The organism is Micromonospora sp. NBC_01740 (assembly GCF_035920365.1).
GTDB classification, from domain to species: Bacteria; Actinomycetota; Actinomycetes; order Mycobacteriales; family Micromonosporaceae; genus Micromonospora; species Micromonospora reichwaldensis.
Map to the genome: position 1 here is coordinate 628,585 of NZ_CP109150.1, position 55,027 is coordinate 683,611.

General features: G+C 71.1%; 63 protein-coding genes, 1 tRNA gene, 2 pseudogenes and 1 riboswitch (2 of these 67 running past the window's edge). Of the genes and pseudogenes, 4 read left to right on the forward strand and 62 right to left on the reverse strand.

All coding sequences use genetic code 11. The annotated features are described in order from the left end of the window. Window positions 1-994, forward strand: partial view of a hypothetical protein gene (locus OG989_RS02780; RefSeq protein WP_327029588.1) — the 3' end only. 1,790 nt of this gene lie to the left of the window's left edge; only the last 994 of its 2,784 coding nucleotides appear in the window; the start codon falls outside the window, past its left edge; the stop codon is at window positions 992-994. 113 nt (window positions 995-1,107) lie between these two features. Here OG989_RS02780 and thiC read toward each other — a convergent pair whose 3' ends face one another. The 7 genes and pseudogenes from thiC to thiE all read right to left on the reverse strand — a co-directional run bounded on the left by thiC (window position 1,108) and on the right by thiE (window position 7,484). Continuing rightward, a complete protein-coding gene (gene thiC / locus OG989_RS02785) occupies window positions 1,108-2,700 on the reverse strand; it encodes a phosphomethylpyrimidine synthase ThiC (protein ID WP_327029589.1) in 1,593 nt (530 codons plus the stop codon). Window positions 2,701-2,717: 17 nt separating this feature from the next. Further along, window positions 2,718-3,506 (reverse strand): bifunctional hydroxymethylpyrimidine kinase/phosphomethylpyrimidine kinase, encoded by a 789-nt coding sequence (gene thiD, locus OG989_RS02790; RefSeq protein ID WP_327029590.1) that lies wholly within the window; start codon window positions 3,504-3,506, stop codon window positions 2,718-2,720. A 293-nt stretch (window positions 3,507-3,799) separates the two neighbouring features. Continuing rightward, a pseudogene (locus tag OG989_RS02795) lies at window positions 3,800-4,393 on the reverse strand (thiamine phosphate synthase); the annotation flags it as partial. 176 nt (window positions 4,394-4,569) lie between these two features. Then, the gene (locus tag OG989_RS02800) at window positions 4,570-5,340 is read right to left on the reverse strand and encodes a thiazole synthase (protein WP_151457770.1); all 771 of its coding nucleotides are present in this window, start codon (window positions 5,338-5,340) and stop codon (window positions 4,570-4,572) included. Between the two features lie 4 nt (window positions 5,341-5,344). Beyond that, complete coding sequence (gene thiS / locus OG989_RS02805; RefSeq protein WP_132230919.1) at window positions 5,345-5,545, reverse strand: sulfur carrier protein ThiS; 201 nt, start codon at window positions 5,543-5,545, stop codon at window positions 5,345-5,347. Between the two features lie 191 nt (window positions 5,546-5,736). Continuing rightward, window positions 5,737-6,864 (reverse strand): annotated as a pseudogene (gene thiO / locus OG989_RS02810) (glycine oxidase ThiO); the annotation flags it as partial. Continuing rightward, window positions 6,858-7,484 (reverse strand): thiamine phosphate synthase, encoded by a 627-nt coding sequence (gene thiE, locus OG989_RS02815; protein ID WP_327029592.1) that lies wholly within the window; start codon window positions 7,482-7,484, stop codon window positions 6,858-6,860. The gene thiE and the pseudogene thiO, both read right to left, overlap by 7 nt. After that, window positions 7,479-7,587: riboswitch (TPP riboswitch) on the reverse strand. It overlaps the preceding gene by 6 nt. A gap of 122 nt (window positions 7,588-7,709) precedes the next feature. Here thiE and OG989_RS02820 point away from each other — a divergent pair. Both OG989_RS02820 and OG989_RS02825 read left to right on the forward strand, forming a co-directional pair. Then, a complete protein-coding gene (locus OG989_RS02820) occupies window positions 7,710-8,042 on the forward strand; it encodes a hypothetical protein (RefSeq protein WP_327029593.1) in 333 nt (110 codons plus the stop codon). Between the two features lie 8 nt (window positions 8,043-8,050). Then, a complete protein-coding gene (locus OG989_RS02825) occupies window positions 8,051-8,614 on the forward strand; it encodes an endonuclease domain-containing protein (protein ID WP_327029594.1) in 564 nt (187 codons plus the stop codon). 387 nt (window positions 8,615-9,001) lie between these two features. Here the strand turns inward: OG989_RS02825 and OG989_RS02830 are convergent, their stop codons facing one another. The 4 genes from OG989_RS02830 to OG989_RS02845 all read right to left on the reverse strand — a co-directional run bounded on the left by OG989_RS02830 (window position 9,002) and on the right by OG989_RS02845 (window position 13,193). Continuing rightward, window positions 9,002-9,964, reverse strand: a complete 963-nt coding sequence (locus tag OG989_RS02830; protein ID WP_327029595.1) for an aldo/keto reductase — start codon at window positions 9,962-9,964, stop codon at window positions 9,002-9,004. A 108-nt stretch (window positions 9,965-10,072) separates the two neighbouring features. Then, window positions 10,073-10,870 carry a nucleotidyltransferase domain-containing protein gene (locus OG989_RS02835; protein WP_327029596.1) on the reverse strand — a complete coding sequence of 266 codons (798 nt, stop codon included), beginning with the start codon at window positions 10,868-10,870 and terminating at the stop codon, window positions 10,073-10,075. Further along, a complete protein-coding gene (locus OG989_RS02840) occupies window positions 10,867-12,546 on the reverse strand; it encodes an ABC-F family ATP-binding cassette domain-containing protein (RefSeq protein ID WP_151457535.1) in 1,680 nt (559 codons plus the stop codon). The genes OG989_RS02835 and OG989_RS02840 overlap by 4 nt, the downstream gene beginning before the upstream one ends. 41 nt (window positions 12,547-12,587) lie before the next feature. Next, window positions 12,588-13,193 (reverse strand): class I SAM-dependent methyltransferase, encoded by a 606-nt coding sequence (locus tag OG989_RS02845; RefSeq protein WP_327029597.1) that lies wholly within the window; start codon window positions 13,191-13,193, stop codon window positions 12,588-12,590. A 172-nt stretch (window positions 13,194-13,365) separates the two neighbouring features. Here OG989_RS02845 and OG989_RS02850 point away from each other — a divergent pair, with 172 nt between their 5' ends. Then, window positions 13,366-14,532 carry a hypothetical protein gene (locus OG989_RS02850; protein WP_327029598.1) on the forward strand — a complete coding sequence of 389 codons (1,167 nt, stop codon included), beginning with the start codon at window positions 13,366-13,368 and terminating at the stop codon, window positions 14,530-14,532. Window positions 14,533-14,611: 79 nt separating this feature from the next. Here the strand turns inward: OG989_RS02850 and OG989_RS02855 are convergent, their stop codons facing one another. The 51 genes from OG989_RS02855 to OG989_RS03105 all read right to left on the reverse strand — a co-directional run. Beyond that, window positions 14,612-15,664 (reverse strand): P1 family peptidase, encoded by a 1,053-nt coding sequence (locus tag OG989_RS02855; protein ID WP_327029599.1) that lies wholly within the window; start codon window positions 15,662-15,664, stop codon window positions 14,612-14,614. A gap of 62 nt (window positions 15,665-15,726) precedes the next feature. After that, window positions 15,727-16,557, reverse strand: coding sequence for a tRNA pseudouridine(38-40) synthase TruA (truA, locus tag OG989_RS02860; RefSeq protein WP_151453336.1), 831 nt, complete (start codon window positions 16,555-16,557; stop codon window positions 15,727-15,729). 69 nt (window positions 16,558-16,626) lie between these two features. Continuing rightward, the gene (gene rplQ, locus OG989_RS02865) at window positions 16,627-17,187 is read right to left on the reverse strand and encodes a 50S ribosomal protein L17 (RefSeq protein ID WP_132230911.1); all 561 of its coding nucleotides are present in this window, start codon (window positions 17,185-17,187) and stop codon (window positions 16,627-16,629) included. Between the two features lie 34 nt (window positions 17,188-17,221). Further along, entirely contained in the window at window positions 17,222-18,244 is a 1,023-nt protein-coding gene (locus OG989_RS02870; protein ID WP_013735931.1) for a DNA-directed RNA polymerase subunit alpha, read from the reverse strand. Between the two features lie 98 nt (window positions 18,245-18,342). Further along, window positions 18,343-18,969 carry a 30S ribosomal protein S4 gene (rpsD, locus tag OG989_RS02875; protein ID WP_327029600.1) on the reverse strand — a complete coding sequence of 209 codons (627 nt, stop codon included), beginning with the start codon at window positions 18,967-18,969 and terminating at the stop codon, window positions 18,343-18,345. Window positions 18,970-18,983: 14 nt separating this feature from the next. After that, a complete protein-coding gene (gene rpsK / locus OG989_RS02880; RefSeq protein WP_020513613.1) occupies window positions 18,984-19,391 on the reverse strand; it encodes a 30S ribosomal protein S11 in 408 nt (135 codons plus the stop codon). Between the two features lie 91 nt (window positions 19,392-19,482). Further along, window positions 19,483-19,863 carry a 30S ribosomal protein S13 gene (gene rpsM / locus OG989_RS02885; RefSeq protein ID WP_088998365.1) on the reverse strand — a complete coding sequence of 127 codons (381 nt, stop codon included), beginning with the start codon at window positions 19,861-19,863 and terminating at the stop codon, window positions 19,483-19,485. Between the two features lie 262 nt (window positions 19,864-20,125). Further along, entirely contained in the window at window positions 20,126-20,239 is a 114-nt protein-coding gene (gene rpmJ / locus OG989_RS02890; RefSeq protein WP_012184307.1) for a 50S ribosomal protein L36, read from the reverse strand. Between the two features lie 93 nt (window positions 20,240-20,332). Further along, a complete protein-coding gene (gene infA, locus OG989_RS02895) occupies window positions 20,333-20,554 on the reverse strand; it encodes a translation initiation factor IF-1 (protein ID WP_007073013.1) in 222 nt (73 codons plus the stop codon). Between the two features lie 228 nt (window positions 20,555-20,782). Next, complete coding sequence (locus OG989_RS02900; RefSeq protein ID WP_327029601.1) at window positions 20,783-21,406, reverse strand: DUF1707 SHOCT-like domain-containing protein; 624 nt, start codon at window positions 21,404-21,406, stop codon at window positions 20,783-20,785. Window positions 21,407-21,854: 448 nt separating this feature from the next. After that, complete coding sequence (gene map, locus OG989_RS02905; protein ID WP_151453333.1) at window positions 21,855-22,706, reverse strand: type I methionyl aminopeptidase; 852 nt, start codon at window positions 22,704-22,706, stop codon at window positions 21,855-21,857. A 93-nt stretch (window positions 22,707-22,799) separates the two neighbouring features. Next, window positions 22,800-23,453, reverse strand: a complete 654-nt coding sequence (locus tag OG989_RS02910; RefSeq protein WP_151453332.1) for an adenylate kinase — start codon at window positions 23,451-23,453, stop codon at window positions 22,800-22,802. Then, window positions 23,454-24,782: a preprotein translocase subunit SecY gene (gene secY / locus OG989_RS02915; protein WP_132230908.1), complete on the reverse strand. Its 1,329-nt coding sequence runs from the start codon at window positions 24,780-24,782 to the stop codon at window positions 23,454-23,456. A 235-nt stretch (window positions 24,783-25,017) separates the two neighbouring features. Then, window positions 25,018-25,461 carry a 50S ribosomal protein L15 gene (gene rplO, locus OG989_RS02920; protein ID WP_121399885.1) on the reverse strand — a complete coding sequence of 148 codons (444 nt, stop codon included), beginning with the start codon at window positions 25,459-25,461 and terminating at the stop codon, window positions 25,018-25,020. Next, a complete protein-coding gene (gene rpmD / locus OG989_RS02925) occupies window positions 25,461-25,643 on the reverse strand; it encodes a 50S ribosomal protein L30 (RefSeq protein ID WP_074314584.1) in 183 nt (60 codons plus the stop codon). Before rpmD ends, rplO begins: the two co-directional genes overlap by 1 nt. Then, window positions 25,643-26,257, reverse strand: a complete 615-nt coding sequence (rpsE, locus tag OG989_RS02930; protein WP_132230907.1) for a 30S ribosomal protein S5 — start codon at window positions 26,255-26,257, stop codon at window positions 25,643-25,645. Before rpsE ends, rpmD begins: the two co-directional genes overlap by 1 nt. Window positions 26,258-26,290: 33 nt before the next feature. Then, on the reverse strand, window positions 26,291-26,680 hold the full coding sequence (gene rplR, locus OG989_RS02935) for a 50S ribosomal protein L18 (RefSeq protein ID WP_088998360.1): 390 nt from the start codon (window positions 26,678-26,680) through the stop codon (window positions 26,291-26,293). Next, entirely contained in the window at window positions 26,677-27,219 is a 543-nt protein-coding gene (rplF, locus tag OG989_RS02940) for a 50S ribosomal protein L6 (protein WP_132230906.1), read from the reverse strand. The genes rplR and rplF overlap by 4 nt, the downstream gene beginning before the upstream one ends. Window positions 27,220-27,235: 16 nt before the next feature. Beyond that, window positions 27,236-27,643 (reverse strand): 30S ribosomal protein S8, encoded by a 408-nt coding sequence (gene rpsH / locus OG989_RS02945; RefSeq protein WP_073828943.1) that lies wholly within the window; start codon window positions 27,641-27,643, stop codon window positions 27,236-27,238. Window positions 27,644-27,761: 118 nt separating this feature from the next. Further along, the gene (locus tag OG989_RS02950; RefSeq protein WP_007465272.1) at window positions 27,762-27,947 is read right to left on the reverse strand and encodes a type Z 30S ribosomal protein S14; all 186 of its coding nucleotides are present in this window, start codon (window positions 27,945-27,947) and stop codon (window positions 27,762-27,764) included. Window position 27,948: 1 nt separating this feature from the next. Further along, the gene (gene rplE / locus OG989_RS02955; protein ID WP_132230905.1) at window positions 27,949-28,518 is read right to left on the reverse strand and encodes a 50S ribosomal protein L5; all 570 of its coding nucleotides are present in this window, start codon (window positions 28,516-28,518) and stop codon (window positions 27,949-27,951) included. Then, window positions 28,518-28,838: a 50S ribosomal protein L24 gene (rplX, locus tag OG989_RS02960; RefSeq protein WP_007465276.1), complete on the reverse strand. Its 321-nt coding sequence runs from the start codon at window positions 28,836-28,838 to the stop codon at window positions 28,518-28,520. Before rplX ends, rplE begins: the two co-directional genes overlap by 1 nt. After that, window positions 28,835-29,203, reverse strand: coding sequence for a 50S ribosomal protein L14 (gene rplN, locus OG989_RS02965; protein WP_007465279.1), 369 nt, complete (start codon window positions 29,201-29,203; stop codon window positions 28,835-28,837). Before rplN ends, rplX begins: the two co-directional genes overlap by 4 nt. A 97-nt stretch (window positions 29,204-29,300) precedes the next feature. Then, a complete protein-coding gene (gene rpsQ / locus OG989_RS02970) occupies window positions 29,301-29,579 on the reverse strand; it encodes a 30S ribosomal protein S17 (protein ID WP_151453331.1) in 279 nt (92 codons plus the stop codon). Next, the gene (gene rpmC, locus OG989_RS02975) at window positions 29,576-29,812 is read right to left on the reverse strand and encodes a 50S ribosomal protein L29 (protein WP_007073028.1); all 237 of its coding nucleotides are present in this window, start codon (window positions 29,810-29,812) and stop codon (window positions 29,576-29,578) included. The genes rpsQ and rpmC overlap by 4 nt, the downstream gene beginning before the upstream one ends. Further along, window positions 29,812-30,237: a 50S ribosomal protein L16 gene (rplP, locus tag OG989_RS02980; RefSeq protein WP_007465292.1), complete on the reverse strand. Its 426-nt coding sequence runs from the start codon at window positions 30,235-30,237 to the stop codon at window positions 29,812-29,814. The genes rpmC and rplP overlap by 1 nt, the downstream gene beginning before the upstream one ends. A gap of 3 nt (window positions 30,238-30,240) precedes the next feature. Beyond that, complete coding sequence (rpsC, locus tag OG989_RS02985; protein WP_151453330.1) at window positions 30,241-31,098, reverse strand: 30S ribosomal protein S3; 858 nt, start codon at window positions 31,096-31,098, stop codon at window positions 30,241-30,243. Then, the gene (gene rplV, locus OG989_RS02990) at window positions 31,098-31,556 is read right to left on the reverse strand and encodes a 50S ribosomal protein L22 (RefSeq protein WP_327029602.1); all 459 of its coding nucleotides are present in this window, start codon (window positions 31,554-31,556) and stop codon (window positions 31,098-31,100) included. Before rplV ends, rpsC begins: the two co-directional genes overlap by 1 nt. A gap of 40 nt (window positions 31,557-31,596) precedes the next feature. Beyond that, window positions 31,597-31,878, reverse strand: coding sequence for a 30S ribosomal protein S19 (gene rpsS / locus OG989_RS02995; RefSeq protein WP_088647003.1), 282 nt, complete (start codon window positions 31,876-31,878; stop codon window positions 31,597-31,599). A gap of 12 nt (window positions 31,879-31,890) precedes the next feature. Then, a complete protein-coding gene (rplB, locus tag OG989_RS03000) occupies window positions 31,891-32,730 on the reverse strand; it encodes a 50S ribosomal protein L2 (protein WP_091627702.1) in 840 nt (279 codons plus the stop codon). Between the two features lie 12 nt (window positions 32,731-32,742). Continuing rightward, window positions 32,743-33,045: a 50S ribosomal protein L23 gene (gene rplW, locus OG989_RS03005; protein WP_088998352.1), complete on the reverse strand. Its 303-nt coding sequence runs from the start codon at window positions 33,043-33,045 to the stop codon at window positions 32,743-32,745. Next, on the reverse strand, window positions 33,042-33,692 hold the full coding sequence (rplD, locus tag OG989_RS03010) for a 50S ribosomal protein L4 (RefSeq protein ID WP_151453328.1): 651 nt from the start codon (window positions 33,690-33,692) through the stop codon (window positions 33,042-33,044). Before rplD ends, rplW begins: the two co-directional genes overlap by 4 nt. Beyond that, complete coding sequence (rplC, locus tag OG989_RS03015; protein ID WP_151453327.1) at window positions 33,689-34,354, reverse strand: 50S ribosomal protein L3; 666 nt, start codon at window positions 34,352-34,354, stop codon at window positions 33,689-33,691. The genes rplD and rplC overlap by 4 nt, the downstream gene beginning before the upstream one ends. 11 nt (window positions 34,355-34,365) lie before the next feature. Continuing rightward, complete coding sequence (gene rpsJ, locus OG989_RS03020) at window positions 34,366-34,674, reverse strand: 30S ribosomal protein S10 (RefSeq protein WP_007073037.1); 309 nt, start codon at window positions 34,672-34,674, stop codon at window positions 34,366-34,368. A gap of 350 nt (window positions 34,675-35,024) precedes the next feature. Then, window positions 35,025-36,218 (reverse strand): elongation factor Tu, encoded by a 1,194-nt coding sequence (gene tuf, locus OG989_RS03025; RefSeq protein ID WP_151453326.1) that lies wholly within the window; start codon window positions 36,216-36,218, stop codon window positions 35,025-35,027. A 217-nt stretch (window positions 36,219-36,435) separates the two neighbouring features. Then, on the reverse strand, window positions 36,436-38,532 hold the full coding sequence (gene fusA, locus OG989_RS03030) for an elongation factor G (protein ID WP_151453325.1): 2,097 nt from the start codon (window positions 38,530-38,532) through the stop codon (window positions 36,436-36,438). 76 nt (window positions 38,533-38,608) lie between these two features. Beyond that, entirely contained in the window at window positions 38,609-39,079 is a 471-nt protein-coding gene (gene rpsG, locus OG989_RS03035; RefSeq protein WP_077938296.1) for a 30S ribosomal protein S7, read from the reverse strand. A gap of 1 nt (window position 39,080) precedes the next feature. Further along, window positions 39,081-39,455 carry a 30S ribosomal protein S12 gene (gene rpsL, locus OG989_RS03040; protein WP_014440718.1) on the reverse strand — a complete coding sequence of 125 codons (375 nt, stop codon included), beginning with the start codon at window positions 39,453-39,455 and terminating at the stop codon, window positions 39,081-39,083. Window positions 39,456-39,948: 493 nt separating this feature from the next. Continuing rightward, window positions 39,949-40,296: a hypothetical protein gene (locus tag OG989_RS03045; protein ID WP_327029603.1), complete on the reverse strand. Its 348-nt coding sequence runs from the start codon at window positions 40,294-40,296 to the stop codon at window positions 39,949-39,951. A 504-nt stretch (window positions 40,297-40,800) separates the two neighbouring features. Next, window positions 40,801-41,172, reverse strand: a complete 372-nt coding sequence (locus OG989_RS03050) for a hypothetical protein (RefSeq protein WP_132230900.1) — start codon at window positions 41,170-41,172, stop codon at window positions 40,801-40,803. A gap of 110 nt (window positions 41,173-41,282) precedes the next feature. Next, on the reverse strand, window positions 41,283-45,170 hold the full coding sequence (locus tag OG989_RS03055; protein WP_327029604.1) for a DNA-directed RNA polymerase subunit beta': 3,888 nt from the start codon (window positions 45,168-45,170) through the stop codon (window positions 41,283-41,285). A gap of 80 nt (window positions 45,171-45,250) precedes the next feature. After that, window positions 45,251-48,682 (reverse strand): DNA-directed RNA polymerase subunit beta, encoded by a 3,432-nt coding sequence (rpoB, locus tag OG989_RS03060; protein WP_132230898.1) that lies wholly within the window; start codon window positions 48,680-48,682, stop codon window positions 45,251-45,253. A 571-nt stretch (window positions 48,683-49,253) separates the two neighbouring features. After that, window positions 49,254-49,637, reverse strand: a complete 384-nt coding sequence (gene rplL / locus OG989_RS03065; protein WP_132230897.1) for a 50S ribosomal protein L7/L12 — start codon at window positions 49,635-49,637, stop codon at window positions 49,254-49,256. Window positions 49,638-49,691: 54 nt separating this feature from the next. Beyond that, the gene (gene rplJ / locus OG989_RS03070) at window positions 49,692-50,237 is read right to left on the reverse strand and encodes a 50S ribosomal protein L10 (protein WP_132230896.1); all 546 of its coding nucleotides are present in this window, start codon (window positions 50,235-50,237) and stop codon (window positions 49,692-49,694) included. Between the two features lie 336 nt (window positions 50,238-50,573). Next, a complete protein-coding gene (locus tag OG989_RS03075) occupies window positions 50,574-51,263 on the reverse strand; it encodes a hypothetical protein (protein WP_327029605.1) in 690 nt (229 codons plus the stop codon). Further along, window positions 51,260-52,114, reverse strand: a complete 855-nt coding sequence (locus OG989_RS03080; RefSeq protein ID WP_327029606.1) for an ABC transporter ATP-binding protein — start codon at window positions 52,112-52,114, stop codon at window positions 51,260-51,262. The genes OG989_RS03075 and OG989_RS03080 overlap by 4 nt, the downstream gene beginning before the upstream one ends. A 76-nt stretch (window positions 52,115-52,190) precedes the next feature. After that, on the reverse strand, window positions 52,191-52,907 hold the full coding sequence (gene rplA, locus OG989_RS03085) for a 50S ribosomal protein L1 (protein WP_132230893.1): 717 nt from the start codon (window positions 52,905-52,907) through the stop codon (window positions 52,191-52,193). An 81-nt stretch (window positions 52,908-52,988) separates the two neighbouring features. After that, window positions 52,989-53,420, reverse strand: a complete 432-nt coding sequence (rplK, locus tag OG989_RS03090; protein WP_151453321.1) for a 50S ribosomal protein L11 — start codon at window positions 53,418-53,420, stop codon at window positions 52,989-52,991. Window positions 53,421-53,603: 183 nt separating this feature from the next. Continuing rightward, window positions 53,604-54,326 (reverse strand): transcription termination/antitermination protein NusG, encoded by a 723-nt coding sequence (nusG, locus tag OG989_RS03095; RefSeq protein ID WP_088998338.1) that lies wholly within the window; start codon window positions 54,324-54,326, stop codon window positions 53,604-53,606. Window positions 54,327-54,364: 38 nt separating this feature from the next. Continuing rightward, complete coding sequence (gene secE / locus OG989_RS03100; RefSeq protein ID WP_088998337.1) at window positions 54,365-54,757, reverse strand: preprotein translocase subunit SecE; 393 nt, start codon at window positions 54,755-54,757, stop codon at window positions 54,365-54,367. 214 nt (window positions 54,758-54,971) lie between these two features. Continuing rightward, a tRNA-Trp gene (locus tag OG989_RS03105) sits at window positions 54,972-55,027 on the reverse strand; it runs 17 nt beyond the window's last position.

The following is a 55,027-nucleotide window of genomic DNA, read 5'->3' on the forward strand; positions in this document are numbered from 1 at the left end:
CCCCGAGACCGGGGCCACCGCGCCCGGCGCGGCGATGTCGTCGCCGTCCACGGACGCCTCCGCCGCGCCCGACACCACGCCCAGCACGACCGCACCCGGCACGACGACCAGCCCCCAGCTCGGTGCCCCGGCCGGAACCGGACCCGACACCGCGACCGGCCCCGCGCTCGACGACACGACCGGGTCCGAGCCCGGCACCACGACCGAGGCCAGGTCCGGCAACACGACCGGGTCCGGGTCCCGCAACACGACCGAAGCCAGGTCCGGCAACACGACCGAAGCCAGGTCCGGCAACACGACCGACGCCGAGCCCAGCAGCACGACCGGTCCCGAGTTCGGCGCCACGGCCGACGCCACGCCCGGCAGCACGGCCGTTGCGGGTTCCGGCGTACCGCGGCCGGACGACATCAGCCCTCGCGCGGTGCCGCTCTTCGCGGCGGACGGCGAGGCGGCTCCCGGCCGGGCCGTCGGGCCGGACGCCGGCACCGCGCCCCCGCCCACCCCGGCCTGGCCCGTCTCGCCCCGGCCCCAGGCCGACGGCACGGCCGAGGTGGCACAGCCGGCCACGGAACCCGCGCCCGACCCGGCACCCCGGCCCCGCCACCGGGCCCCGATGCCCGACCTGGCCCGGGCCGCGAACTGGGAGGCGCTCGCCACCGCACGACGGGGCGGTCCCGTCCCGGCGCCCGTCGACGCCGCGCCGGAGAACGGCATCCCCACCGCCCGGGCGGAGGCGCCCGCGCCCGGCTCCCCGGCGCCCGCCGAGGTCGAGCAGCCGACCGGGCGGGGCCGGGGCCGGCTGGGTCTGTTCCGCCGCAACCGGCCCCGGGCCGAGGACGCCCCGGGCGACGGGGAGTCCGAGCCGCTGCCGGCGCAGGACGAGGAGTACGTGGACTGGGTCGCCGGCCTCAGCAAGCCGGTCCCGGACAACGAACCCGAGCAGGAGAGCGGCCGGCGGTCGTTGCGCTCCACCGGCCGCCACCACCGCGACTGACCCGACCGGGCGACGCCCGCCCCGCCCGGGGTGACCGGAGCCGGGGCAGCGCCGCCCCTTCTCCCGGACGTCGGCGGGGACGGGTGTCGTCGCCGGATGCCCGGTCGCGCCGCTCAGGCGAGCGGCAGGTAGACCCGGCCGCCGGAGGAGAGGAACTCCTCCGACTTGTCCTGCATGCCGCGCGCCGCGTACTCCTTCAGCTCCTGGGTGATCTTCATGGAGCAGAACTTCGGGCCGCACATCGAGCAGAAGTGGGCGGTCTTCGCCGGCTCCGCCGGCAGGGTCGCGTCGTGGTACGAGCGCGCGGTCTCCGGGTCCAGCGACAGGTTGAACTGGTCCTCCCAGCGGAACTCGAACCGCGCCCTGGACAGCGCGTCGTCCCACGCCTGCGCGCCCGGGTGCCCCTTCGCCAGGTCGGCCACGTGGGCCGCGATCTTGTACGCGATCACGCCGGCCTTCACGTCGTCGCGGTCCGGCAGCCCCAGGTGCTCCTTCGGGGTCACGTAGCAGAGCATCGCGGTGCCGAACATGCCGATCATCGCCGCGCCGATCGCCGACGTGATGTGGTCGTACGCGGGGGCGATGTCGGTGGTCAGCGGGCCGAGGGTGTAGAACGGCGCCTCGTGGCACCACTCCTGCTGGAGGTCCACGTTCTCCTTGATCTTGTGCATCGGCACGTGGCCGGGGCCCTCGATCATCACCTGCACGTCGTGCTCCCAGGCGATCTTCGTCAGCTCGCCCAGGGTGCGCAGCTCGGCGAACTGCGCCTCGTCGTTGGCGTCCGCGATCGAGCCGGGGCGCAGCCCGTCGCCGAGCGAGAACGTCACGTCGTAGCGCGCGAGCAGCGAGCACAGCTCGGCGAAGTTCGTGTAGAGGAAGTTCTCCTCGTGGTGCGCCAGGCACCAGGCCGCCATGATCGAGCCGCCCCGCGACACGATCCCGGTCACCCGGTCCACCGCCAGCGGCACGTACGGCAGCAGCACCCCGGCGTGCACCGTCATGTAGTCGACGCCCTGCTCGGCCTGCTCGATCACGGTCTCCCGGAACACCTCCCAGCTCAGCTTCACCGGGTCGCCGCCGACCTTCTCCAGCGCCTGGTAGATCGGCACGGTGCCGATCGGCACCGGCGAGTTCCGCACGATCGCCTCGCGGGTCTCGTGGATCCGCTTCCCCGTCGACAGGTCCATGACGGTGTCCGCGCCCCACCGGGTGGCCCAGGTCAGCTTCTCCACCTCCTCGGCGACCGACGAGGAGACCGCCGAGGTGCCGATGTTGGCGTTCACCTTCACCAGGAACGCCTTGCCGATGATGGCCGGCTCGCACTCGGGGTGGTTGACGTTGAGCGGCAGCACGGCCCGCCCGGCGGCGATCTCGTCCCGGACGAACTCCGGCGCCATCCCCTCCCGCACTGCCACGAACTCCATCTCCGGCGTCACCACGCCGGCCCGCGCGTACGCGAGCTGGGTGGGGCGGCGGCCGTCCGCGCCCGCGAGCGGGGTGCCCGCGCCCCGCACCGGTGCGACGTCGCCGCGCTCGGCGATCCACCCCGCACGCAGCGGCGGCAGCCCCACCTCCGGATCGGAGCCGGGGCCGGAGGTGTCGTAGAGCCGCAGCGGCGGGTTGTCACCGGTCAGTTCCACCTCGGCGAACGGCACCCGCACGTCCGGCCGGGACCCCTCCACGTACACCTTGCGACGTGCCTGCATGACAGCCTCCCTGGTGGTCAAGCGGACCAGCCGAAGTGGTCCAGCGGGCCGCGTCCCGCGCCCAGCTCCCAGTGCCGCGCGCCGGTCAGCGCGCGGAGGACGTACTCCTTGGCGGCGGCGACCGCCGTCGGCACCTCGTCGCCGAGCGCCAGCCGCACCGTGATCGCCGCCGAGAACGAGCACCCGGTGCCGTGGCTGTGCCGGGTGTCGACCCGCGGCGCGCGCAGCAGGGTGGTGACGTCGCCCCCATGCAGCACGTCGACCGCCTCACCGTCGGCGTCCACGTCGCCGCCGGTCACCACCACGTGCGCCGGCCCGCCGGCAGCCAGCGCCTCGGCGGCGGCCACCATCTCCTCGACCGTGGTCACCGGGCGTCCGGTGATGGCCGCGGCCTCCGCGCAGTTCGGCGTCGCCACCTGCGCGTACGGCAGCAGCCGCTCCACGGCGGCGACCACGCCCAGCCGGTGCCCGCTGGTGGCGACGAGCACCGGATCGACGACGAGGTGCGGCAGCCGGCCGTCCCTGGCGGCGTCCGCCACCGCGTCGGCGACCGCCGGAGTGCCGAGCACCCCCGTCTTGACGGCGCGGACGGTGAAGTCGGCGAGCACGCTGTCGAGCTGCTCGGTGACGGTGCGCGGCGGCAGCGGCAGCACGGCGTCGACGCCCCTCGTGTTCTGCGCGGTGACCGCGGTGAGCACGCTGGTGCCGTACGCGCCGAGGGCCGCGAAGACCTTCAGGTCGGCCTGGATGCCGGCACCCGCGCCGGAGTCGGAGCCGGCGATGGTGAGCACGGTCGTCGGGGTCATCGTTCCTCTTCCGTCATGGCGTACGGGATCTCGCGCCGGGCCTGCGCGGTAGTTGCAGTTGAGGGCTGCGGCCGACCGTGCCCACTCCGGGCGGTCAGGCTTGATCCCTCCGTGGGCACGGTCGGCCGCAGCCCCGTCCCGGAGACCTCCGTGCGGTCCCGCCGCCTGCGCGTCGTCCCAGCAGGATCCGAGCTGCCGCGCCGGGTCCGGCTCGCCCCATCGAGAGGATCTGTGCTGTCGTGCCGGGTCTGGTCCGCCGCGTCGGAAGGATCTGGGCTGTCGTGCCGGGTCCGGCTCGCCGCGTCGGTGGCTGCTGTGAGGGTGGCGGCTGCCACCTCGGGGTCGTCGGCGCGCATGATCGCGCCGAGCACCGCCACGCCGACGGCTCCCGCTTCGACGCAGGCGGCCACCTGGTCCGGGCTCTGCACTCCGCCGAGCGCCAGGACCGGCACGGGGCTGTGCCGGATCAGCGTGCCGAGCCCGTCCGGGCGCAGGGGTGGGCCGTAGCCGGGCTTGGTGCTGGTCGGATAGACGGGCGAGAGGGTCGCGTAGTCCTCGGTGGTCAGTCGCGCCAGCTCCGCCCGGCCGTGGCAGGAGCGGCCCATCAGGCCGAGGCGCGGCGGCGGGTACGGCCCTGCCGACGGCAGGTGCACCGCAGCGCCGCCGAGCGGGTCGGGGCCGGCGACGATCAGGGTGCCGCCCGCCTCGGCGAGGATCGCGCGCAGCTCGGCGGCGAGGGCAGCGCGCTCGGCCCGCGGGAGGTCCTTCTCCCGCAGCACCACCCAGCGCACTCCCCCGGCCACCGCCCCCGCCACGACCTCGGCCAACGGCCGCCGAGCCTGCCGCCGGTCGGTCAGCAGCAGGACGCCGGCCGGCCCGCCCGAGATCTTGGTAGGAAACGGCCCCTCCAGGGGCACTTCCCTACCAAGATCCAAAGCCGAAGCTGGCGCGACGGCCGGAGCCAGCGCCGAAACGACAGCCGGGGGTGCCGAAACAGCGCCCGGAGCCGGCGCGGCGGCCGGGGGCGAAGCGCAACCGGGGCCGGGGCCGGGGGCGGGGCGGGTCACAGGTCCGGCCGTCCCTCGTCCGGGGTGGAGGCGAGCGCGTGGAATCGGCGGGCGATCCGACCCGCCCCGTACGCGAGCCGGCCCGCCTCGACCGCGTACCGCATCGCGGTGGCCATCGCCACCGGGTCGGCGGCGCGGGTGACCGCGCTGGCGAGCAGCACCGCGTCGCAGCCCAGCTCCATGGCCAGCGCGGCGTCCGAGGCGGTGCCGATGCCGGCGTCCAGAATCACCGGCACGTCGACGCTCTGCCGGATCAGCCGGATGTGGTGCGGGTTCGACACACCCAGGCCGGAGCCGATCGGCGCGCCCGCCGGCATCACCGCCGCGCAGCCGACGTCGGCCAGCCGCCGGGCCAGGATCGGGTCGTCCGACGTGTACGGCAGCACGACGAACCCGTCGTCGACGAGTTCCTCGGCGGCGCGCAGCAGCTCCACCCCGTCGGGCAGCAGCGTGCGCTCGTCGCCGATCACCTCCAGCTTCACCCAGTCCGTGCCGAACGCCTCCCGGGCCAAGTGCGCCACCTTGACCGCCTCGCCCGCCGTGTAGCAGCCGGCGGTGTTCGGCAGCAGCCGTACGCCGCAGCGGTCGAGCAGGTCCAGCAGCCCGCCGGCCGTGCCGGGGGCGGTGTCGACGCGGCGCAGGGCCAGGGTGACCAGTTCGGTGCCGGAGGCACGGATGGCGTCCTCCAGCACGCGCAGGTTGGCCGCGCCGCCGGTGCCGAGGATCAGCCGGGACGTGAAGCTCACGCCGCCCAGGTCGAAGCTCACCGCGTCACCCGCCCTGGGCGGCGCTGAGCACCTCGACGCGGTCACCGTCGCGCAGCACGGTCGCCGGCCAGCCCGTACGCGGCACCACCTCCCCGTTGACCGCGACGGCGAGGCCGCGCTGCTGGTCGGTGACCGCGCGGACCAGGTCCGCCACGGTCGAGCCGCCGGGCAGGCTGCGCCCGGCACCGTTCACCGTCAGTTCCACGTGTGCTCCTCCTCGGTCGACAGGGGGCCGGACCGACCATCGGCGGCCATGACGCCCGGTTCCCCGCCGGACGCCCGCATCGCCCCGGCCACCGGCACCGCACCGGTCGCCGGCGTCGCGCCCACCACCGGCCCCGACCCGGCCGCCCGCGTCGCGCCGGACCCCGGCGCCGGCTGCCCGGGCCGCTGCTGCGGGTCGCGGAGCCCTGCTGCCGGCGGCACACCGGCCACCGGCGGCGGGGTGACCGGCGGCGGGAACCGGGCCGGGGTGAAGGGGGCGAGCAGTGGGTCCGCCGCACCCGTGACGACCAGCTCGGCGATCAGGTCGGCGGTGACCGGGGTGAGCACGATGCCGTGCCGGTGGTGTCCGGTGGCGGCGACCACGTCGGGCCGGCCGGGCAGCGGGCCGAGGATCGGGGCGTTGTCGGGGGTGCCGGGGCGCAGGCCGGCGAGTGTCTCCACCAGGTCGTACTCGGCCAGCTCGGGCAGCAGGTCGACGGCGGCGCGGAGCAGGCGCAGCACCGCCCCGGCGGACACGTCGGTGTCGGAGCGCTCCTCGACGGTCGCGCCCACCACCACCTCCCCGTCGGCGCGGGGCACGAGGTAGACGTGCTCGCCGTCGGCGTACCCCCGGATGACGTGCCGGAAGCCCGGCGCGCCGCCGCCGGGCGCGTGGAGCCGGACCACCTGCCCCTTCACCGGCCGCACGGGCAGCCCCGTCAGGGCCGCCGCGCCGCAGCCGGCCGCGACCACGGTGACCGCGGCGTCCACGTCGGACAGGGAGCGCACGGCGGCGGGCACCAGCGTGGCGCCGGCCCGCTCGGCGGCCGTGCGCAGCGCGGGCACGAGCCGGCGCGGGTCGACCTGGTGGTCGGTTTCGGCGAGCGCGCCGCCGCGCACCCGGGGTGCCAGCGCCGGCTCGCGGTCCCGCAGCGCCGTGGGGCGCAGCGGCGTCACCGGCAGCCCGATCCCCTGCTGGTACGCCCACAGCCGCCGCGCCTCGGCCAGGTCGTCGGCGGTCAGCCCGACCATCAGCGTGCCCTCGGTCCGGTAGCCGATGTCCACGCCGGCGGCGGCGGTCAGCTCGGCGGCGAACGCCGGCCAGCGGGCGGCGGAGGCAGTCAGCAGCCCGGTCAGCTCGTGCTCGCCGAAGTACGCCTCGGCGACCGGGGCGAGCATCCCGGCGGCGACGTGGGACGCGCCGGAGCCCGGGGCGGGATCGTGCACGACGACCCGCAGTCCGCGCTGCGCGCAGCGCCAGGCGATCGCCAGCCCGACCGGTCCCGCCCCCACCACGGCGACGTCCGGTCGGTTCAGCACCCCAGCGCTCCCAGCAGCTCCGCCGTCGCCCGACCCGGATCCGCCGCCCCGGAGAGCGCCCCCACCACCGCCACCCCGTACGCCCCGGCGGCCAGCAGCGCGGGCACCCGCGCGGCGGTCACGCCGCCGATCGCGACGACCGGCACGTCCACGGCGTCGGCGACGGCGCGTACCCCGGCCGGGCCGATCGGCGCCGGCAGCCCCGTCTTGGTGCCGGTGGCGTGGCAGGGGCCCACGCCCAGGTAGCTGGCCCCGGCGGCGACCGCCTCGGCGGCCGTCCCCGGCTCGCGGGCGGTGGCGCCGAGCACGGCGGCCGCGCCGAGCACCCCGCGGGCCGCCCCGACCGGCAGGTCGTCCGCGCCGACGTGCCCACCGGCGGCACCGGCCGCCAGCGCCACGTGCAGCCGGTCGTTCACCAGGCAGGTGACGTCGTACGGGGCACAGAGCGCGACCACCCGACGGGTCAGGTCGTACGCCTCCCGGTCGGTGGCGTCGTCCTCGACGCGGACCTGCACGACCAGTTCCGCGCGGGCCACCGCGAGGGCGGCCCGCAGCACCGTGAGCGGGTCCCGCCCGGGTCGGGTGTCGGTGATCAGATGCAGTCGCCCGAGGGACGGCACGGCAACACTCCTCCCTGCGCCGGCATTACCCGGATCAGGTTCGACGGTCGGGGGCTGACAGCCCCCCTCTCAGCCCGGTCCACCGGGCTCCCGTGGGTCACTTGCGGGTGTCACCGTACGACGGATCGCCGGATCCGCCAAGGTCAGGACGCGGATTTCACATCGACCGCCCGAACCCGAGGGACGGGGCGGCGCGTGACCGTCCCGTCACGCGATGCTGTCCGGATGCCCTCCGCCGCCCGGGTACCACGCTGCCTGGCCTTCCTGCCGTTCCGGGCCAGCGCCGCCATCGCCGACGGCCTCCTGACCCGGACGATGCTGCGCGGGCCGTCCTGGCAGCGCCTCCTGCCCGACGTCCACGTGCACCGTGACGGCTATCGGGCGGACGACCACCGGATGTGGTGCGACGCGGTCGCACTGTCGCTGCCGGTCGGCGGGGCGATCGCCGGCCGCAGCGCCGCGTACCTGTGGGGCGTCGACCTGCTTCGCCGGGACGCGCCGGTCACCGTGCTGCTGCCACGCGCCGCGCGGATGCGCGCCCACCCCGTCTTCGGGTGAACCGGTCGATGGTGCCGGATTCCGATCGCACCCGCCTCGGCGGGCTGCCCGTCACCACTCCCCTGCGCACCGCCTTCGACCTGGGCCGCCGGGTCCCTCGGGACGAGGCCCTGGTCGCCGTTGACGCGCTGCTGCACCGCCGGGTGGTGAAACTCGCCGCACTACGCGCGTACGCCGACGCACGGCCCGGCTGGCCCGGCCTGCCCCTGCTGCGGGAGATCCTGGCGCTGGCGGAGCCGCTGGCCGAGTCCCCGATGGAGACCCGCCTACGGCTGCTCCTGCTCGACGCGGGGTTGCCACCCGCGATCGCCCAGCACGACGTTCGTAACGCCGACGGGCGCTTCGTCGGTCGGGCGGACCTGGCGTGGCCGACCCTGCGCGTCGCGGTCGAGTACGACGGCGACCACCACCGCGAGCGCGCCCACTTCCGCCAGGACGTCGCCCGACTGAACGCCCTGCGCGCGGCCGGCTGGATCGTCCTCCGCTTCACCGCCGACGACGTGCTCCGACACCCCACCCGCACCGTCGCCCTGGTGAGCCAGGCCCTCCGCGAGCGCCACCCCTCCGCCTGACCCCTCGCCGCCAAGCCACGGCCAACCAGCCACCCCGGCAACCGGCCACCCCGGTAGCCGGTAGGTAGGCCCAGCGGCCGGCCGAGTAGCCGGGTGGCCGGCCGGCCCGGTGGAACACCATGGGTGCCTCCGCCGCCCCTTGACGCCCATGACGTTCCACCGACGGGTGCGGTAGGGGTGTGTCCCCCGCTCCCGGGCATCGGCACCGGCATCGGCATCGGTGGAACATGGCGGGTGTCTCCGAGGCCCGGTGACACCCGTGAGTCCACTCAGCCACCCACAGACCCCACAGCCAACGGTCGCCGGGCGACGGGTAGCGCACCGCCACCGGTGCCGCACCGCCACCGGTGCCGCAGTGCTGCGGCGCCCGGACGGCGTCGACGTGGCTCAGAAAGTCGCGCGCAGGGCTTCGAGGTCCTCGTCGGTGGGCTGCCAGGTGCCCGCCGCCGCGTTGGCGCGTACCTGCTCGGGCGTGGTGGCGCCGGCGATCACCGAGGTCACCGCCGGCTGGGCGGCCAGCCCGCCGATGGCCACCTGGAGCATCGACAGCCCGCGCTCGGCGGCGTACGCCTCGATCGCCTCGATGGTGTCCCAGTCGGCGGCAGCGAGCCGCTGGGCGTACCGGCCGCCACCGGCGAGGCGGCTGCCGGCCGGCGGGGCCTCGTTGCGCTTGTACTTGCCGGTGAGCAGCCCGTTGGCGAGCGGGAAGAACGGCAGCAGCCCGAGGCCGAAGCGCTCGCACGCCGGCACCACCTCGGCCTCGGCGCCGCGCTCCAGCAGGCTGTAGTGGTTCTGTGCGCTGATGAACCGGGATCGGCCGTTCGACGAGGCCACCCAGTCGGCGTCGGCGATCTGCCAGCCGGCGAAGTTGGAGTTGCCCAGGTAGCGGACCTTGCCGGCGCGGACGAGGTCGTCGAGCGCGGCGAGCGTCTCGTCGATCGGGGTGCCCGGGTCGGGTTCGTGCATCTGGTAGAGGTCGATGTGGTCGGTGCCGAGCCGGCGCAGCGACGCCTCCACCGCCCGGGCGATGTAGCGGCGGGCGCCCCGGGCGCCGAAGTCGGGGCCGTTCATCCCGTTCATGTCCATGCCGAACTTGGTGGCCACCACCACGTCGTCGCGCCGGCCCTTGAGCGCCTGGCCCAGCAGTTCCTCGGAGCCGCCCTGCGGCTCTCCGTAGATGTCGGCGGTGTCGAAGAAGTTGATCCCGGCGTCGAGCGCGGCGTCGACCACCGCCCGGGTGCCGTCGAGGTCGAGCTTGCGGCCGAAGTTGTTGCAGCCGATGCCGACCACGGACACCACGAGCCCGGAGTCGCCCAACCGGCGGTAGGTCATCTCAGTCACGTGATCCACCCTATGCCCGCCAGCCCGGCGCGCACCGTGTACCTCGAAGCGGGCAGCAGGCCGGCGGGGACCGGCGGGGGCCGGCGGATCGGCGAGGGCCGGCGGATTGGCGGACCGTCAGTCGAGCACGTCGGCGACGAGCCGGCGAGCGGCGGCGAGCGTGCCGGCCAGCTCGTCCGGCGTGTGCCCGACCCCGCCCAGCAGCGCCTGCGCCCGCCCGGTGAAGTCGGGCGGCACGCCCGGCAGCCGCCCGGCGGAGGCGATCATGCCCTTCTCGTTGACCAGCCACCGCCCGGCCCGGGCGTGCAGCACCTGGGCGAGTACGCCGACCACCCGGAACAGGCAGCCGGCCACGTACCCGCTGTCGCCGGCCACGGCGGCCTTGGCCGCGCCGCCGATCAGGAAGCGGGCCTCCCAGCCGCCGGCGGTCAGCGCGTCGGCCAGGGCGGGCGGGTACGCGAGCGTCTCCTCCCGCAGCGCGGTCAGCTCACCGGTCGGGTCGCCGAGCACCCGGCAGTACGCCACCTCGCCGGCGTAGGCGGACGAGTAGAAGCCGAGCGGGTGCCCGGCCTGCACGCCGACCTCGTAGCGGCCGGCCCGGCAGTCGGCCCAGATCCGGTGCACCCGGTCGAGGTCGCGGTAGATCCAGTCGACGGCCGCCCCGCCGATCCGCAGCCATCCGCCGCCGTCGACCCAGGGCCCCCACCCACCGGGCGGGGTCAGCTCGACCGCCTCGTCGGCCACCGAGGCGGCGACGGCGCGCAGCCCCGGCACGTCCAGCTCGCCCCGGTAGTAGAGGCCGAGGTCCCAGTCGGAGTCGGGCCCGTGCTCGCCGCGGGCCCGGCTGCCGCCGAGCGCGACGGCGACGACCCCGTCGACGGCGCAGAGGCGGTCGGCCAGGTCGGTGGGGATCACGCCACGTCCCAGACCGGCTCCGGTGTCTCCACCACCTCGTTGTCGCCCCGGAAGAGCACGAACCGGTCGAAGGTGCGGGTGAACCAGCGGTCGTGGGTCACCGCCACCACGGTCCCCTCGAACGCGGTCAGCCCGGCCTCCAGCGCCTCCGCCGAGGCCAGGTCGAGGTTGTCGGTGGGCTCGTCGAGCAGCAGCAGCGTCGCGCCGGAGAGCTCCAGCAGCAGCACCAGGAAGCGCGCCTGCTGACCGCCGGAGAGCGTGCCGAAGCGCTGGTCGCCCTGCCCCGCCAGCTCGTACCGGCTCAGCGCCGCCATCGCGGCGTGCCGGTCCATGCCGGTCCGGTGCTCGTCGCCCCGCCAGAGGATCTCGACGAGGGTCTTCGTCATCAGTTCCGGCCGGTCGTGGGTCTGCGAGAAGTGCCCGGGGCGCACGCGCGCGCCGAGCCGGGCCACCCCGTCGTGCACCACCGGCGCGAGCGCGGCGGCGCCGTCGACCGGCCCGTTGGCCGGGTCGGGGTCGGTGCCGCCCCGGGCGAGCAGCCGCAGGAAGTGCGACTTGCCCGTGCCGTTGGCGCCGAGCACCGCGACCCGGTCGCCGTACCAGATCTCCAGGTCGAACGGGAAGGTCAGGCCGTCGAGCTCCAGCTGGTCGCAGATCACCGCGCGCTTGCCGGTCCGCCCGCCGGTGAGCTGCATCCGGATGTCCTGGTCCTTCGGCGGTACGGGCGGCGGCCCGGCCTCCTCGAACTTGCGCAACCGGGTCTGCGCGGCCTGGTAGCGCGACGCCAGCCCGTCGTTGTACGCGGCCTTCTGCTTGTACATCAGCATCAGCTCGCGCAGCTTCTGGTGTTCCTCGTCCCACCGCCTGCGCAGCTCGTCGAGGCGGGCGTGCCGGGCCAGCCGGGCGGAGTGCCAGCTCGCGAAGCCACCCGGGTGCACCCAGGCGCTGCCGCCCTCCACGGCGACCACCCGGTCGGCGGTCTGGGCGAGCAGTTCCCGGTCGTGCGAGACGTAGAGCACCGACTTGGTCGACTCCCGCAGCCGCCCTTCCAGCCACCGTTTGCCGGGCACGTCGAGGAAGTTGTCCGGCTCGTCGAGGAGCAGCACCTCGTCGGGGCCGCGCAGCAGCAGTTCGAGGGCGAAGCGCTTCTGCTGGCCGCCGGAGAGGGTCCGGACGGGTCGTTCCCGGGCGCTCTCCCAGGGCAGACCGAGCACGATGGTGGCGACCGTGTCGAAGAGCACCTCGGCGTCGTACCCGCCGACCTCGCCCCAGGCCGCGAGCGCGTCCGCGTACGCCAGCTGGGCCTTGCCGGCGGCGGTGCTGTACTTGCCGCGGACCTCGGCGGCGCGCATGGCCTCCTCGGTCTCGACCAGCCGGCGGCCGGCGTCGCGCAGCACGGGCGGGGCCAGCGACAGGGCCAGGTCGGCCAGCGTCGACTCGTCGCCGATCATCCCGATGAACTGGCGCATCACGCCCAGCCCGCCGGCGCGCGCGATCGCGCCGGTCTTCACCGGCAGGTCCTCGGCGACCATCCGCAGCAACGTCGTCTTGCCCGCGCCGTTCGGCCCGACCAGGGCCACCTTGGCACCCTCACCGACCCGGAACGACACGTCGGAGAAGAGCTCCCGGCCGTCGGGAAGGATGTGCCCGACCGCTGCCACGTCCACGTATCCCACGTCGGCATCCTGCCCGAGCACGGGCCGGGCGGCCCAATCAATTACCGGGTGACCCGCAGCACCCGGTAGCCCTTCTGGCTGGCGTGGCGCCCCACCTGCCAGCCCTGCTCGACCAGCCAGCGCTGCAACGAGTCCCCGCCGAGATAGCGGGCCACCACCAGCCAGGCGACGCCGTCCGGGGCGAGCCGGGGCAGCCAGCGCAGCAGGATGGCGTGCAGCTCGTCCTTGCCGACGTGGATCGGGGGGTTGGACCAGATCTCCGCGAAGGTCAGCTCGGCGGGTACGTCGTCCGGCGCGGCGACGCGTACCCGGTCGGCCGCGCCGACCCGGGCGGCGTTGGCCGCGGTGAGTTCCCGGGCCCGTTCGTTGACGTCGACGGCCCACACGGTCGCCGTGGGGGCGGAACTGGCGAGTACGCAGGTGATCGGGCCGAAGCCGCAGCCGAGGTCGAGCAGGGCGCCGGTGGACCCGGCGGACGGCAGGTCGGCCTTGCGCAGCAGCACCGCCGTGCCGGGGTCGAGGCGGGCGGCGGAGAAGACGCCGGCGGAGGAGGCCAGGGTGTAGTCGCGGCCGGCGACGGAGAACTCGACCTCGCGCGGGTTGGCGGCGGTCGTGGGTTCAGCGGTGAAGTAGTGTTCGCCGGTCACGTCGACAATTCTCGCACCGCCGCCGGCCACGCCAGCGCGGACCCGGCAGGCGGGCGCGACCCTGCTCGACACAGGCCCCGCGGCGCGGATCCCCAACACGAGCCGAAACGACTCCGCCCACAATTTCCTATTATTCGCACCTAAAGGGACAATGCCTCCTACTCTGGGCGGCATGGTGTATCGGTACGAGTCCGATGAGGACGCATTCATGGAGTACCCGGAGCCCGGGTCCGACGGGCCGGTGCTCGGTGCCGGTCCGCCTCCCCCGGCCGGCCCCTCCCCGTCCCGCTTCCCGACGCCGTCGCTGCCCCGTGCCAACCGGATCGCGCTGCCCTCCGCCACGCCGGAATCGGTCCGCGCCGCGGCGCAGGTATCGCCGCCGCCCGCCGCCGCGCCAGAGCCGGTCCGGGCCGCGGCGCAGGTGTCGCCACCGCCGTCCGCCCACGTGCGGACGCCCGCCGAGGGGCAGTCGCCGGCCCGGCCGCCCGCGCCGGTCGAGCCCTCTCCGCAGGTCGAGCCGGCCGCGCCGGTCGAGCCGCCGCCCTCAGCCGGGCGGTCGCAGCGGGGTGGCGGTGGCAGGTTGTGGCAGGTCGTGGTCGGCGGCGCGGCCGTCCTCGCGCTGCTGGCGCTCTGCGGCCTCGGTGCCGCCGCCCTGCTGGCCGAGCGCAACGGGACGCCGCAGAACACGCCCACGTCCCGACCGGAGGCGGCCGAGTCCGCCGACGTCGGGGCGCAGCCGCTCGACTCGCGGGACACCGACCAGGCGCCGCTGACCGCCAAGGAACTCTTCCCCGGCAAGCAGCTCGTCGTCGCGGACGGGGAGCCCGCCTACAAGGTGTTGAAGAGCCAGTCCAGCGCCGCCTGCGCGGTGGCGGCCACCGGTGAGGTCGCCGACCTGCTGGTCCGCCTCGGCTGCACCCAGGTGGTCCGGGCCACGCTGCGGACGCCCGACGGCGGCCACCTCGTCACCACCGGCTTGTTCAACCTGACCGACCGGGCCAACGCCGAACGCGCCCGCGACCGGATCCGCCTGCTGCTCGACGAGCGCGAGGGCCGGTTCCGGGGCATGGCGGCCGACGAGGACAGCGCGGCGATCGCCACCGCGCCGGCCCGCGTCGGCTGGCAGGTGCGCGGCCACTACCTCGCGTACGCGGTGGTCACCCGCAGCGACGGCGAGACGATCGGGTCCGGCGACACGAAGGCCCGGGAGATCCTCTTCGACATGATCGAGCTGCACCTCAACCGGGGCGTGCTGGAGCGCCGGGCGGACGGCGGCACGGCCGGCCAGCCGACCGACGAGGGCGCGAGCGACACCGGCAGGCAGGACGGGGGCGACTGACCGGGCCGCAACGGCGAGCGCGCGCAACGGGTACGTGGGCCACGGCCGCGTACCCGTTCCGCGTCCCGCCCCCGGCCACCTACGTCCGGAGCTCGACCCGGTGTGCCCGCAACAGGTCGAGCATCCGGTCGTGCGGCACCGCGTGCTTGACCCGCCCCTTGACCCCGACGGTGGTGCGCGCCATGAACAGCGAGTTCAGCAGTGCCTCCTCCACGGCCTCCAGCACCGCCGCGAAGACCGGCTCCAGGTCGGACTCCGGCGCCGTCGGTGCCTGCGTGTCGGCGGTGGAGAACGCCAGGGCGTAGTCGCCGCTGCCGCCGGCGAAGTCCGAACCGACCCGCGCCATGGCGAAGACGGCCCGACGGGCCACCCGACCCAGTTGCCGCGCGTCGAGGCGGCCGTCCGTGGCGACCACGATGACGCAGGAGTTCCCCGGTTGCTCCGGCCGGCCCGGCAGCGACAGGCTCGGCACTCCCACCTGCTCGGGGCGGATCGGCACCCCGCACACCTGTAGCAGGCCGGAGAAGTTGGACTGCACCAGCACACCGACGGTGATGGAGCCACGGGAGGTCGTGGCGAGCCGCGAGGACGTGCCGATGCCGGCCTTGAAGCCGAGGGCCGCCGTGCCCGTACCGGCGCCGACGGCACCCTCCGCTGGCAGTCCGCCGCGGGCCTCCGCCAGCGCCGCGAGGACGTGCTGCTCCCGCACCGGCCGGGCCCGGATGTCGGACAGGAACCCGTCGTTGGTCTCCGCCACCACCGGGTTCAGCGACTCGGCCGTCTCCCGGCCCGGCTGCCCGAGCATGTACGTGACCAGCGCGTCCGCGGCCCGGAACGTCGACAGCGTCGCGGTCAGCACCACGGGCGTCTCGATCTCGCCCAGCTCGGCCACCTGGGTCGAGCCGACCATCTTGCCGTGCCCGTTGCCCACGAACAGCCCCGCCGGCAGCGACCGACGGTCGGTCAACTGGTCCGGGACGATCGCCGTCACCCCGCTGCGGATGCTGTCCCCCTCGACCAGCGTGGTGTGGCCCACCCGCACGCCGGGCACGTCGGTGACGGCGTTCAGCGGTCCCGTCGGCAGCGTCCCGACGACGATGCCGAGGTCCCGTCCACGGCGAGGTTCCTGCACGGCTTCCACTCCTTGACGCTCGACGATGCTCTGCCGGGTGCCGGGAGGCAGGCCCCGGGCGGTCAGCCCTCCACGGGTACGCGCAGCCGGCGGGTCGCCTCGGCGCGGTGGGCGTACTCGGCCGGATCCTCGGGGTAGCCGACGGCGACCAGGGTCAGCCCGTGCGCCGGCGCCACGGTCACCTCGCTGGAGCGTTCCCGGTGTACGAGCAGGCTGCCCGGCCACTCGACCGGCCGGCGCCCGTCGCCGGCGACCAGCATGGCGCCGACGAGGCTGCGCACCATCGCCTGGCAGAACGCGTCGGCCTGCACGGTGGCCACGAGGATCCCGTCCGGGTCCCGTCGCCAGTCCAGCCGGGTCACCTCGCGCAGCGTGGTGGCGTTCTCCTTGCGCCGGCAGTACGCGGCGAAGTCGTGCTCCCCCACCAGCCCGGCGGCGGCGGCGTTCAGCGCGGCCAGGTCGAGCGGCTTCGGCCAGGCCAGGATCTCGTGCCGGCGCAGCGGCTCGGCGCCCCACGGCGCGTCGGTCACGCGGTACTCGTAGCGGCGGAAGGTGGCCGAGAACCGGGCGTCGAAGTCGGCGGGCACCTCGGCCATCGCGCGTACCCGGACGTCGGTGGGGAGCAGCCGGGCCAGTCGGCGCAGCAGCCGTCCGTCGTGCTCCCGCCACACGGCGGCCGGCAGGTCGAGGTGGCAGACCTGCCCGGTGGCGTGCACCCCGGCGTCGGTGCGGCCCGCCACGGTCAGGCCGGTCGCCGTACCCGCGCCGAGGACCAGGTCGAGGGTCTCCACGAGCACCCCGGCGACCGTGCGCCGGGTGGGCTGGGCGGCCCAGCCGGAGAAGCCCGACCCGTCGTACGCGACGTCCAGCCGCAGCCGGGTGCGCTCGTCCACTCGTACCTCCGCCTCACGGGGTCGGGCCCGGCACCCCACGAGGGGTGCCGGGCCCGACGGTGGCCTGGATCAGGCCTTGTCGTTCTCGCCGGCCTCGTCGCTGTCCTCGCGGGCGGCGGCGGTGTCGCCGGACGCCGACACGGGCGCCTCGGCGTCCTGGTCGCCCGAGTTCGACTTCGGGGCCTCCTCGGCCGGGGCGAGCGCCTCGACCTTGTCCTGCTGCGCGGCCTTGCGGGCGGCGGTCTTCTTGTTCGCCTTCGGCTCGGCGACCTGAAGCTCCTCGACCAGCTCGATGATCGCCATCGGCGCGTTGTCACCCTTGCGCGGACCGGTCTTCACGATCCGGGTGTAGCCACCGTTGCGGGTGGCGAACCGGGGGGCGATCTGGTCGAACAGGGCGTAGACCACGTCCTTGTCCTTGACGACGCCCAGCACCCGCCGGCGGGACGCCAGGTCGCCGCGCTTGGCCTTGGTGATGAGCTGCTCGGCCAGCGGACGCAGCCGCCGGGCCTTCGTCTCGGTGGTCTTGATCTTGCCGTGCTGGAACAGCGCAGTGGCCAGGTTGGCCAGCATCAGCCGCTCGTGCGCGGGGCTGCCGCCGAGGCGGGGGCCCTTGGTGGGCGTGGGCATGCTTGGTGCTCCTCAGGTGTGGCGGCAGCGCGGACTAGAGCTGCTCGGTCTCGCGATAGTCGTCGGTGTCGTAGTCGGCCTCGCCGAAGGCGTCCACGACGTGCGCCGGGTCGAAGTTCGGGGCCGAGTCCTTCAGCCCCAGACCCATCCCGGCGAGCTTCATCTTGACCTCGTCGATCGACTTCTGACCGAAGTTGCGGATGTCGAGGAGGTCGGCCTCGGTACGCCCGATGAGCTCACCAACGGAGTTGATGCCCTCGCGCTTGAGGCAGTTGTAGGAGCGGACGGTCAGGTCCAGCTCCTCGATCGGCAGCGCCAGGTCGGCCGCGAGCTGGGCGTCCTGCGGGGACGGCCCGATGTCGATGCCCTCGGCGGTCTCGTCCAGCTCCCGGGCCAGACCGAACAGCTCCACCAGCGTCGAGCCGGCGGAGGCCAGCGCGGTACGCGGGCCCATCGACGGCTTGGTCTCGACGTCGATGATCAGCCGGTCGAAGTCGGTCCGCTGCTCGACACGGGTCGCCTCGACGCGGTACGTCACCTTCAGCACCGGCGAGTAGATCGAGTCGACCGGGATCCGGCCGATCTCGGCGCCGGCCTGCTTGTTCTGCGCCGCCGTGACGTAGCCGCGACCCCGCTCGACGGTCAGCTCCATGTCGAGCCGGCCCTTGCCGTTGAGGGTGGCGAGCTTCAGGTCCGGGTTGTGCACCGAGACGCCGGCCGGCGGCTGGATGTCGCCCGCCGTCACGTCGCCCGGGCCCTGCTTGCGCAGGTACATGCTGACCGGCTCGTCGTGCTCGGAGCTGACGCAGAGCTCCTTGATGTTCATGACGAGCTCGACCACGTCCTCCTTGACACCGGGGATCGTGGTGAACTCGTGCAGCACGCCGTCGATCTTGATCGAGGTGACCGCCGCACCCGGGATCGACGACAGCAGCGTGCGCCGCAGCGAGTTGCCCAGGGTGTACCCGAAGCCCGGCTCCAGCGGCTCGATGGTGAACCGGGACCGGGTCTCGTTGATCGACTCCTCGGAGAGAGTCGGTCGCTGGCTGATGAGCATGTCTTCTCTTCTCTTCCGGGGCGCCCGCCATATGACGCCCACGACAAAGTGTTCCGGTGGCCCGCCCCGGAAGGGCGGGCCACCGCAACGAGCTCCGACTACTTGGAGTAGAGCTCGACGATCAGCTGCTCCTGGACCTGCGTGTCGATGACCTGGCGGGCCGGGAGCGAGTGCACGAGCACCTTCATCTGGCTGGGGATAGCCTCCAGCCACGCCGGAACCGACTTCGAGCCGGCCTGAGCCTGCGCGACGATGAACGGGGTGAGCTCCTTGCTCTTGCCCCGGACCTCGATGATGTCGTGCTCCTTGACGCGGAACGACGGGATGTCGACCTTCTTGCCGTTCACGGTGAAGTGACCGTGCTTGACGAGCTGGCGGGCCATGTCCCGGGACTGGGCGTAGCCAGCCCGGTAGACCACGTTGTCCAGCCGCGACTCGAGGATCTGCAGGAGAACCTCACCGGTCTTGGCCTTCTTGCCCACGGCCTCTTCGTAGTAGCCGCGGAACTGCTTCTCCAGCACGCCGTACACGCGGCGGGCCTTCTGCTTCTCACGGAGCTGGAGCAGGTACTCCGTCTCCTTCGTGCGGCCGCGGCCGTGCTGCCCGGGCGGGAACGGCCGGGACTCGAACGGGCACTTCGGACCATCGCACTTGCTGCCCTTGAGGAACAGCTTCATCTTCTCCCGCCGGCAACGGCGGCAGTCAGCACCGGTGTAACGAGCCATCTCTCTCTAACCTCTCAGACCCGGCGACGCTTCGGCGGACGGCACCCGTTGTGCGGCTGCGGCGTGACGTCGGCGATCTGCCCGACCTCGAGCCCGGCTGCCTGCAGCGAACGGATGGCGGTCTCCCGGCCGGAGCCGGGTCCCTTGACGAACACGTCGACCTTGCGCATGCCGTGCTCCATCGCCCGACGCGCGGCGGCCTCGGCGGCCAGCTGCGCGGCGAACGGGGTCGACTTGCGGGAGCCCTTGAAGCCCACCTGGCCCGAGGAGGCCCAGGAGATGACCGCACCGGTCGGGTCGGTGATCGACACGATGGTGTTGTTGAAGGTGCTCTTGATGTGCGCCTGCCCGTGGGCGACGTTCTTGCGTTCCTTGCGCCGGACCTTCTTGACAGCGGCTCCGGCACGAGCCTTCGGTGGCATAAGTCTGTGCGCTCCTAGTTGACTTTCCGGAACGGACCGCGAGATCCGGGCCTGCCTCGATCCGACATAGACCCGGATTCCGGTTTACGTCCTACTTCTTGCCGGGCTTCTTCTTGCCGGCCACGGTCCGCTTCGGGCCCTTGCGGGTCCGCGCGTTGGTCTTGGTCCGCTGGCCACGCACGGGCAGGCCCCGGCGGTGCCGGATACCCGCGTAGCAGCCGATCTCGACCTTGCGGCGGATGTCAGCGGCGACCTCGCGGCGCAGGTCGCCTTCAACCTTGTAGTTGCCCTCGATGTGGTTACGGAGCTGGACCAGCTCCTCGTCCGTGAGGTCCCGGACGCGCTTGTCCGGCGAGATGCCGGTGGCAGAGAGCGTCTCCAGGGCCCGGGTGCGACCCACGCCGAAGATGTAGGTGAGCGCGATCTCCATCCGCTTCTCGCGGGGGAGGTCGACGCCGACTAGACGTGCCATGTGCGGGCGTACTCCTCGTGATGTTCTGGCGGAGGTGTGGACCCGTCCCACCCCGCTACCGACCGTTCCGCCACCGGCGTCGTGCGCCGGCGACCAGGTCGGTCGCTGCCCGAGCGGGCCCCGGCCTCCGACCGGGGGTCAACCACGATGAGGTACGCGACGCGCACCGCCCGCGGCTGGGACGAGCATGTGATTCGGTGTCTGGATCTGCGGCCCGGACCGATTTCGACCGACCGTTGTCACACGACCGGCCGGAACTGGTTCAGCCCTGGCGCTGCTTGTGGCGCGGGTCGGTGCAGATGACCATGACCCGGCCGTGCCGGCGAATGACCCGGCACTTGTTGCAGATCCTCTTGACGCTCGGCTTGACCTTCACGGTTGCCTTACTTCCCATCTGGCCCGACGACGCGCCGAGGCGCGACACCGGACGTCGAAGACGGACACGGGGACGTCCCGGCCGCCGTCAGGCTTACTTGTAGCGGTAGACGATGCGCCCGCGGGTCAGGTCGTACGGCGAGAGTTCGACGACGACCCGGTCCTCCGGCAGGATGCGGATGTAGTGCTGCCGCATCTTGCCGCTGATGTGAGCCAGCACCTTGTGGCCGTTCGCGAGCTCCACCCGGAACATGGCGTTCGGCAGGGGCTCGATGACCCGACCCTCGATCTCGATGGCTCCGTCTTTTTTCGGCATGTCCTCCGCTGTCCTGACGTCGGTTACTCCGGACGGCCCACAACGTCTTACACGGGCCACCGATCAAGATCAGCTTGCCCGCGCCAGCCGCGGCTCCGACTCCCACCGAAGCGCAGGGTGGGCATGCCGGAGTGGACGCTGTGCGCCGATCAGAAAGTGTACGCCCGCCTGCGGGCCGTCGCCAAACCGGCCGGGAATCGGTGCGTCGAACCGGACGGAACGGGCCATTCACACCTCGGCGTCGGCCCCGCCGGGCCGGCCCTCCCGCTGGGCCGCCGGCAGCTCCCCCACCGGGCTCCGGTGCCCCTCCTCGGCGGCAGCCAGCTCGCGCTTGCGCGCCCGCTTGGCCCGGCGGCGCTCGCGCCGTCGCTCCCGCTGCTCAGCCTCCCGCCGCGGCTCCCCGCTGACGAGGCCGGCGACCGTGCGCACCACGAGCACCCCTCCCCACGGCCCGGCCACCCAGACGGGCCAGAAGTAGAGCAGGTCCGTGGAGAGCGCGGACGTCACCGCCCAGACGGTCACCGTGATCGCGACCACCCGCAGGTACGGCAGCCAGACCTCGGCCAGCCACCGGGCCGTCACGGACGAGGTCGCCGACGACCGGACACCCTCCGCCGGCGACGGGACGGTCTCCGGCCGCGTGGCGAGCTCCGACGCCGCCGGGGACGCCGGCGCCGGCAGGTCGATCACCAGCGCGTCCAGCTCGCCGTAGGTGCGCGCGGCGTACGCCCGCTGCAACCGCTCGTCGTACTCGTGCAGGTCCAGCCGGCCCTCGTCGACGGCCACCCGCAGCCGCTCCGCCACCGCCTGGCGGTCGGCGTCAGCGGCCCGCATCCCGTCGCGTCCCTCCATGCCCGCAAGCATGCCACCGCTCCACCAGCCACTGCCCCTCCCGCCGCTGCGCGTCCGGGACCCGGTCGGGCGCCCCGGCCGGCGGTCGGGGCGGCGGCGCGTCGGAGCCCCGACTCGTGCCGGTCCGGCATCGTGCAGCCGGGCCCCGCGACTCCGGCCCTCGGTGCGGTCACCCTCCGGTCCCTGTGGGGCGGTCGCCGTCCGGGCCCTCGGGTCGAGTCGCCGTCGAGGCCCTCGGTGCGGTCGCCCTCAAGCCCTCGGTCCGCATCGTCGTCCAGGCCCTCGGTGCGGTCACCATCCGGGCCCTGGGGCGGTCGCCGTCGAGGCTCTCGATGCGGTCGCCGTCCAGGCCCTTGAGGCACGTCGCCCTCCGGCCCCTTGGGCGGCTGGTGCGTGCCTCAGAGGGCGGGAGGACGGGATGCGGCGCCCGGCGGAGCGCTGCTGGGGCTCAGCGAGCCGGCGAGTCCGCGGGCTGCCGGGAGGTGACCAGCTCGCCCAGGCGGGCGCGCCCGCCGTCCGGCGCGGTCAGCACCCAGACGCCGTCCGGGAGCAGCGCCATCGTGTGCTCGACGTGCACCGCCATCGACCGGTCCCGGGTGATCACGGTCCAGCCGTCGGAGAGCTCGACCGTCCGGGGCGAGCCCATCGTGATCATCGGCTCGATGGCCAGCGCCATGCCCGGCACCAGACGCGGACCCTTGCCCGGCCGCCCGTGGTTGAGCACGTGCGGGTCCTGGTGCATCTCGGTGCCGATGCCGTGCCCGCCGTAGCCGTCGACGATGCCGTACCGCCCGCCCTTGCGGACCGCGTCCTCGACGGCGTGCGAGATGTCGGTGAGCCGGCCCTTGCCGCTGGCCGCGCCGCGGGCGGCTGCGGCGATGCCCGCCCACATGGCGTCCTCGGCCACCGCCGCCATCTTCAGCAGCGCCGGTTCGACCTCGCCCACCCCGACGGTGATGGCGGCGTCGCCGTGCCAGCCGTCGAGCACCGCACCGCAGTCGATGGAGATCATGTCCCCGTCGCGGAGCACCTGCCGTGCCGACGGGATGGCGTGCACGACCTGCTCGTTGACCGACGAGCAGATCGACGCGGGAAAGCCGTGGTAGCCCTTGAAGGAGGGGGCGGCACCGGCCTCGCGGATGGTCGACTCGGCGATGGCGTCCAGGTCGGCGGTGCTGACCCCTGGGGCAACCGCCTCCCGCATCCGACGCAGCGCCTCGGCGACCACCAGCCCGGCGGCCCGCATCTTCTCGATCTGGTCAGGGGTCTTCAGCTGGATGTCCAGCTGGGGACGACGCATGGAGCCGTTACCTTTCGTTGCAGATGCCGAAGAGCGGGGCACGTCAGGCGTACCCCGCTCTTCGCACTCTATCCGCCGGAACCCGGCGGGACGTCAGCCGCCGTACGAGCGCAGGGCGTCGATGGCGCGGACGGTGACGTCCTCCACCGGGCCGGTGGCGTCGATGCCCACCAGCTTGCCCTGGGCGCCGTAGTAGTCGACCAGCGGCGCGGTCTTGTCCGCGTACTCGCGCAGGCGGGTGGCGATGGTCTCCGGCTTGTCGTCGTCGCGCTGGAACAGCTCGGCGCCGCACCGGTCGCAGATGCCGTCACGCGAGGTGGCGTCGAACTCGACGTGCCAGATCTTGCCGCACCCCCGGCAGGTACGCCGACCGGAGAGCCGCCGGATCACCTCGTCGTCGTCGACGACCAGCTCCAGCACCAGGTCCAGCGCGGTGCCCAGGTCGGCGAGGAGCTTGTCCAGCGCGGCGGCCTGCGGCGTCGTGCGCGGGAAGCCGTCGAGCAGGAAGCCCTCGGAGGCGTCCGGCTCGGCGAGCCGGTCCCGCACCATGTTGATGGTGACCTCGTCGGGCACCAGCTCACCGGCGTCCATGTAGCGCTTCGCCTCGACGCCGAGCGGGGTGCCCTGCGAGACGTTCGACCGGAAGATGTCGCCGGTCGAGATCTTCGGGACCGAGAGGTGCGCGGCGATGAACTCGGCCTGCGTGCCCTTGCCCGCACCCGGCGGGCCAACCAGAACGAGTCTCATCTACCGCAGGAACCCTTCGTAGTTCCGCTGCATGAGTTGGCTCTCGATCTGCTTCGTGGTCTCCAGACCGACGCCGACCATGATCAGCACAGCGGTGCCGCCGAACGGGAAGTTCAGGTACTGCTGCTTGTCCAGCCAGATGAAGAAGAAGTTCGGCAGGATCGAGATGATGCCCAGGTAGAGGGCGCCCGGCAGCGTGATCCGACTGAGGATGAAGTCGAGGTAGTCGGCGGTCGGCTTGCCCGGGCGGATGCCCGGCACGAAGCCGCCGTACTTCTTCATGTTGTCCGCGACCTCGGTCGGGTTGAACGTGATCGAGACGTAGAAGTACGTGAAGAAGATGATCAGCAGGAAGTAGACCGCGATGTAGATCGGGCTGGTCGGGTCCACCAGGTTGTTCTGGATCCACGCCTGCGTCTTGCCCGGGTTGTTCTGGTCGAAGAACTGCAGCGCCAGCTGGGGCAGGTAGAGCAGCGAGGAGCCGAAGATGACCGGGATGACACCCGCCTGGTTGACCTTCAGCGGGATGTAGGTCGAGGTGCCGCCGTACATCCGCCGGCCGATCATGCGCTTGGCGTACTGCACCGGGATCCGGCGCTGCGCCTGCTCGATGAAGGTGACCGCGGTGATGACCACCAGGACCAGCGCGATGACGAGGAGGAACTTGCCCCAGCCACCGGTCTGCTTGATCTGCCAGCCCTCGCTGGGGAGCCGGGCGGCGATCGAGGTGAAGATCAGGACGGACATGCCGTTGCCGACGCCGCGGTCGGTGATCAGCTCACCGAGCCACATCACCACGCCGGTGCCGGCGGTCATCGTCATGACCAGGAGGCTGAGGGTCAGCCAGTCCGGGATCCCGGTCCCCTCGGGGATGATCGGGAACTGGTCGCACTGGTTGTTGAAGAGCTGCCCGGAGCGGGCCAGCGCCACGAACGCCGACGCCTGGAGGACACCCAGGCCCAGGGTCAGGTAGCGGGTGTACTGGGTGATCTTCGCCTGGCCGGACTGGCCCTCCTTGCGGAGCTGCTCCAGCCGGGGGATCACCACCGTCAGCAGCTGCAGGATGATCGACGCTGTGATGTAGGGCATGATGCCCAGCGCGAAGACCGAGAGCTGCAGCAGCGCGCCGCCGGAGAAGAGGTTGAGCAGGTTCATCACGCCCGTGGAGCCGTTCTCCATGGCGTCGATGCACTTCTGGACGTTGCCGTACGAGACACCCGGGCTGGGCAGCGTCGCCCCGAGCCGGTAGACCGCGATGATGCCTACTGTGAACAGCAGCTTCTTGCGCAGGTCAGGCGTACGGAACGCACTGAGAAAGGCGGACAGCAACTTCTTCCTCCTGCGCGAGGCGGGCCGCCGGTGATCCCTGGCGGGGCGGGTTGGGTGCCGGGCGAGTGCCCGATATCCATGGCTGGGAAGGGACTCTAACAGCCCGATCCCCGTCCGGGCAGATGTGCCCGGCTACATAAACCGAATCCGATGTTACCCGGCGCACACATGCCAGGCAGACCATGACGCCCGCCCAGTTTCGAGAACTGAGCGGGCGCCTTGGATCGTGCAGCCCTTACAGCTCGGTGACGGAGCCACCGGCGGCGGTGATCTTCTCCTTGGCCGACGCACTGAACGCGTGCGCCGACACCTGGAGAGCGACCCCGCCCAGGTCCCCGGTGCCGAGGACCTTGACCGGGTGGCCCTTGCGGACCGCGCCGGCCTCGACCAGCTCGAGCGGGCCGACCTGGCCGCCGTTCGGGAACAGCTCGGCGAGCCGGTCCAGGTTGACCACCTGGAAGACCACCTTGAACTTGTTCTTGAAGCCCTTCATCTTCGGCAGGCGCATGTGGATGGGCATCTGCCCACCCTCGAACGCCGCCGAGATGTTCTTGCGGGCCTTGGAACCCTTGGTACCGCGACCGGCGGTCTTGCCCTTGGAGCCCTCACCGCGACCCACACGGGTCTTCGCGGTCTTGGCACCGGGCGCCGGGCGCAGGTGGTGGACCTTGATCGTCATTACTCGACCTCCTCGACCTTCACGAGGTGGTTGACCGTGAAGATCATGCCGCGGATCTCCGGACGGTCCTCCTTGACCACCACGTCGTTGATCCGCTTGAGACCGAGCGAACGCAGCGAGTCACGCTGGTTCTGCTTGGTCCCGATCCCGGACCGGACCTGGGTGACCTTCAGGCGAGCCATCAGGAAGCCACCCCCGCCCGCGACGCCAGCATGGCGGCCGGCGCGACGTCCTCGACCGGCAGGCCACGACGGGCGGCGACGGCCTCGGGGGACTCGAGCCCCTTCAGCGCCGCCACGGTGGCGTGCACGATGTTGATCGGGTTCGACGAACCGAGGCTCTTGGAGAGCACGTCGTGGATACCCGCGCACTCCAGCACGGCACGCACCGGGCCACCGGCGATGACACCCGTACCGGCGGACGCCGGCTTGAGCAGCACCACACCGGCCGCGGCCTCACCCGTCACCGGGTGCGGGATCGACGCGGCGATCCGCGGCACCTTGAAGAAGTGCTTCTTGGCCTCCTCGACGCCCTTGGCGATCGCCGCGGGCACCTCCTTGGCCTTTCCGTAGCCCACACCGACGGTGCCGTCGCCGTCGCCCACGATCACCAGGGCGGTGAAGCTGAAGCGACGACCGCCCTTCACGACCTTGGCGACGCGGTTGATCGCGACGACCCGCTCGAGGTGCGGGGTCTTCTCGACGGGCGCGTTTCCGCGGCCGCCCTCACGGCGGTTGTCGCGGCGACCACCCTCGTTGCCACCGGACCCGCCGCCACGGCGCTGTTGACCTGGCATCAGCAGCCTTCCTTCTCTCTCGTGACGGGGTTTCTAGAACTCGAGCCCGGCTTCGCGGGCGGCGTCGGCAAGCGCGGCGACCCGCCCCGCGTACCGGTTGCCACCGCGGTCGAAGACGACCTTGGAGACGCCGGCGGCCTTGGCACGCTCGGCGAGCAGGGCGCCGACCTTGCCGGCCAGGGCGCTCTTGTCGCCCTCCGTGCCGCGCAGCGAGGCGTCCAGGGTCGAGGCCGACGCCAGGGTGTGACCCTTGGTGTCGTCCACGATCTGGGCCACGATGTGCCGCAGGGAGCGGGTGACCACGAGGCGGGGACGCTCGGCGGTGCCGCTGACGTTCTTGCGGACCCGGAAGTGCCGGCGCGCACGCCCGACGGCACGCTTGGCGGCGACGCCGCGGCGGCGCTTGAGCAGCGTGGCGCTCACTTCTTACCTGCCTTTCCAGCCTTGCGGCGGATGACCTCGCCCTGGTACTTCACGCCCTTGCCCTTGTAGGGCTCCGGCGGGCGGATCTTCCGGATGTTGGCGGCAACCTCACCGACGAGCTGCTTGTCGATGCCGGCCACGTGGAACAGCGTCGGCCTCTCCACCGTGAAGGTGATGCCGTCCGGCGCCGGCACGTGCACCGGGTGCGAGAACCCGAGCGCGAACTCCAGGTCCTTGCCCTTGGCGGTCACGCGGTAACCGGTGCCGGCGATCTCCAGGCTCTTGCGGTACCCCTCGGTGACGCCGACGATCATGTTGGCGACCAGGGTACGGCTGAGGCCGTGCAGTTCCTTGGCCTTGCGCTCGTCGTTCGGGCGGTTGACGTTCAGCTGCCCGTCCTCGGCCCGGTCGATCGTGATCGGCTCGGCCAGGGTGTGCGAGAGTTCGCCCTTCGGGCCCTTGACCTTGACGGTCTGCCCGTCGATCGTGATGTCGACGCCGGTCGGCACCGGGATCGACTTACGTCCAATACGCGACATTTCTACCTGTCTCCCGTTACCAGACGAAGGCGAGGACTTCCCCGCCAACGCTCCGCTTGCGGGCCTGCCGGTCGGTCAGCAGCCCCTGGGACGTCGAAATGATCGCCACGCCCAGCCCGCCGAGCACCCGCGGGAGCCCGTCCGACTTGGCGTAAACCCGCAGACCGGGCTTGGACACTCGCTTGATGCCGGCCAGGCTCCGCTCCCGGTTCTGGCCGTACTTCAGCTCGACGACCAGTCGCTTGCCGACGGCGCCCTCCTCGGGCTCCTCGACCGACCAGGTGGCGATGTAGCCCTCGGCCTTGAGGACCTCGGCGATGTTCGCCTTGATCTTCGAGTAGGGCATCGTCACCTGGTCGTGGTACGCCTGGTTGGCGTTACGCAGACGCGTGAGCATGTCTGCGATCGGGTCGGTCATCGTCATGGATTTCGTCAGCCTTTCTCGCCGGGGTTCCCGAGGCGACACGCCCCGGGCCTACGGCGAAGAGCAATACGTGATCGGTGCAAGGGGTCCCGGCCCGAAGGCCGGGACGCGGTCGCCCTTACCAGGAAGCCTTGGACACGCCCGGCAGCTCACCGCGGTGGGCCATCTCCCGGATGCAGACCCGGCAGAGACCGAACTTGCGGTAGACCGCCTTGGGGCGCCCGCACCGCTGGCAGCGGGTGTACGCGCGAACCGAGAACTTCGGCTTCGCGGCCGCCTTGATGATCAGCGCCTTCTTGGCCATCTCAGTTCTCCTTGAACGGGAAGCCCAGGAGCTTGAGCAGCGCCCGGCCCTCGTCGTCGGTCGTGGCGGTCGTGACCACCGTGATGTCCATGCCCCGCTGCCGATCGATCTTGTCCTGGTCGATCTCGTGGAACACCGACTGCTCGGTCAGACCGAACGTGTAGTTGCCGTGCCCGTCGAGCTTGCGCCCGTCCAGACCGCGGAAGTCGCGGATACGCGGCAGCGCGATCGACAGCAGCCGGTCCAGGAACTCCCACATCCGGTCGCCGCGGAGGGTCACCTTCGCGCCGATCGGCATGCCCTCGCGGAGCTTGAACTGCGCGATGGACTTGGTCGCCCGCCGCACCTGCGGCTTCTGGCCGGTGATGGTGGCCAGGTCCCGGACGGCGCCGTCGATCAGCTTGGCGTCCCGGGCGGCCTCGCCGACACCCATGTTGACGACGATCTTGACGAGCCGCGGCACCTGCATCGGGTTGCCGAACTGGTGCTGCTCCTGCAGCTGCGCCACGATCTCGTTGCGGTACCGCTCCTTGAGGCGCGGCATGGTCTTGGTTTCGGTAGCCGTGGTCATCACAGGTCCTTACCGGTGCTACGCGCGATGCGGACCTTCTGGCCGTTGTCGTCGATCCGGTAACCGACGCGGGTCGGCTTGCCGTCGGAGTCCAGGACCTGCACGTTCGAGACGTGGATCGGGGCCTCCTGGGTGACGATGCCACCGGTCTTGGCGCCACGCTGGGTGGTGCTGATGCGGGTGTGCTTCTTGACCCGGTTCACGCCCTCGACCAGGACCTTGTCCTGCCGCGGGTAGGCCGCGATGACCTTACCCTTGGCACCCTTGTCCTTGCCGGCGATGACGACGACCGTGTCGCCCTTCTTGACCTTCACGGTCACAACACCTCCGGCGCGAGAGAGATGATCTTCATGAACCGCTTGTCCCGCAGCTCCCGGCCCACCGGGCCGAAGATGCGGGTACCGCGCGGGTCCCCGCCGTCCTTGATGATGACGGCGGCGTTCTCGTCGAAGCGGATGTACGAACCGTCCGGCCGCCGCCTCTCCTTGGCGGTGCGAACGACGACGGCCTTGACGACGTCGCCCTTCTTCACACCGGCACCCGGGATCGCGTCCTTGACGGTGGCCACGATGACGTCGCCGATACTCGCGTAGCGCCGACCGGAGCCACCGAGAACCCGGATGCACAGGATCTCCCGGGCACCCGTGTTGTCGGCGACGCGCAGTCGCGACTCCTGCTGAATCACGTCTATCTCCTATGTCTGCCGGTTCTCCGGCCGCGCATGGCGGCCGGAGCCTGGCGGAACCCGCGCCCGACTGACGCCGGGCGAGCTCGAGCCTTCGCTACTTGGCCTTTTCCAGGATCTCCACGATCCGCCACCGCTTCGTGGCGGACAGCGGCCGGGTCTCCATGATCATGACCCGGTCGCCGATGCCGGCGGTGTTCTGCTCGTCGTGCACCTTCAACTTGCGCGTACGGCGCATGATCTTGCCGTACAGCGCGTGCTTGACCCGGTCCTCGACCTCGACGACGACGGTCTTTTCCATCTTGTCGCTGACCACGAGGCCCTCACGCACCTTGCGGCGGGCCCGCGCGGCGGCGGTGGTGGTGTTCTCGCTCATGATGCAGTCACCTCAGTCGGCGCGGCCGAGAGACCCAGCTCGCGCTCACGCATGATCGTGTAGATCCGGGCGATCTCCCGACGGATGACCTGCAACCGCCGGTTGTTGTCCAGCTGGCCGGTCGCGGCCTGCACGCGGAGGTTGAACAGCTCCGCCTTGGCCTCGCGCAGCTTCGTGACCAGCTCCTCCTCGGAGAGCTCACGCAGCTCGGAGGCCTTAACGCCCGCTGCCATCAGGATTCACCCACTTCGCGCGTAACAATGCGGCACTTCATCGGGAGCTTGTGGATCGCGCGACGCATCGCCTCTCGCGCGATCTGCTCGTTGGGGAAGGACATCTCGAAGAGAACCCGCCCCGGCTTGACGTTGGCGACCCACCACTCGGGCGAGCCCTTACCGGAACCCATCCGGGTCTCCGCCGGCTTCTTGGTGAGAGCCTGGTCCGGGAAGATCGTGATCCAGACCTTGCCACCACGCTTGATGTGGCGGGTCATCGCGATACGCGCCGACTCGATCTGGCGGTTCGTCACGTACGCCGGCTCGAGAGCCTGGATCCCGAACTCGCCGAACACCACCCGGTTACCACCCTTGGACGCGCCACTGCGGTCCGGGTGGTGCGGCTTGCGGAAGCCCTTCGGGGGCTTGCGCGGCATCAGCATCTGTCAGCCCTCCTGCTGCGTTTCTGCCGCGGCGGCGACGGCGGCGGGATCCACCGCGTCACCACTCGGCGTCTCGGCCTGCTGCGCGATGGTCGTCGCGGCGGCGGCCCGGCCGGCCTCGGTCCCGCCGGCGGTCGTGCCGGACGAGCCGGACCGACCACGGCGCGGCCGCTCCGGGCGGTCGCCACGGTCACGGCGCGGACGCGACGGAGCCTCGGTCGGGGTCTCCCGGCCCGGCACCGCGTCGCCCTTGTAGATCCAGACCTTCACGCCGATCCGGCCGAAGCTCGTACGGGCCTCGAAGAAGCCGTACTCGATGTTGGCCCGCAGCGTGTGCAGCGGAACCCGGCCCTCGCGGTAGAACTCGGTCCGGCTCATCTCGGCGCCGCCGAGGCGACCCGAGACCTGGACCCGGATGCCCTTGCAGACCGGGTTCTTCATCGCGGACTGCATGGCCTTGCGCATCGCCCGACGGAAGCTGACCCGGCTGGAGAGCTGCTCGGCCACACCCTGTGCGACGAGCTGCGCGTCCGACTCGGGGTTCTTCACCTCGATGATGTTCAGCTGGACCTGCTTGCCGGTCAGCTTCTCGAGCTCGCCGCGGATCCGGTCGGCCTCCGCACCCTTACGGCCGATGACGATGCCCGGCCGGGCGGTGTGGATGTCGACGCGGACCCGGTCGCGGGTGCGCTCGATGTCGACCTTGGAGATGCCGGCGCGCTCGAGGCCCTTGGACATCATGCGGCGGATCTTGACATCCTCGCCGATGTAGTCCTTGTAGAGCTTGTCCGCGAACCAGCGGGACTTCCAGTCGGTCGAGATGCCGAGCCGGAACCCGTGCGGGTGAACCTTCTGACCCATTACTCGGCGTCCTCCGTCTTGCTCTGCGTCTCGGCCGGCTCCGCCTGCTTCGCCGGGGCAGCCTTCTTCGCGGCCGCCTTCTTCGGCGCGGCCGGCGCCACCGCCTCCACCGCGACGGTGATGTGGCAGGTGCGCTTGCGGATCCGGTACGCCCGGCCCTGCGCCCGCGGCTGGAACCGCTTCATGGTCGGGCCCTCGTCGACGTACGCCTCGCTGACGAGCAGCGCGTCGGGGTCCAGCCGCTCGTTGTTCTCCGCGTTGGCGATGGCGCTCGCGAGCACCTTGTACACCTGCTCGCTCGCAGCCTGCGGCGCGAACTGCAGCACCGTGAGCGCCTCCTTCGCGGGCAGGCCGCGGACGAGGTTGACCACCCGGCGCGCCTTCATCGGCGAGATGCGCACGTGCCGCGCAATCGCCCGCGCGCCCGGAAGCACCGGAGCGTCGCCCTTTCCTGGCATCGCTGTAACCCCTTGTTCCTCTATCCGTATGCCCGCGGCGTCAGCGCCGACGGCTCTTCCGGTCGTCCTTCTCGTGACCCTTGAACGTGCGGGTCAGCGCGAACTCGCCGAGCTTGTGCCCGACCATCGCCTCGGTCACGAACACCGGGACGTGCTTGCGTCCGTCGTGCACGGCGATCGTGTGGCCCAGCATCTCGGGGATGATCGTCGAGCGCCGCGACCAGGTCTTGATGACGTTCTTCGAGCCCTTGTCGTTCTGCGTCTCCACCTTCTTGAGCAGGTGGTCGTCGATGAACGGGCCCTTCTTCAGGCTGCGAGGCATGTCTTATCTCCCTCAGCCGCGCTTACGCGTGGCGTAGCGGCGGCGGACGATCAGCCGGTCACTCGGCTGGCCCTTACGACGGGTGCGGCCCTCGGGCTTACCCTGCGGGTTGACCGGGTGGCGACCACCGGAGGTCTTACCCTCACCACCACCGTGCGGGTGGTCGACCGGGTTCATCGCGACACCACGGACGGTCGGGCGCTTGCCCTTCCACCGCATACGGCCGGCCTTGCCCCAGTTGATGTTCGACTGGTCGGCGTTGCCGATCTCGCCGATGCTGGCGCGGCAGCGGACGTCGACCCGCCGGATCTCGCCGGACGGCATGCGCAGGGTCGCGTACACACCCTCACGGCCGAGCAGCTGGATGCCGACGCCGGCCGAGCGGGCCAGCTTGGCGCCGCCGCCCGGACGCAGCTCCACGTTGTGGATCGTGGTACCGACCGGGATGTTGCGCAGCGGCAGGTTGTTGCCCGGCTTGATGTCGGCGCCCGGACCCGACTCGACGCGGTCGCCCTGCTTCATGTCCTTCGGCGCGAGGATGTAGCGCTTCTCGCCGTCGGCGTAGTGCAGCAGCGCGATGCGCGCGGTGCGGTTCGGGTCGTACTCGATGTGGGCGACCTTCGCCGGCACGCCGTCCTTGTCGACCCGCTTGAAGTCGATCAGACGGTACTGGCGCTTGTGGCCGCCACCGTGGTGCCGCGCGGTGATCCGGCCGTGGGCGTTACGCCCGCCCTTCTTCGGCAGCGGAGCCAGCAGCGACTTCTCGGGCGTCGACCGGGTGATCTCAGCGAAGTCGGCGACGCTGGAGCCACGCCGGCCCGGCGTCGTCGGCTTGTACTTACGGATAGCCATTGTCTACACCCCTCAGCTGACCGGGCCGCCGAAGGCCTCGATACGGTCACCGTCAGCCAGCTTCACGATCGCCCGCTTGGTGGCCTTACGCTGCCCGAAACCGGTCTTGGTCCGCTTGCGCTTGCCCTGGCGGTTGAGCGTGTTGACCGTCAGGACGCGGACGTCGAAGATCTGCTGGATCGCGATCTTGATCTCGGTCTTGTTCGCGTCCGGGTGCACCAGGAAGGTGTACCAGTTGCGGTTCAGCTCGCTGTAGCTCTTCTCCGAGACGACCGGCGCCACGATGATGTCGCGCGGGTCGGCGATCGTGCTCACTTGCCACCCTCCTCGGTGGTCTCGGCGGGAACACCCAGGAACTCGTCCAGGGCGTCCTTGGTGAAGACCACGTCGTCGGCCACCAGCACGTCGTACGTGTTGAGCTGGCCGGCCTCGATCAGGTGCACCCGCGGCTCGTTGCGCAGCGACACCCAGTTCAGCTCGTCGGTGCTGCTCAGCACGACCAGGACCCGACGGGCCTCGGTCAGCTTGGTCAGCGTGGCCAGGGCGGCCTTGGTCGACGGCTTCTCACCCGAGACGAACGCCTCGACGACGTGCACCTGCCCGGCGCGGGCCCGGTCGGAGAGGGCGCCACGCAGGGCGGCGGCCTTCATCTTCTTCGGGGTCCGCTGGCTGTAGTCGCGCGGCACGGGGCCGTGCACGACGCCACCGCCGGCGAACTGCGGCGCGCGGATCGAGCCCTGCCGGGCGCGACCGGTGCCCTTCTGCTTGTACGGCTTCTTGCCGCCACCGGCGACCTCGCCGCGGGTCTTGACCTTGTGCGTGCCCTGCCGGGCCGCCGCGAGCTGGGCCACCACGACCTGGTGCATCAGCGCGACGTTGGCCTGGACGTCGAAGATGTCGGCGGGCAGCTCGACGGAGCCGCTCTTGGAGCCTTCGACGGTGAGGACGTCAACGGTGGTCACTTGGCCGCACCGCCCTTCTTCGCCTTGGTCTTGGCCGCGGTACGGACCAGGACCAGCGCGCCCTTGGGGCCGGGAATGGCGCCACGGACGAGCAGGAGGTTGTTCTCGGTGTCGACCGCCTGGACGGTCAGGTTCTGCACGGTGTAGCGCACGCCACCCATGCGGCCGGCCATCCGGGTGCCCTTGAAGACACGACCCGGGGTGGCGCAGGCGCCGATGGAGCCCGGCGAGCGGTGCTTGCGCTCGACACCGTGGCTGGCGCGCAGACCGTGGAAGCCGTGCCGCTTCATCGGGCCGGCGTAGCCCTTGCCCTTGGTCTTGCCGGTCACGTCGATGGAGACGCCGACCGGGAACTCCTCGACCGTGATCTCCTGGCCGAGCGAGTAGTCCGCCGCGTCGGCGGTGCGCAGCTCGACGATGTGCCGGCGCGGCGCGACGTCGGCCTTCGCGTAGTGCCCGCTGATCGGCTTCTTGACCTTGCGCGGGTCGATCGTGCCGTACGCGAGCTGGACCGCGGAGTAACCGTCCTTCTCGGCGCTACGAACCTGGCTGATGACGCACGGGCCGGCCTCGACCACGGTCACCGGGACAACACGGTTGTTGTCCCAGACCTGGGTCATGCCGAGCTTGGCGCCCAGGATCCCCTTGACTTGCCTGTCCATTTGTCCGGTCCCTACAGCTTGATCTCGATGTCGACGCCAGCCGGCAGGTCGAGGCGCATGAGCGAGTCGACCGTCTTCGGGGTCGGGTCGATGATGTCGATCAGCCGCTTGTGCGTGCGCATCTCGAAGTGCTCGCGCGAGTCCTTGTACTTGTGCGGCGAGCGGATAACGCAGAAACGGTTGATCTCCGTGGGCAGCGGCACCGGGCCCGCGACCTGCGCCCCGGTACGCGTCACCGTCTCGACGATCTTCCGAGCCGAGGAGTCGACGACCTCGTGGTCATAGGCCTTGAGCCGGATGCGGATCTTCTGTCCCGCCATGGTGGCTTCTGTTCCTTCTCTCGATGCCGCTGTGTTGCGGGCGCCTGTACCGGCTGGCACAGGCCCACTTCGCCGACCCCCGCGGTCGGGCGTGTCGCGCCCTCGGGCCAGGCTCCGCCCCGGGACTCCGGAGCGACTCTGACCGCGCGGTGGGTCAAGGCGTCGATCGCACTACCGCGACCTGAACGCCGTGCGAGGGTGGTTGGCGGACGGGCCGCCAACCACCCTACGCTCGACTGCTCTGCCACCCGGAGGTTCAGCGAAAGCCGAACACAGGCAGCGAACTGTCGTTACGCAACCTGACTAGTATGCCGCACGACCGGCGGCGGGTCTAATCGGGGTTACCTAGCTCACTTGATGATCTTGGTGACGAACCCGGCGCCGACGGTGCGGCCACCCTCGCGGATCGCGAACTTGAGGTTCTCCTCCATGGCGATGGGCTGGATCAGCTTCACCGTCATGGTGGTGTTGTCACCCGGCATGACCATCTCGGTGCCCTCGGGGAGGGTGACGACACCGGTGACGTCCGTGGTCCGGAAGTAGAACTGCGGACGGTAGTTCTGGAAGAACGGGGTGTGGCGGCCACCCTCCTCCTTGGAGAGGATGTAGACCGTCGCCTCGAACTCCGTGTGCGGGGTCGTGGTGCCCGGCTTGATGACGACCATGCCGCGCTCGACGTCCTCGCGCTTGATGCCACGCAGCAGCAGACCGACGTTCTCGCCCGCGCGGGCCTCGTCGAGCAGCTTGCGGAACATCTCGATGCCGGTGCAGGTGGTCTTCATCGACTTCTCGCGGATGCCGACGATCTCCACCTCCTCGTTCGGCTTGAGCACGCCACGCTCGGCGCGGCCGGTGACGACCGTGCCACGACCGGTGATCGTGAAGACGTCCTCGATGGGCATGAGGAACGGCTTCTCGGTCTCGCGCTCCGGCTGCGGGATCGCGGTGTCGACCGCGGTCATCAGGTCCAGCAGCTTGCCGGTCCACTCGGGGTCACCCTCGAGGGCCTTCAGCGCCGAGACCCGCACGACCGGCAGGTCGTCGCCCGGGTACTCCTGGTTCGACAGCAGCTCACGGACCTCGAGCTCGACGAGCTCCAGGAGCTCCTCGTCGTCGACCATGTCGCTCTTGTTGAGCGCCACGACGATGTACGGCACGCCGACCTGGCGGGCCAGCAGCACGTGCTCGCGGGTCTGCGGCATCGGGCCGTCGGTCGCCGCGACCACCAGGATCGCGCCGTCCATCTGGGCGGCACCGGTGATCATGTTCTTGATGTAGTCGGCGTGACCGGGGCAGTCGACGTGCGCGTAGTGCCGCGCCTCGGTCTGGTACTCGACGTGCGCGATGGAGATCGTGATGCCGCGGGCCTTCTCCTCCGGCGCCTTGTCGATCTCGTCGAACGGCGTGTACGGGTTCAGGTCCGGGTACTGGTCGTGCAGGACCTTGGTGATGGCCGCCGTCAGCGTCGTCTTACCGTGGTCGATGTGACCAATGGTGCCGATGTTGACGTGCGGCTTAGTCCGCTCGAACTTCGCCTTCGCCACTGGGTCCTCCTGTGGACTTCTTGGTTCGTACGCCCGGCGCGCCGGTCGGCGCTTAGGACTCTGTCGACAGCCTTTCCGGCCTGACGGCCGGAGAGCTTTGGTGGGTTCTGCGGCGATGAAGCCTACAGGCCCGGTCTCACGCGTTCCGACCGAGGTGGTCGCGGGCGGGAGCACCCTCCCGCGACCGCCTCGGATCATCGATCACGTCAGGTGAGGGTCACTCACCCGTCGCCTTGGCGATGATCTCCTTCGCGACCGAGGACGGAACCTCGGCGTAGGAGTCGAACTGCATGCTGTAGCTAGCCCGGCCCTGGGTCTTCGACCGCAGGTCGCCGACGTAGCCGAACATCTCCGACAACGGCACCAGAGCCTTGACGACGCGGGCGCCGCTGCGCTCCTCCATCGCCTGGATGATGCCGCGGCGGGAGTTGAGGTCGCCGATGACGTCACCCATGTTCTCCTCAGGAGTGGTGACCTCAACGGCCATCATCGGCTCGAGGAGCGCGGGGTCGGCCTTGCGGGCCGCCTCCTTCATCACCATCGAGCCGGCGATCTTGAATGCCATTTCCGACGAGTCGACCTCGTGGTACTGGCCGTCCAGCAGGGTGAGCTTGACACCCACCAGCGGGAAGCCGGCGAGGATGCCGTACTGCATGGCGTCCTGCGCGCCCGCGTCCACCGACGGGATGAACTCCCGGGGGATGCGGCCACCGGTGACGGCGTTGGCGAACTCGTAGGTCGGGGCGTCGTTGCCGAGCGGCAGCGGCTCCAGGCTGATGATCACCCGGGCGTACTGGCCGGAACCACCGGTCTGCTTCTTGTGGGTGTACTCGACCTTGTCCACCTTGCGGCGGATGGTCTCGCGGTACGCCACCTGCGGCTTACCGATGTTGGCCTCGACGTTGAACTCGCGGCGCATCCGGTCGACCAGGATGTCCAGGTGCAGCTCGCCCATGCCGGAGATGACCGTCTGACCGGTCTGGTCGTCCAGCTTGACGCGGAAGGTCGGGTCCTCCTCGGCCAGCCGCTGGATGGCGGTGCTGAGCTTCTCCTGGTCGGCCTTGGTCTTCGGCTCGATGGCGACCTCGATGACCGGCTCCGGGAAGGTCATCGACTCCAGGATGACCGGGTTCGCCGGGTCGCACAGGGTGTCACCGGTGGTGGTCTGCTTGAGACCCTGCACCGCGATGATGTCGCCAGCCTGAGCCGAGCTGCGCTCTTCCCGCTTGTTGGCGTGCATCTGGTAGATCTTGCCGATCCGCTCCTTGCGGTCCTTGGTGGAGTTGACCACCTGGGAGCCGGACTCGAGCGTGCCGGAGTAGATCCGCACGTAGGTGAGCTTGCCGAGGTGCTTGTCCGTCTGGATCTTGAAGGCGAGGCCCGAGAAGGGCTCCGACTTCGACGGCTTCCGCTGCAGCGGGGTCTCGCCGTCGGTGGCCGTACCCTCGATCGCGGGGATGTCCAGCGGCGACGGCAGGTACGCGATGACCGCGTCCAGCATCGGCTGGATGCCCTTGTTCTTGAAGGCGGTGCCGGTGAGGACCGGGTTGGCCTTGCCGGCGATGGTGGCCCGACGGATGGCGTCCTTCATCTCCTCGACGGAGATCTCCTCGCCCTCCAGGTACTTCTCCATCACCGCGTCGTCGACGTCGGCCAGGGTCTCCACCAGCTTCTCGCGCCACTCCGCGGCGGAGTCGGCGAGGTCGGCCGGGATCTCCTCGATCGCGTAGTCCTCACCCTTCTGCGTCTCGCCGCGCCAGGTGAGGGCCCGCATCTCGACCAGGTCGACCACGCCGATGAAGTCGGACTCGGCGCCGATCGGGATCTGGAGGACCAGCGGGGTGGCGTTGAGCCGGTCGATCATCATCTGCACGCAGCGGAAGAAGTCGGCACCGGTCCGGTCGAGCTTGTTGACGAAGCACATCCGGGGGACGTTGTACTTGTCCGCCTGCCGCCAGACGTTCTCCGTCTGCGGCTCCACGCCGGCGACACCGTCGTAGACCGCGACCGCGCCGTCCAGCACCCGCAGCGACCGCTCGACCTCGACCGTGAAGTCGACGTGGCCGGGCGTGTCGATGATCTGGATCGTGTGGCCCTTCCACTCACACTTGGTAGCAGCGGAGGTGATGGTGATACCACGCTCCTGCTCCTGCTCCATCCAGTCCATGACGGCACCGCCCTCGTGGACCTCACCGATCTTGTACGTGATGCCGGTGTAGAACAGGATCCGCTCGGTGGTGGTGGTCTTACCGGCATCGATGTGGGCCATGATGCCGATGTTGCGTACGTTGGCGAGCGCGTCTGCGGCGGCCACTTCAATCCCTACTTATCGTCGTCTCGACACAACTGGTGGCGGTTCCGGCGCCCTCGCGGGCGCCGGAACCAGGGTGTTACCAGCGGTAGTGCGCGAAGGCCTTGTTGGACTCGGCCATCTTGTGCGTGTCCTCGCGCCGCTTGACGGCGGCACCGAGGCCGTTGCTCGCGTCCAGCAGCTCGTTCATCAGCCGCTCGATCATGGTCTTCTCACGACGGGCGCGGGAGTAGGTGACCAGCCAGCGCAGGCCCAGGGTGGTCGCCCGGGCGGGGCGGACCTCGACCGGGACCTGGTAGGTGGCGCCACCGACGCGGCGGCTACGCACCTCGAGAGTCGGCTTGACGTTGTCCATCGCCCGCTTGAGGGTGACGACCGGGTCGGTGCCGGACTTCTCACGGCAGCCCTCGAGGGCGGCGTAGACGATGCGCTCGGCGAGCTGACGCTTACCGCGCAGGAGGATCTTGTTCACCAACTGGGTGACCAGCGGCGAGTTGTACACCGGGTCAGCGACCAGCGGCTTCCGCGGAGCGGGTCCCTTACGCGGCATGTCAGCTCTTCTCCTTCTTCGCGCCGTAACGGCTGCGCGCCTGCTTGCGGTTGCGGACACCCTGGGTGTCCAGCGAACCGCGGACGATCTTGTAACGCACGCCGGGGAGGTCCTTCACCCGGCCGCCGCGGACGAGCACGATCGAGTGCTCCTGCAGGTTGTGGCCGACGCCCGGGATGTAGGCGGTCACCTCGATCTGGCTGCTGAGCTTGACACGAGCGACCTTGCGCAGCGCCGAGTTCGGCTTCTTCGGGGTGGTGGTGTACACGCGGGTGCACACGCCGCGCCGCTGAGGGGAACCCTTCAGCGCCGGGGTCTTGGTCTTACTCGTCTTAGCCTGGCGGCCCTTTCGGACCAGCTGCTGGATCGTGGGCACCGGGTTTCTCCGCTCCCTTCGACCGCCTGGTGGCGGCCGCACCGTCTGCCGTAGCCGACCAGATGGTCGACTCTCCTACATTCCGACCAGGGCCACCTCGCGGTGGTCCCGGCACCCGCGGTCGGGCGTGTCGCCCAGCTCACGGCCCCGCCGCCGACGCTCGCGCGTTGTCGACGGGGTCTTGCACCGGCGCACGGCAGGCCGCGCGCCGGATCTTTGGCTTTGTCGTGCTCCCACGCGATCTCCGGCTCACCGGATCCAGCGCACGCACGAGTTGCCCGGGCTGGCCCGGGCACAAGGGGAAAGAGTACCTACCACAACCGCACAGGTCAAAACGGAGCGGCCTGCGGAGCGTCCACCGCCTGCCGATCGAACCCGTCGCGCCTACCCGCCCGTGGTGGGCACCTACGGACCCAAGTGTACCGGCTTCCGCGCGGACCGGCCCGTCGACCCCGTCACGGCCGCCGTCACGCCTCACGGGCGGGCGCGGGCGTCACCCGAGCGTCAGCAGCAACGCCAGCCCCAGGCCGAGCAGGCTGAGCAGCAGCCCCGCCCCGCCACAGCTGACGCCGGCCACCGCCAGGCCCCGCCCGGTGAACCGGACCGCCGGCGGGGCGGCCGGACGCCGGATCTGCCGCATCCCCAGCAGGCCGGCCACGACGGCGCCCGCGCCGGCCAGGACGCCCAGCACCGTGAAGGCGCCGGCCGCCCAGGCGCCGCCCACGCCGCCGACCGCGCCGACACAGATCACGAGCAACGCGACAAGCGTCGAGACGATCCCGGCCACCAGCGAACCCACGGCCAGGCCGGAGGTGACCGGCGGCACGTCGAGGTGCACCACGCCGAAGGACGTGCCCGCGACCGGGTCGACCCGCTTCGGCGGCCGGGCGGCCTCGCGCGGCGGCGATGGCGGGGCGAACGGGCCCGGACCCCACCCCGGGGCCGGCGACGGCCCCCCTGCCCCGGGCGAGGCACCCCACGGGGACACCGACGACGGGCCCGGGACCCCTGCCCCGGGCGAGGCGCCCCAGGGCGACGCCGGCGGCGGGCCCGGGTCCCCTCCCCCGGACGGGGCGTTCATGGGCGCCACCGGCGGCGGGTACCCCGGCGCGACGGACGGAGTGCCCGCGTCGGGTCGCGCCCACGGCGTCCCGCCGGGCGGGGCGTCGGGATGCGCGGCGGGGTGCGCCACGGGATCGCCGCCCGGGTAGCGCGCCGGTTCCGTCACGGGTCCTCCTGTCGACGTCTCGGCGTCCACCGCCGCGCGACGGACACCGGGCCAGGCTACCGCCGCCGGCCCGACGGCCCGCGCCCGGCGCGAGACCCGTTCCGCTCGGGCGGTCGGTCAGTCCATGTTCGGTGCGAAGTCCTGCCCGTAGGGCGTGTCGGCGAGCCGGACCACCCCGAGCACCACCGCGGCCACCACGCTGACGGCGACGAGCACCAGGCCCGTCCAGGCCAGCCGCTCCCCCCGCCGCAGCCAGGCGGAGCCGGTCAGGAAACCCCCCGAGGCGTACGCCTCCCGGCGCGCCTGGCGGGCGAGCTGGAGCGCCACCGTGGCCGGCACCACGCCGCCGATGAACAGGCCGGTCAGCGCGCCGATCAGGCCGAGTGCGAAGACCGCCCGCGCCTTGGTGGCCCGGGCCGGGTCCGGGTCGAGCGGATGGCGGGGCAGCCCCGGCTGGGCGACGGGCGCCTGCCCGGGTGCGGTCGTCATGCCCCCATCATGCCCCGGTGCGCTCCGCCGCGGCGCCCGCACGGGCCACCCAGGCCCCGGGACGCGACGAGGCCCCCGGCGCGTGCCGGGGGCCTCGTCGATCGTGCTGCTTAGCGGTACGACCCGAAGTCGAAGTCGTCCAGCGGAACCGCCTGGCCGCTGGCCGGCCCGAAGCCGTAGTCGGTCTCCGGGTAGCCGGTCATCGAGTAGACCTTGGCCTTCGCCTCCTCGGTCGGCTCGACCCGGACGTTGCGGTACTTGCTGATGCCCGTACCGGCCGGGATGAGCTTACCGATGATCACGTTCTCCTTGAGGCCGACGAGCGAGTCGCTGCGCGAGTTGATCGCCGCGTCGGTCAGCACCCGGGTGGTCTCCTGGAAGGAGGCCGCCGAGAGCCAGGAGTCGGTGGCCAGCGAGGCCTTGGTGATACCCATCAGCACCGGGCGGCCGGCGGCGGGCTCGCCGCCCTCGGAGACGAGTCGGCGGTTCTCCGACTCGAACAGCGCCCGGTCGACCAGCACGCCCGGCAGGAACTCGGTCGAGCCGGAGTCGATGACCGTCACCCGCTTGAGCATCTGGCGGATGATGATCTCGATGTGCTTGTCGTGGATGAGCACACCCTGCGAGCGGTAGACCTCCTGGACCTCACTGGTCAGGTGGACCTGAACCGCACGCGGACCCATGATCCGCAGAAGCTCGTGCGGGTCGATGGTGCCCTCGGTCAGCTTCTCGCCGACCGCGACGTGACCGCCGTCGTGGGTCCGCAGCCGGACCCGCTTGGAGATCTTGTCGTAGACGATCTCGTCGCTGCCGTCGTCCGGCACCACGATGATCTTCCGCGAGCGCTCGCCGTCCTCGATCCGGATCCGACCCGGGGTGTCGGCGATGGGCGCCTTGCCCTTCGGGACCCGGGCCTCGAAGATCTCCTGGACACGGGGCAGACCCTGGGTGATGTCCTCACCCGCGACGCCACCGGTGTGGAAGGTACGCATCGTCAGCTGCGTACCGGGCTCACCAATCGACTGGGCGGCGATGATGCCGACCGCCTCGCCGACGTCCACGGTCTTGCCGGTCGGCAGCGAGCGGCCGTAGCACGCACCGCAGACGCCCAGCTTCGACTCGCAGGTGAGCACGCTGCGCACCCGGACCGTCTCCGTCCCGGCGGCGACGATCTTGTCGACCAGGATCGAGTTGATGTCCTGACCCCGCTCGGCGACGACGACGCCGTCCGGCCCCTTGATGTCGTCGGCCAGCGTCCGGGCGTGCACGCTGGTCTCGGCGTGCTCGTGCACGACCAGCTTGCCGTCGATCCGCTCGCCGATCTGCATCGGGATGGCGCGGTCGGTGCCGCAGTCCTCCTCGCGGATGATGACGTCCTGCGAGACGTCCACCAGACGACGGGTCAGGTAACCCGAGTCGGCGGTACGCAGGGCGGTGTCCGCGAGACCCTTACGGGCACCGTGCGTGGAGATGAAGTACTCCAGCACGGACAGACCCTCCCGGTAGCTGGCCTTGATCGGCCGCGGGATGATCTCGCCCTTCGGGTTGGCCACCAGACCACGGATCGCCGCGATCTGCCGGAGCTGGAGGAGGTTACCGCGAGCACCCGAGTTGATCATCTTCCACAGCGGGTTCTCCTGCGGCAGAGCGGTGTCCATCTCCTTGGCAACCTCGTTGGTCGCCTTGGTCCAGATCTGGATGAGCTCGCCGCGACGCTCCTCCGGGGTCATCAGACCGCGCTGGTACTGCTTGTCGATCTGGTCGGCTTCCTTCTCGTACCGCTCCAGGATCTCCCGCTTGCGCGGCGGGGCGATGACGTCCTCCATGCCGATCGTCACGCCGGACCAGGTGGCCCAGTGGAAGCCGGCCTCCTTGAGCCCGTCCAGGGTGGCGGCCAGCGCCACCTTGGGGAAGCGCTCGGCGAGGTCGTTGACGATCGCGGAGAGCTGACCCTTGCGGATCTCGTAGTTCACGAAGCGGTAGCCCTGCGGCAGCGTCTCGTTGAACAGCACCCGACCGAGGGTCGTCTCGACGGTCAGCGGCTCGCCCTCGGCCCAGCCCTCCGGGGCGGTCCACGCCTCAGCGCCGGCGCCGTTGTCGACCCCGACCACGCCACGCAGGCGGATCTTCACCGGGGCCTGCAGGTGCAGCTCGCCGTTGTCGTACGCCATCCGCGCCTCGGCGTCCGAGCTGAACGCCCGGCCCTCGCCCTTCTCGCCCGCCGTGAGGTGGGTGAGGTGGTAGAGGCCGATGACCATGTCCTGGGTGGGCATGGTGACGGGCTTGCCGTCGGCCGGCTTGAGGATGTTGTTCGACGACAGCATCAGGATCCGCGCCTCGGCCTGGGCCTCGGCGGACAGCGGCACGTGCACCGCCATCTGGTCACCGTCGAAGTCGGCGTTGAACGCGGTGCAGACCAGCGGGTGGATCTGGATGGCCTTGCCCTCGACGAGCTGCGGCTCGAAGGCCTGGATGCCCAGGCGGTGCAGGGTCGGCGCCCGGTTCAGCAGGACCGGGTGCTCGCCGATGACCTCTTCGAGCACGTCCCACACGACCGGGCGCTGCCGCTCGACCATCCGCTTGGCGGACTTGATGTTCTGCGCGTGGTTGAGGTCGACCAGCCGCTTCATCACGAACGGCTTGAACAGCTCCAGCGCCATCTGCTTGGGCAGGCCGCACTGGTGCAGCTTCAGCTTCGGGCCGACGACGATGACCGAACGGCCGGAGTAGTCGACGCGCTTGCCCAGCAGGTTCTGCCGGAATCGGCCCTGCTTGCCCTTGAGCATGTCGGAGAGCGACTTCAGCGGGCGGTTGCCCGGCCCGGTGACCGGCCGGCCGCGGCGGCCGTTGTCGAACAGCGCGTCGACGGCCTCCTGGAGCATCCGCTTCTCGTTGTTGACGATGATCTCGGGCGCGCCGAGGTCGATCAGCCGCTTGAGGCGGTTGTTCCGGTTGATCACGCGGCGGTACAGGTCGTTCAGGTCGGAGGTCGCGAAGCGGCCACCGTCGAGCTGCACCATCGGGCGCAGGTCCGGCGGGATGACCGGCACGCAGTCGAGCACCATGCCGAGCGGCGAGTTGCGGGTGTTCAGGAACGCCGCGACGACCTTGAGCCGCTTGAGCGCCCGGATCTTCCGCTGGCCCTTGCCGGAGCGGATGGTCTCGCGCAGGTTCTCGGCCTCGGCGTCGAGGTCCATGTTCTGGACCAGCGCCTTGATGGCCTCGGCGCCCATGCCGCCGGTGAAGTACTCGCCGAACCGGTCCCGCAGCTCGCGGTAGAGCAGTTCGTCGGTGACGAGCTGCTTCGGCTCCAGCTTGCGGAAGGTGTCCAGCACCTCGTCCAGGCGGTCGATCTCGCGCTGGGCCCGGTCGCGGATCTGGCGCATCTCGCGCTCTCCGCCCTCCTTGACCTTGCGCCGGACGTCCGCCTTGGCACCCTCGGCCTCCAGCTCGGCCAGGTCGGCCTCGAGCTTGGTGGCCCGCTTCTCGATCTCCGAGTCGCGGCTGTTCTCGGCCTGCCGCTTCTCGGCCAGGATCTCGTTCTCGATCGTCGAGAGGTCACGGTGACGCGACTCGGCGTCCACGCTCGTCACGACGTACGAGGCGAAGTAGATGATCTTTTCGAGGTCCTTGGGGGCGAGGTCCAGCAGGTAGCCCAGCCGGCTCGGCACGCCCTTGAAGTACCAGATGTGGGTCACCGGCGCGGCGAGCTCGATGTGCCCCATCCGCTCGCGGCGGACCTTCGACCGGGTCACCTCGACGCCGCAGCGCTCACAGATGATGCCCTTGAACCGGACCCGCTTGTACTTACCGCAGTAGCACTCCCAGTCCCGCTGCGGACCGAAGATCTTCTCGCAGAAGAGCCCGTCCTTTTCCGGCTTCAGGGTGCGGTAGTTGATCGTCTCAGGCTTCTTGACCTCACCGTGCGACCACTGACGGATGTCGTCAGCGGTGGCGAGGCCGATGCGCAGCTCGTCGAAGAAGTTGACGTCGAGCACTATGTCCCCTATGTCGTCGTCTGTACTGCTAGCTAGTGGGTGGGGTCGGGAGCCGGCGAGCCGGCCCCCGACCGCTCACCTCAGACCTCTTCGACCGAGCTCGGCTCGCGCCGGGACAGGTCGATGCCCAGCTCCTCCGCGGCGCGGAACACCTCGTCGTCGGTCTCGCGCATCTCCAGGGCCACGCCGTCGCTGGACAGCACCTCGACGTTGAGGCACAGCGACTGCAGCTCCTTGAGCAGCACCTTGAACGACTCCGGGATGCCCGGCTCCGGGATGTTCTCGCCCTTGACGATGGCCTCGTAGACCTTGACCCGGCCGAGGACGTCGTCGGACTTGATCGTCAACAGCTCCTGCAGGGCGTACGCGGCGCCGTACGCCTGCATCGCCCAGCACTCCATCTCGCCGAAGCGCTGGCCACCGAACTGCGCCTTACCACCCAGCGGCTGCTGCGTGATCATCGAGTACGGACCGGTCGACCGGGCGTGGATCTTGTCGTCGACCAGGTGGTTGAGCTTCAGGATGTAGATGTAGCCGACCGCGATCGGGTCCGGCAGCGGCTCGCCGGAGCGACCGTCGAACAGCTGCGCCTTGCCGGTGGAACCGATCAGCTGCTTGCCGTCCCGGTTGGGCAGGGTCGACGCCAGCAGGCCGGAGATCTCCTCCTCGCGGGCACCGTCGAAGACCGGCGTGGCCACGTTGGTGTCCGGCTCCGACTCGTGCGCCTCGATGGAGCGCAGCTGGCGCTTCCACTCGGCGTCGTCGCCGTCGACGCTCCAGCCCGTCTTCGCCACCCAGCCAAGGTGCGTCTCCAGCACCTGGCCGATGTTCATCCGGGACGGCACACCGAGCGGGTTGAGCACGATGTCGACGGGCGTGCCGTCCTCCAGGAACGGCATGTCCTCGATCGGCAGGATCTTGGAGATGACGCCCTTGTTGCCGTGCCGGCCGGCGAGCTTGTCGCCGTCCTGGATCTTCCGCTTCTGGGCGACGTAGACCCGGACCAGCTCGTTGACGCCCGGCGGCAGCTCGTCGCCGTCCTCGCGGGAGAAGGTACGCACGCCGATGACCGTGCCGGTCTCGCCGTGCGGCACCTTCAGCGAGGTGTCGCGGACCTCGCGCGCCTTCTCACCGAAGATCGCGCGGAGCAGCCGCTCCTCCGGGGTCAGCTCGGTCTCGCCCTTGGGCGTGACCTTGCCGACCAGGATGTCGCCGGGGACGACCTCGGCGCCGATCCGGATGATGCCGCGCTCGTCGAGGTCGGCGAGCATCTCCTCGCTGACGTTCGGGATGTCGCGGGTGATCTCCTCCGGGCCCAGCTTGGTGTCCCGGGCGTCGACCTCGTGCTCCTCGATGTGGATCGAGGTGAGCACGTCCTGCTGCACGAGGCGCTGCGACAGGATGATCGCGTCCTCGTAGTTGTGGCCCTCCCAGCACATGAACGCCACGAGCAGGTTGCGCCCGAGCGCCATCTCGCCCTCGTCGGTGCACGGACCGTCGGCGATGACCTGACCGGCCTCGACGCGGTCGCCCTCGAAGACGACCGGCTTCTGGTTGACACAGGAGCCGGCGTTGGAGCGGCGGAACTTGTGCAGCAGGTACGTGCGGCGGTGGCCGTCGTCCTGGTGGATGGTGATGTAGTCGGCGCAGAGGTCCTCGATGACGCCGCCGACCTCGGCGACGACCACGTCACCGGCGTCGACCGCGGCACGGTATTCCATGCCGGTGCCGACGAGCGGGGACTCGGCCTTGACCAGCGGCACCGCCTGGCGCTGCATGTTCGCGCCCATCAGCGCCCGGTTGGCGTCGTCGTGCTCGAGGAACGGGATCATCGCGGTGGCGACCGAGGTCATCTGCCGCGGCGACACGTCCATGTAGTCGACGGCGCTCGGCACCACGTCCTCGGTCTCGCCGCCCTTACGGCGGCACAGGACCCGGTCCTCGGCGAACGTGCCGTCGGCCTTCAGCGGCGCGTTGGCCTGCGCCTTGACGAACCGGTCCTCCTCGTCCGCGGTCAGGTAGTCGATCTGGTCGGTGACCCGACCGTCGACGACCTTCCGGTACGGCGTCTCGATGAAGCCGAACGGGTTGACCCGGGCGAAGGTGGACAGCGCGCCGATCAGACCGATGTTCGGGCCTTCCGGCGTCTCGATCGGGCACATCCGGCCGTAGTGGGACGGGTGCACGTCGCGGACCTCGAAGCCGGCCCGCTCCCGGGACAGACCACCCGGGCCGAGCGCGCTCAGCCGGCGCCGGTGGGTCAGGCCCGCCAGCGGGTTGGTCTGGTCCATGAACTGGGACAGCTGCGACGTGCCGAAGAACTCCTTGATCGCCGCCACCACGGGACGGATGTTGATCAGGGTCTGCGGCGTGATCGCCTCGACGTCCTGGGTGGTCATCCGCTCGCGGACGACCCGCTCCATCCGGGACAGACCGACCCGGACCTGGTTCTGGATCAGCTCACCCACGGTACGCAGGCGCCGGTTGCCGAAGTGGTCGATGTCGTCGGCCTCGTAGCCGTCCTCACCGGCGTGCAGCCGGCAGAGGTACTCCACGGTGGCGACGATGTCGTCCTCGGTCAGGGTGCCGGTCGTGATCGGCACCTCCAGCTCGAGCTTCTTGTTGAACTTGTAACGACCGACCTTGGCGACGTCGTACCGCTTCGGGTTGAAGAAGAGGTTGTCGAGCAGGGTCTGGGCGTTCTCGCGGGTCGGCGGCTCGCCAGGGCGGAGCTTCCGGTAGATGTCGAGCAACGCCTCGTCCGCGCCGGCGATGTGGTCCTTCTCGAGCGTGGTCATCATCAGCTCGGACCAGCCGAACCGCTCGCGGATACGCTCGGCCGACCAACCGACGGCCTTGAGCAGGACGGTGACGGCCTGCCGGCGCTTGCGGTCGATGCGGACGCCGACCGTGTCGCGCTTGTCGATGTCGAACTCCAGCCAGGCGCCCCGGCTGGGAATGACCTTGACGCTGGTGAGGTCGCGGTCGGAGGTCTTGTCCGGCTGCTTGTCGAAGTAGACGCCCGGGGACCGGACGAGCTGGCTGACCACGACGCGCTCGGTGCCATTGATGATGAAGGTGCCCTTCGGCGTCATCATCGGGAAGTCACCCATGAACACCGTCTGGCTCTTGATCTCGCCGGTGGTGTTGTTGGTGAACTCCGCGGTCACGAAGAGCGGGGCGCAGTAGGTCAGGTCCTTCTCCTTGCACTCCTCGATCGAGGCCTTGACCTCGTCGAAGCGCGGAGCCGAGAAGGAGAGCGACATGGTGCCGGAGAAGTCCTCAATGGGACTGATCTCGTCGAGGATCTCCGCGAGACCCGAGCGTGCGTGCGGGTCGTCCGCCGACCGGCCCTGCCAAGCCTCGTTGCCGACGAGCCAGTCGAAGGACTCGTTCTGGATGGCGAGGAGGTTGGGGACCTCGAGGTGTTCGGTGATCCTGCCGAATGAAACTCGGCGGGGAGCGAATGCGCTCGACGTACGACTGGTCTTCGCAGGGCGGGAAGCTGCCAAGATGCGTCCTTCCGAGGACCGGTGCTGCAGAACGGCTGGTACGCGTGCACTCCAATGACCCCACCAGAAATATCCGTAAACGGACATTTCCGAGCAGGGGTCAAGTCGGAAGGCAGCGCAAACTAGCAGTGTAGCCGAGAGGCTAACCGCTGTCCAGCCCAACCCGCAGGTCGTCGCGGAACGTGCCTCGGGACCCCTGAACCGGGGTCGAACCGGGCCGCTCGGAACGCGACGTTCCTGCCGGGCCGCTCAGGTGCCGCGGCCGATGGTGTCGCCGCTGCCATTACCCAAGTGGTGGCCGTTGCAAGCGCGGAAGGTCTTGCTGTGTCAGCGTGCCTGTCGGTGCGGGGCCGCGTCAAGGCCCGGCATCCGGGTCGCCGCTTCTTTCCCACCGACGGGCTACTCCCGGGCCCCGGTCGCCGACCGTGGCGGCGCGTCGACGCCCTGCTCACCGCCCCTGTCGCCGGATCCACCACGAAGGCGGGCGGCGATCCAGTGTCGGATCACCGCCCGCCGTGACGCGGTGTGCCCCGGCTCACCGAGCCGGACACGCGCCTGGTGGTACGTCAGGTCACTTGAGGGTGACCTTGGCGCCCTCGCCCTCGAGCTTGGTCTTCGCCTTCTCGGCGGTCTCCTTGTTGGCCTTCTCCAGGACGGCCTTCGGAGCGGCCTCGACCAGGTCCTTGGCCTCCTTGAGGCCCAGGCCGGTCAGCTCGCGCACGACCTTGATGACCTGGATCTTCTTGCCGCCGTCAGCCTCGAGGATGACGTCGAACTCGTCCTTCTCCTCCTCGACCGGAGCAGCGGCGGCCGGGCCGGCCGGGCCGGCGACGGCGACCGGAGCGGCCGCGGTGACCTCGAAGGTCTCCTCGAACTGCTTCACGAACTCGGAGAGCTCGATCAGCGTCATCTCCTTGAACGCGTCGAGCAGCTCGTCGGTGCTGAGCTTCGCCATGTCTGGCGTCCTTTCCTGAATCTGTTAGGTAAGAACTGGGTGCGCCGCGGGGCCTCAGGCCGCCTCGGCGCCCTCCTTCTCGCGCTTGTCCTGCAGGGCGGCCGCCAGACGGGCGGTCTTCGACAGCGGGGCCTGGAACAGGGCCGCGGCCTTGCTCAGGTTGCCCTTCATCGCGCCGGCCAGCTTGGCCAGCAGCACCTCACGGGACTCCAGGTCGGCGAGCTTCGTGACCTCGGCCGCGGTAATGGCCTTGCCCTCGAAGACACCGCCCTTGATGACGAGCTTCGGGTTGGCCTTCGCGAAGTCGCGAAGCCCCTTCGCCGCCTCGACGACGTCGCCCGAAACGAAAGTCAGCGCGGTAGGACCGGAGAACATCTCGTCGAGGCCGGAGATACCAGCGTCGGTCGCGGCACGCTTCGCGAGCGTGTTCTTCGCAACGGTGTAGCTGGTCTCCTTGCCGAGCGAGCGCCGCAGCTGGGTGAGCTGGGAAACCGTCAGACCGCGGTACTCGGTCAGCACCGTGGCACCCGCGTTGCGGAAGCTCTCGGTCAGCTCAGCGACGGCCGTGGCCTTGTCGGCCCGGATCGGCTTGTCCGCCATGTCCCTCCTCTCTCGTTACTCGAGGCCGGTCACCGTCGTCGGCCGGAGCTTTCGACGGGGGCGCAGGTGCCACGACAACGAGAAAGGCCCCGGCGCAGGGCGCACGGGGCGAGGGCCGGCACACGGACACGGTCGGCGGACCATGCTCAGCACCGATTTTCGCTTACCGCCCTGCGCGGGTCGCCCGTAGTCGCGGGACCTTCGACCGTGCCGGGGCACGGTGACCAGCGGTCTCTGGGTGGAACTTCGCGGCCTAGGTTACGCGAGGAGCCCCGCGACCACCAAATCGCCCCCCGGTGGGCCGGGTCACTCCCCCGCACCCCGAGGGGCCGACGGTCAGGGTCGGTGACGCCGCCGCCACAGATACGCCGCTGCGGCCGCCGCGCTCCAGGCCACGGCCCAGGCGGTGAGCAGGCCCACCGTGGACGCGACCAGGCCGTCGGCGGCGGCCCGCGCGGTGGCCATCACCGGCGGCGCCAGCCACGGCGCCACCGAGCCGCTCAGGCCGAGGGCGACCGCGCCGACCCCGCCGAGCGCGAGCACCGCGACGCCGTAGCCGGCGCTGCCCGTGGAGGCGCGGCTGGCCAGCGCCCCGAGCGCCACCGCCGCGGGTACGGCCAGCAGGTGCGCCCACAGCCCGACGGCGATCCCCACCGGCACCGACCGGTCGCCCGGTCCCACCGGACCGGCGACCCCGCCCACCAGCCACGGGAAGACCAGCGCGACGGCCACCGTGCCGAGCCCGGCCACGCCGGCCGCCAGCAGCCCGGCCAGTCGCTCCCGGCGCACCCCGACGAGCGCCTGCGCCAGCCGGCGCTGCACGTCCGGCTCGACGTCCAGCAGCACCTTGGTCTGCCAGGCGAGCACCGGGAAGAGCACCACCGCCGAGACGCCGTACGCCTCCCCCGGCTGCGCCCGGCCGCCGCCGTAGAGGACGCCGAGAGCCACCAGGCCGGCCAGCAGCGGGGCCAGCGCCCGTCCCGTACGCAGGAAGCCCGCCAGCCGCAGCCGGAGCAGTGCGGTCACCGTGGCCCTCCGGTGGTCCCGCCCGTGGCCTCTGGCGCCCGGGCGACGGGCGGCGCGCCGGGGTCCACGGTCGCCGTCGGCGGCCCCTCGGCGTCGTCCGGGGCGGCCACGCCGGGTCGGGCGGGCCGGCGTACGCGAAGGATCCGGTGCCCCTCGGCGCGCAGCCGGGCGACGGTGCCGTCGACTCGCGCCACCGGGACCGCGACCTCGACCACCGCCAGCGCCGCCTCCGCCGACGGGGCGGCCTCGGTGACCGTGCCGTCCGCCACCGTCCACCGGCGGGCACCCGGCAGCCGGGCGATCTCGCCCCGGTGGTCGCTGACCAGCACCGAACCGCCCGCCGCCGCCACCTCGTCGATCACCTCGGGCACGAGGTCCCGGGTCGCGGCGTCGAGGCCCTCCCACGGCTCGTCGAGGACCAGCAGGCCGGGTGGACGCAGCATCGCCTGGGCCAGGCCGACCTTCTGGGCGGTGCCCTTGGACAGCTCCGGCAGGCGGACCCGGCGGAACCCGGACAGGCCCAGCCGGGAGGTCCAGTGGTCGACCGCGTGGCCGGCGGCCGCCGGGTCGAGGCCGGCGACACGTCCCATGGCGGTCAGGTAGTGCTCGACGGTGAAGGGTTGGTCGGCCGGGAAGCGCTCCGGGACCCACCCGACGTGCCGGGGTCGACCGGTGACCCGCCCCCGGCTCGGCCGCAGCACCCCGGCCGCCACCTGGAGCAGGGTCGACTTGCCCACACCGTTGCGGCCGAGGACGACCACGACCTCACCGGGGCCGATCCGCACCGCGGCTTCCCGCAGCACCCACGGGCCCCGCCGCCGGTAGCGCAGCCAGACGTTCTCCAGGCGCACCGGCCGAGCATGCCACAACCGACACGGAACGGGGCGCCGCCACGATGTGGCGACGCCCCGTCACGGGTACGGATGCTCAGGCCTCGGCCGGAGCCTCCTGCAGGTTCTTCACCACGTTGGGGTCGACCGGGACGCCCGGGCCCATGGTGGTGGTGAGGGTGACCTTCTTGAGGTACTTGCCCTTCGCGGCGGACGGCTTGGCCCGCAGGACCTCGTCGAGGACCGCCGCGTAGTTGTCGATCAGCTGGGTCTCGGAGAACGAGGCCTTGCCGATGATCAGGTGCAGGTTGGAGTGCTTGTCCACCCGGAAGGTGATCTTACCGCCCTTGATGTCCGAGACCGCCTTGGTGACGTCCATGGTCACCGTGCCGGTCTTCGGGTTCGGCATGAGACCGCGCGGGCCCAGGATCCGCGCGATCCGGCCGATCTTGGCCATCTGGTCCGGCGTGGCGATCGCCGCGTCGAAGTCGAGCCAACCGCCCTGGATCCGGGCGACCAGCTCGTCGGTGCCCACCTCGTCCGCACCGGCGGCGACGGCCTCCTCGGCCTTCGCACCGGCGGCGAAGACGATCACGCGGGCGGTCTTACCGGTGCCGTGCGGCAGGTTGACCACGCCACGGACCATCTGGTCCGCCTTGCGGGGGTCGACGCCGAGGCGCATGGCGACCTCGACCGTGGCGTCGAACTTGGCGGAGGTGGTGTCCTTGGCCAGCTTCACGGCCTCGGCGGGGGTGTAGAGCTTCGACCGGTCGATGACCTCGGCGGCCTTGCGGTAGCTCTTGCTGCGCTGCATTTTCTACGTACTCCTGTGGTCTATGGCGGGCCGCGGCTTCACGCGCGCCCTCCCACGAACTGGATCTGGCGGTGACCGAGGTCAGTCGTTGACGACGATGCCCATCGACCGGGCGGTGCCGGCGATGATCTTCGCAGCCTGGTCGATGTCGTTGGCGTTGAGGTCGACCATCTTCTTCTCGGCGATCTCACGCACCTGGGCCTGCGACACCGAGCCGACCTTGTCCTTCTGCGGGACGCCCGAGCCCTTCTCCACTCCGGCGGCCTTGAGCAGCAGCCGGGCGGCGGGCGGGGTCTTCAGGACGAAGGTGAAGCTGCGGTCCTCGTAGACGCTGATCTCGGCGGGGACGATGTCGCCCCGCTGAGCCTCGGTCTGCGCGTTGTAGGACTTGCAGAACTCCATGATGTTCACGCCGTGCTGGCCGAGCGCGGGGCCGACCGGCGGCGCCGGCGTGGCCTGGCCCGCCTTCAGCTGAAGCGTGAAAGTCTTGACGAGCTTCTTCTTCGGAGGCATGTCTCTTCCTGGGGCTTGGAACTGGGAAAGGTGCCGGCCGCAGGCGCGCACGGTCAGCGCGATGCGACAGCGGCGACGTTCTAGAGTAGCGCAGCGTCCCGCCGCCGCCTGCGCCGAGGTCGGGCGGGGGGCGGAACAGGTACGCCGGCAGCGGGCCGCTGCCCACCGCCGGCGCTCCCGACGTCAGATCTTGGCGACCTGGTTGAAGTTCAGCTCCACCGGCGTCTCGCGACCGAAGATCGACACCAGCACCTTGAGCTTCTGCTGGTCGGCGTTGATCTCGCTGATCGTCGCCGGCAGCGAGGCGAAGGCGCCGTCGGTGACGGTGACCGAGTCGCCGACCTCGAAGTCGAGGACCTTGATCTCGGGCTTGGCCTTCTTCTGCTCGGTCTCGACGGCCGGCGCCAGCCACTTCAGCACCTCGTCGAGGGAGAGCGGGGCCGGGCGGTCGGCCCGGTCCGTCGCGCCCACGAAGCCGGTGACACCCGGCGTGTTGCGCACGCAGGAGTAGGACTCGGCGGTCAGCTCCATCCGGACCAGGATGTAGCCCGGGAAGACCTTGGCCTGGATCTGCGACCGCTTCCCGTTCTTGACCTCCACCTCTTCCCGGGTCGGCACCTCGACCTGGTAGATGTAGTCCTCCATGTCGAGGCTCGTAATCCGGGTCTCGAGGTTGGTCTTGACCTTGTTCTCGTAGCCGGCGTACGAGTGCACCACGTACCAGTCGCCCGGCGCGTAGCGCAGCTTCTGCCGCAGCTCGGCGACCGGGTCGTAGTCCTCGTCCGGCGCGGGCTCGGTGGTGGGGAACTCCGGCTCGCTGGCGGCCTCGACCGACTCGTCACCAGCCGCCGTCGCCACCGTGGACTGCTCGTCCGTGGTCTCGGCGGTCTCGTCGTACTCAGGCACGCTCGCTCACTTCCGTCACTATCGGCTCAGTCGGCCGGTCAGCTGGGGTTGCCGAAGACCCACAGCACGCCCTTCGCGAAGGCGAAGTCAAGGCCGGCCACGATCGTCAGCATCACCGCGACGAAGGCGACCACAACGGCCGTGTAGGTCAGCAGCTCCTTGCGGGTCGGCCAGATGACCTTACGCAGTTCCGCCACGACCTCGCGGATGAATCGGGCGATGCGGCCGAACAGACCGACCCGGTCGGTTTCCGCCTTGGTCTTCGGCTTGCTGTCCGCCGAATCCGCCTTCGCCCGCGAGCGCGTCGCGGTGCCGCCCCGGGATACCGGCTCCTCGGCGTCGGTGGCGTCGTCATCGGCCACGTCGTCGACGACCTCGTCGTGCAGACGGTCGTCGCCGGCGTCCTCGCCGCGCCGCTTCTTGTCGGCCACTTCGCCCTCCGTCGCGGGATGTCGGGGTCGCACGCTGTCGGGCGTGCGCGGCGCTTGGTCACGCCGGCCGGACCAACCGTCCCGCGACGGGCCGCGGCCGGCGGATCAGCCGGGAGGACCCGAATGCCTCGGGGCCACCCCGCCGATGCCACCACCACGGGCCGGACGCCGCCGTAAGGCGGCGCGACCCACGGGAACGGTCAGGCCTGAGGCGCAGGGGTGACAGGACTTGAACCTGCAGCCTGCGGTTTTGGAGACCGCTGCTCTGCC

Excerpts from the sequence above, each read along its gene's own strand:
- thiC (WP_327029589.1), bottom strand. The coding sequence starts at position 2,700 with ATGCAGGCACGTCGCAAGGTGTACGTGGAGGGGTCCCGGCCGGACGTG.
- thiD (WP_327029590.1), bottom strand. The coding sequence starts at position 3,506 with ATGACCCCGACGACCGTGCTCACCATCGCCGGCTCCGACTCCGGCGCG.
- OG989_RS02820 (WP_327029593.1), top strand. The coding sequence starts at position 7,710 with ATGCCCTCCGCCGCCCGGGTACCACGCTGCCTGGCCTTCCTGCCGTTC.
- OG989_RS02825 (WP_327029594.1), top strand. The coding sequence starts at position 8,051 with ATGGTGCCGGATTCCGATCGCACCCGCCTCGGCGGGCTGCCCGTCACC.
- OG989_RS02850 (WP_327029598.1), top strand. The coding sequence starts at position 13,366 with ATGGTGTATCGGTACGAGTCCGATGAGGACGCATTCATGGAGTACCCG.
- rplQ (WP_132230911.1), bottom strand. The coding sequence starts at position 17,187 with ATGCCCACGCCCACCAAGGGCCCCCGCCTCGGCGGCAGCCCCGCGCAC.
- OG989_RS02870 (WP_013735931.1), bottom strand. The coding sequence starts at position 18,244 with ATGCTCATCAGCCAGCGACCGACTCTCTCCGAGGAGTCGATCAACGAG.
- rpsD (WP_327029600.1), bottom strand. The coding sequence starts at position 18,969 with ATGGCTCGTTACACCGGTGCTGACTGCCGCCGTTGCCGGCGGGAGAAG.
- rpsK (WP_020513613.1), bottom strand. The coding sequence starts at position 19,391 with ATGCCACCGAAGGCTCGTGCCGGAGCCGCTGTCAAGAAGGTCCGGCGC.
- rpsM (WP_088998365.1), bottom strand. The coding sequence starts at position 19,863 with ATGGCACGTCTAGTCGGCGTCGACCTCCCCCGCGAGAAGCGGATGGAG.
- infA (WP_007073013.1), bottom strand. The coding sequence starts at position 20,554 with ATGCCGAAAAAAGACGGAGCCATCGAGATCGAGGGTCGGGTCATCGAG.
- OG989_RS02900 (WP_327029601.1), bottom strand. The coding sequence starts at position 21,406 with ATGGAGGGACGCGACGGGATGCGGGCCGCTGACGCCGACCGCCAGGCG.
- map (WP_151453333.1), bottom strand. The coding sequence starts at position 22,706 with ATGCGTCGTCCCCAGCTGGACATCCAGCTGAAGACCCCTGACCAGATC.
- OG989_RS02910 (WP_151453332.1), bottom strand. The coding sequence starts at position 23,453 with ATGAGACTCGTTCTGGTTGGCCCGCCGGGTGCGGGCAAGGGCACGCAG.
- rplO (WP_121399885.1), bottom strand. The coding sequence starts at position 25,461 with ATGACGATCAAGGTCCACCACCTGCGCCCGGCGCCCGGTGCCAAGACC.
- rpmD (WP_074314584.1), bottom strand. The coding sequence starts at position 25,643 with ATGGCTCGCCTGAAGGTCACCCAGGTCCGGTCCGGGATCGGGACCAAG.
- rpsE (WP_132230907.1), bottom strand. The coding sequence starts at position 26,257 with ATGCCAGGTCAACAGCGCCGTGGCGGCGGGTCCGGTGGCAACGAGGGT.
- rplF (WP_132230906.1), bottom strand. The coding sequence starts at position 27,219 with ATGTCGCGTATTGGACGTAAGTCGATCCCGGTGCCGACCGGCGTCGAC.
- rpsH (WP_073828943.1), bottom strand. The coding sequence starts at position 27,643 with ATGACGATGACCGACCCGATCGCAGACATGCTCACGCGTCTGCGTAAC.
- OG989_RS02950 (WP_007465272.1), bottom strand. The coding sequence starts at position 27,947 with ATGGCCAAGAAGGCGCTGATCATCAAGGCGGCCGCGAAGCCGAAGTTC.
- rplE (WP_132230905.1), bottom strand. The coding sequence starts at position 28,518 with ATGACCACGGCTACCGAAACCAAGACCATGCCGCGCCTCAAGGAGCGG.
- rpsQ (WP_151453331.1), bottom strand. The coding sequence starts at position 29,579 with ATGAGCGAGAACACCACCACCGCCGCCGCGCGGGCCCGCCGCAAGGTG.
- rpmC (WP_007073028.1), bottom strand. The coding sequence starts at position 29,812 with ATGGCAGCGGGCGTTAAGGCCTCCGAGCTGCGTGAGCTCTCCGAGGAG.
- rplP (WP_007465292.1), bottom strand. The coding sequence starts at position 30,237 with ATGCTGATGCCGCGCAAGCCCCCGAAGGGCTTCCGCAAGCCGCACCAC.
- rpsC (WP_151453330.1), bottom strand. The coding sequence starts at position 31,098 with ATGGGTCAGAAGGTTCACCCGCACGGGTTCCGGCTCGGCATCTCGACC.
- rplV (WP_327029602.1), bottom strand. The coding sequence starts at position 31,556 with ATGCCAGGAAAGGGCGACGCTCCGGTGCTTCCGGGCGCGCGGGCGATT.
- rpsS (WP_088647003.1), bottom strand. The coding sequence starts at position 31,878 with ATGCCTCGCAGCCTGAAGAAGGGCCCGTTCATCGACGACCACCTGCTC.
- rplB (WP_091627702.1), bottom strand. The coding sequence starts at position 32,730 with ATGGCTATCCGTAAGTACAAGCCGACGACGCCGGGCCGGCGTGGCTCC.
- rplC (WP_151453327.1), bottom strand. The coding sequence starts at position 34,354 with ATGGACAGGCAAGTCAAGGGGATCCTGGGCGCCAAGCTCGGCATGACC.
- rpsJ (WP_007073037.1), bottom strand. The coding sequence starts at position 34,674 with ATGGCGGGACAGAAGATCCGCATCCGGCTCAAGGCCTATGACCACGAG.
- rpsG (WP_077938296.1), bottom strand. The coding sequence starts at position 39,079 with ATGCCGCGTAAGGGACCCGCTCCGCGGAAGCCGCTGGTCGCTGACCCG.
- OG989_RS03050 (WP_132230900.1), bottom strand. The coding sequence starts at position 41,172 with ATGACGACCGCACCCGGGCAGGCGCCCGTCGCCCAGCCGGGGCTGCCC.
- rplL (WP_132230897.1), bottom strand. The coding sequence starts at position 49,637 with ATGGCGAAGCTCAGCACCGACGAGCTGCTCGACGCGTTCAAGGAGATG.
- rplJ (WP_132230896.1), bottom strand. The coding sequence starts at position 50,237 with ATGGCGGACAAGCCGATCCGGGCCGACAAGGCCACGGCCGTCGCTGAG.
- rplA (WP_132230893.1), bottom strand. The coding sequence starts at position 52,907 with ATGCAGCGCAGCAAGAGCTACCGCAAGGCCGCCGAGGTCATCGACCGG.
- rplK (WP_151453321.1), bottom strand. The coding sequence starts at position 53,420 with ATGCCTCCGAAGAAGAAGCTCGTCAAGACTTTCACGCTTCAGCTGAAG.